This is a genomic window from Rhodococcus opacus, from assembly GCF_012396235.1.
In the GTDB taxonomy this organism is placed as follows: Bacteria; Actinomycetota; Actinomycetes; order Mycobacteriales; family Mycobacteriaceae; genus Rhodococcus_F; species Rhodococcus_F opacus.
The window spans coordinates 115,344-173,014 of record NZ_JAAXPA010000015.1 but is presented as its reverse complement, the minus strand read 5'-3'; the positions used below and the strand labels follow the sequence as shown (position 1 = coordinate 173,014).

Annotated in this window: 50 protein-coding genes (1 of these 50 only partly in view); 21 read left to right on the top strand and 29 right to left on the bottom strand. The window is 67.7% G+C overall.

Going from position 1 to position 57,671, the window contains the following annotated elements; translation table 11 throughout:
* The 6 genes from HGB39_RS21165 to rpsF all read right to left on the bottom strand — a co-directional run.
* Positions 1 to 800 carry the 5' portion of an IS630 family transposase gene (locus HGB39_RS21165; RefSeq protein ID WP_312029804.1) on the bottom strand. It extends 334 nt beyond the left edge of the window, so the window shows 800 of its 1,134 coding nt (coding positions 1-800); its start codon is at positions 798 to 800; its stop codon lies off the left edge, out of view.
* Positions 801 to 966: 166 nt separating this feature from the next.
* Positions 967 to 2,358: a replicative DNA helicase gene (gene dnaB, locus HGB39_RS21160; protein WP_029539771.1), complete on the bottom strand. Its 1,392-nt coding sequence runs from the start codon at positions 2,356 to 2,358 to the stop codon at positions 967 to 969.
* A 574-nt stretch (positions 2,359 to 2,932) separates the two neighbouring features.
* Positions 2,933 to 3,388 (bottom strand): 50S ribosomal protein L9, encoded by a 456-nt coding sequence (gene rplI / locus HGB39_RS21155; RefSeq protein ID WP_005249695.1) that lies wholly within the window; start codon positions 3,386 to 3,388, stop codon positions 2,933 to 2,935.
* Between the two features lie 17 nt (positions 3,389 to 3,405).
* Positions 3,406 to 3,648, bottom strand: coding sequence for a 30S ribosomal protein S18 (gene rpsR / locus HGB39_RS21150; protein ID WP_005249686.1), 243 nt, complete (start codon positions 3,646 to 3,648; stop codon positions 3,406 to 3,408).
* A 38-nt stretch (positions 3,649 to 3,686) separates the two neighbouring features.
* A complete protein-coding gene (locus HGB39_RS21145; RefSeq protein ID WP_005249678.1) occupies positions 3,687 to 4,208 on the bottom strand; it encodes a single-stranded DNA-binding protein in 522 nt (173 codons plus the stop codon).
* A gap of 65 nt (positions 4,209 to 4,273) precedes the next feature.
* Positions 4,274 to 4,561 (bottom strand): 30S ribosomal protein S6, encoded by a 288-nt coding sequence (gene rpsF, locus HGB39_RS21140; RefSeq protein ID WP_005249677.1) that lies wholly within the window; start codon positions 4,559 to 4,561, stop codon positions 4,274 to 4,276.
* A 161-nt stretch (positions 4,562 to 4,722) separates the two neighbouring features.
* Here rpsF and HGB39_RS21135 point away from each other — a divergent pair, with 161 nt between their 5' ends.
* The 3 genes from HGB39_RS21135 (at position 4,723) to HGB39_RS21125 (ending at position 6,948) form a co-directional block, all read left to right on the top strand.
* Positions 4,723 to 4,944 carry a hypervirulence associated TUDOR domain-containing protein gene (locus HGB39_RS21135; protein ID WP_157792784.1) on the top strand — a complete coding sequence of 74 codons (222 nt, stop codon included), beginning with the start codon at positions 4,723 to 4,725 and terminating at the stop codon, positions 4,942 to 4,944.
* A gap of 61 nt (positions 4,945 to 5,005) precedes the next feature.
* Positions 5,006 to 6,367, top strand: a complete 1,362-nt coding sequence (locus HGB39_RS21130; RefSeq protein ID WP_054248796.1) for a glycosyltransferase family protein — start codon at positions 5,006 to 5,008, stop codon at positions 6,365 to 6,367.
* Positions 6,364 to 6,948 carry a GNAT family N-acetyltransferase gene (locus HGB39_RS21125; RefSeq protein WP_005572931.1) on the top strand — a complete coding sequence of 195 codons (585 nt, stop codon included), beginning with the start codon at positions 6,364 to 6,366 and terminating at the stop codon, positions 6,946 to 6,948. Before HGB39_RS21130 ends, HGB39_RS21125 begins: the two co-directional genes overlap by 4 nt.
* Before the next feature lie 14 nt (positions 6,949 to 6,962).
* On the opposite strand, the gene HGB39_RS21120 is transcribed toward HGB39_RS21125, so the two are convergent.
* Complete coding sequence (locus HGB39_RS21120) at positions 6,963 to 7,907, bottom strand: alpha/beta hydrolase (RefSeq protein WP_005572932.1); 945 nt, start codon at positions 7,905 to 7,907, stop codon at positions 6,963 to 6,965.
* Between the two features lie 35 nt (positions 7,908 to 7,942).
* Positions 7,943 to 9,589 carry a flavin-containing monooxygenase gene (locus HGB39_RS21115; RefSeq protein ID WP_005572933.1) on the bottom strand — a complete coding sequence of 549 codons (1,647 nt, stop codon included), beginning with the start codon at positions 9,587 to 9,589 and terminating at the stop codon, positions 7,943 to 7,945.
* 220 nt (positions 9,590 to 9,809) lie between these two features.
* Between HGB39_RS21115 and HGB39_RS21110 the strand changes: the two genes are divergently transcribed.
* On the top strand, positions 9,810 to 12,104 hold the full coding sequence (locus tag HGB39_RS21110; protein ID WP_005264433.1) for an ATP-binding protein: 2,295 nt from the start codon (positions 9,810 to 9,812) through the stop codon (positions 12,102 to 12,104).
* Between the two features lie 111 nt (positions 12,105 to 12,215).
* A complete protein-coding gene (locus HGB39_RS21105) occupies positions 12,216 to 12,503 on the top strand; it encodes a CD225/dispanin family protein (protein WP_005569407.1) in 288 nt (95 codons plus the stop codon).
* Here the strand turns inward: HGB39_RS21105 and HGB39_RS21100 are convergent.
* The 3 genes from HGB39_RS21100 to HGB39_RS21090 all read right to left on the bottom strand — a co-directional run bounded on the left by HGB39_RS21100 (position 12,500) and on the right by HGB39_RS21090 (position 17,243).
* Positions 12,500 to 14,119 (bottom strand): glycosyltransferase family 87 protein, encoded by a 1,620-nt coding sequence (locus tag HGB39_RS21100; protein WP_005569406.1) that lies wholly within the window; start codon positions 14,117 to 14,119, stop codon positions 12,500 to 12,502. The genes HGB39_RS21105 and HGB39_RS21100 overlap by 4 nt on opposite strands.
* A gap of 22 nt (positions 14,120 to 14,141) precedes the next feature.
* Complete coding sequence (locus HGB39_RS21095; RefSeq protein WP_082320714.1) at positions 14,142 to 16,412, bottom strand: transglycosylase domain-containing protein; 2,271 nt, start codon at positions 16,410 to 16,412, stop codon at positions 14,142 to 14,144.
* Between the two features lie 399 nt (positions 16,413 to 16,811).
* The gene (locus tag HGB39_RS21090) at positions 16,812 to 17,243 is read right to left on the bottom strand and encodes a DUF5318 domain-containing protein (RefSeq protein ID WP_029539769.1); all 432 of its coding nucleotides are present in this window, start codon (positions 17,241 to 17,243) and stop codon (positions 16,812 to 16,814) included.
* An 88-nt stretch (positions 17,244 to 17,331) separates the two neighbouring features.
* On the opposite strand from HGB39_RS21090, the gene HGB39_RS21085 reads away from it, so the two are divergent.
* The 6 genes from HGB39_RS21085 to HGB39_RS21060 all read left to right on the top strand — a co-directional run bounded on the left by HGB39_RS21085 (position 17,332) and on the right by HGB39_RS21060 (position 23,116).
* A complete protein-coding gene (locus HGB39_RS21085; protein ID WP_043791148.1) occupies positions 17,332 to 18,186 on the top strand; it encodes a DUF1707 SHOCT-like domain-containing protein in 855 nt (284 codons plus the stop codon).
* Positions 18,187 to 18,201: 15 nt separating this feature from the next.
* Positions 18,202 to 19,026 carry a DUF1707 SHOCT-like domain-containing protein gene (locus HGB39_RS21080; protein WP_005264439.1) on the top strand — a complete coding sequence of 275 codons (825 nt, stop codon included), beginning with the start codon at positions 18,202 to 18,204 and terminating at the stop codon, positions 19,024 to 19,026.
* A gap of 7 nt (positions 19,027 to 19,033) precedes the next feature.
* Positions 19,034 to 19,825 (top strand): DUF1707 SHOCT-like domain-containing protein, encoded by a 792-nt coding sequence (locus tag HGB39_RS21075; RefSeq protein ID WP_005573354.1) that lies wholly within the window; start codon positions 19,034 to 19,036, stop codon positions 19,823 to 19,825.
* Positions 19,826 to 20,072: 247 nt separating this feature from the next.
* Positions 20,073 to 20,630, top strand: a complete 558-nt coding sequence (locus tag HGB39_RS21070) for a PadR family transcriptional regulator (RefSeq protein WP_005264441.1) — start codon at positions 20,073 to 20,075, stop codon at positions 20,628 to 20,630.
* Entirely contained in the window at positions 20,623 to 21,705 is a 1,083-nt protein-coding gene (locus HGB39_RS21065; RefSeq protein WP_005264442.1) for an inositol-3-phosphate synthase, read from the top strand. Before HGB39_RS21070 ends, HGB39_RS21065 begins: the two co-directional genes overlap by 8 nt.
* Before the next feature lie 160 nt (positions 21,706 to 21,865).
* The gene (locus HGB39_RS21060) at positions 21,866 to 23,116 is read left to right on the top strand and encodes a T3SS (YopN, CesT) and YbjN peptide-binding chaperone 1 (RefSeq protein ID WP_005264443.1); all 1,251 of its coding nucleotides are present in this window, start codon (positions 21,866 to 21,868) and stop codon (positions 23,114 to 23,116) included.
* Here HGB39_RS21060 and HGB39_RS21055 read toward each other — a convergent pair.
* The 7 genes from HGB39_RS21055 to HGB39_RS21025 form a co-directional block, all read right to left on the bottom strand.
* Complete coding sequence (locus HGB39_RS21055) at positions 23,113 to 25,332, bottom strand: transglycosylase domain-containing protein (protein WP_043791772.1); 2,220 nt, start codon at positions 25,330 to 25,332, stop codon at positions 23,113 to 23,115. The genes HGB39_RS21060 and HGB39_RS21055 overlap by 4 nt on opposite strands.
* A 132-nt stretch (positions 25,333 to 25,464) precedes the next feature.
* Entirely contained in the window at positions 25,465 to 25,656 is a 192-nt protein-coding gene (locus HGB39_RS21050) for a hypothetical protein (protein ID WP_043791782.1), read from the bottom strand.
* A gap of 145 nt (positions 25,657 to 25,801) precedes the next feature.
* Positions 25,802 to 26,695 carry a carbohydrate ABC transporter permease gene (locus HGB39_RS21045; protein WP_005249640.1) on the bottom strand — a complete coding sequence of 298 codons (894 nt, stop codon included), beginning with the start codon at positions 26,693 to 26,695 and terminating at the stop codon, positions 25,802 to 25,804.
* The gene (locus HGB39_RS21040) at positions 26,692 to 27,741 is read right to left on the bottom strand and encodes a carbohydrate ABC transporter permease (RefSeq protein ID WP_005570354.1); all 1,050 of its coding nucleotides are present in this window, start codon (positions 27,739 to 27,741) and stop codon (positions 26,692 to 26,694) included. The genes HGB39_RS21045 and HGB39_RS21040 overlap by 4 nt, the downstream gene beginning before the upstream one ends.
* A gap of 15 nt (positions 27,742 to 27,756) precedes the next feature.
* On the bottom strand, positions 27,757 to 29,031 hold the full coding sequence (locus tag HGB39_RS21035) for an ABC transporter substrate-binding protein (RefSeq protein WP_005264448.1): 1,275 nt from the start codon (positions 29,029 to 29,031) through the stop codon (positions 27,757 to 27,759).
* Between the two features lie 159 nt (positions 29,032 to 29,190).
* Positions 29,191 to 30,264: an ABC transporter ATP-binding protein gene (locus tag HGB39_RS21030; protein WP_005264449.1), complete on the bottom strand. Its 1,074-nt coding sequence runs from the start codon at positions 30,262 to 30,264 to the stop codon at positions 29,191 to 29,193.
* 335 nt (positions 30,265 to 30,599) lie between these two features.
* Positions 30,600 to 31,529: a ferredoxin family protein gene (locus HGB39_RS21025; RefSeq protein ID WP_005570358.1), complete on the bottom strand. Its 930-nt coding sequence runs from the start codon at positions 31,527 to 31,529 to the stop codon at positions 30,600 to 30,602.
* A 62-nt stretch (positions 31,530 to 31,591) separates the two neighbouring features.
* Between HGB39_RS21025 and HGB39_RS21020 the strand changes: the two genes are divergently transcribed.
* The 3 genes from HGB39_RS21020 (at position 31,592) to HGB39_RS21010 (ending at position 33,973) form a co-directional block, all read left to right on the top strand.
* The gene (locus HGB39_RS21020) at positions 31,592 to 32,560 is read left to right on the top strand and encodes an ABC transporter substrate-binding protein (RefSeq protein ID WP_005570359.1); all 969 of its coding nucleotides are present in this window, start codon (positions 31,592 to 31,594) and stop codon (positions 32,558 to 32,560) included.
* A 73-nt stretch (positions 32,561 to 32,633) separates the two neighbouring features.
* On the top strand, positions 32,634 to 33,452 hold the full coding sequence (locus HGB39_RS21015; protein WP_005570360.1) for a DUF2786 domain-containing protein: 819 nt from the start codon (positions 32,634 to 32,636) through the stop codon (positions 33,450 to 33,452).
* The gene (locus HGB39_RS21010) at positions 33,449 to 33,973 is read left to right on the top strand and encodes a TIGR04338 family metallohydrolase (protein WP_005264453.1); all 525 of its coding nucleotides are present in this window, start codon (positions 33,449 to 33,451) and stop codon (positions 33,971 to 33,973) included. The genes HGB39_RS21015 and HGB39_RS21010 overlap by 4 nt, the downstream gene beginning before the upstream one ends.
* Before the next feature lie 6 nt (positions 33,974 to 33,979).
* Here HGB39_RS21010 and HGB39_RS21005 read toward each other — a convergent pair whose 3' ends face one another.
* Positions 33,980 to 34,459, bottom strand: coding sequence for a nitroreductase family deazaflavin-dependent oxidoreductase (locus HGB39_RS21005; protein ID WP_005570361.1), 480 nt, complete (start codon positions 34,457 to 34,459; stop codon positions 33,980 to 33,982).
* Positions 34,460 to 34,696: 237 nt separating this feature from the next.
* On the opposite strand from HGB39_RS21005, the gene HGB39_RS21000 reads away from it, so the two are divergent.
* Entirely contained in the window at positions 34,697 to 35,491 is a 795-nt protein-coding gene (locus HGB39_RS21000; RefSeq protein ID WP_005570362.1) for an LLM class F420-dependent oxidoreductase, read from the top strand.
* 68 nt (positions 35,492 to 35,559) lie between these two features.
* On the opposite strand, the gene HGB39_RS20995 is transcribed toward HGB39_RS21000, so the two are convergent.
* Positions 35,560 to 36,774 (bottom strand): acetyl-CoA C-acetyltransferase, encoded by a 1,215-nt coding sequence (locus HGB39_RS20995; RefSeq protein ID WP_005570363.1) that lies wholly within the window; start codon positions 36,772 to 36,774, stop codon positions 35,560 to 35,562.
* Positions 36,775 to 37,029: 255 nt separating this feature from the next.
* On the opposite strand from HGB39_RS20995, the gene HGB39_RS20990 reads away from it, so the two are divergent.
* From HGB39_RS20990 to HGB39_RS20975, 4 genes are all read left to right on the top strand, one after another.
* Entirely contained in the window at positions 37,030 to 38,496 is a 1,467-nt protein-coding gene (locus tag HGB39_RS20990; protein WP_064080195.1) for a class I adenylate-forming enzyme family protein, read from the top strand.
* 64 nt (positions 38,497 to 38,560) lie between these two features.
* On the top strand, positions 38,561 to 40,381 hold the full coding sequence (locus HGB39_RS20985; RefSeq protein WP_005570365.1) for a DUF3556 domain-containing protein: 1,821 nt from the start codon (positions 38,561 to 38,563) through the stop codon (positions 40,379 to 40,381).
* Positions 40,378 to 41,811 (top strand): phytoene desaturase family protein, encoded by a 1,434-nt coding sequence (locus tag HGB39_RS20980; protein ID WP_005570368.1) that lies wholly within the window; start codon positions 40,378 to 40,380, stop codon positions 41,809 to 41,811. Before HGB39_RS20985 ends, HGB39_RS20980 begins: the two co-directional genes overlap by 4 nt.
* Positions 41,808 to 43,121: a PucR family transcriptional regulator gene (locus HGB39_RS20975; protein ID WP_005570371.1), complete on the top strand. Its 1,314-nt coding sequence runs from the start codon at positions 41,808 to 41,810 to the stop codon at positions 43,119 to 43,121. Before HGB39_RS20980 ends, HGB39_RS20975 begins: the two co-directional genes overlap by 4 nt.
* 68 nt (positions 43,122 to 43,189) lie before the next feature.
* Here HGB39_RS20975 and HGB39_RS20970 read toward each other — a convergent pair whose 3' ends face one another.
* Genes HGB39_RS20970 through HGB39_RS20960 form a run of 3 tightly spaced genes read right to left on the bottom strand, consistent with a single transcriptional unit; the run spans position 43,190 to position 47,064 of the window.
* A complete protein-coding gene (locus HGB39_RS20970; RefSeq protein WP_005570373.1) occupies positions 43,190 to 44,881 on the bottom strand; it encodes an acyl-CoA dehydrogenase family protein in 1,692 nt (563 codons plus the stop codon).
* Between the two features lie 18 nt (positions 44,882 to 44,899).
* Positions 44,900 to 46,405, bottom strand: coding sequence for a class I adenylate-forming enzyme family protein (locus HGB39_RS20965; protein WP_005570375.1), 1,506 nt, complete (start codon positions 46,403 to 46,405; stop codon positions 44,900 to 44,902).
* A gap of 23 nt (positions 46,406 to 46,428) precedes the next feature.
* Entirely contained in the window at positions 46,429 to 47,064 is a 636-nt protein-coding gene (locus tag HGB39_RS20960; RefSeq protein WP_005570377.1) for a TetR/AcrR family transcriptional regulator C-terminal domain-containing protein, read from the bottom strand.
* Between the two features lie 134 nt (positions 47,065 to 47,198).
* Here HGB39_RS20960 and HGB39_RS20955 point away from each other — a divergent pair, with 134 nt between their 5' ends.
* Positions 47,199 to 49,010, top strand: a complete 1,812-nt coding sequence (locus HGB39_RS20955; RefSeq protein ID WP_037203497.1) for an ABC transporter substrate-binding protein/permease — start codon at positions 47,199 to 47,201, stop codon at positions 49,008 to 49,010.
* A 4-nt stretch (positions 49,011 to 49,014) separates the two neighbouring features.
* Positions 49,015 to 49,740 (top strand): amino acid ABC transporter ATP-binding protein, encoded by a 726-nt coding sequence (locus tag HGB39_RS20950; RefSeq protein WP_005249317.1) that lies wholly within the window; start codon positions 49,015 to 49,017, stop codon positions 49,738 to 49,740.
* 68 nt (positions 49,741 to 49,808) lie between these two features.
* Here HGB39_RS20950 and HGB39_RS20945 read toward each other — a convergent pair whose 3' ends face one another.
* The 6 genes from HGB39_RS20945 to HGB39_RS20920 are packed head-to-tail and all read right to left on the bottom strand — an operon-like array spanning position 49,809 to position 57,546.
* Entirely contained in the window at positions 49,809 to 53,201 is a 3,393-nt protein-coding gene (locus tag HGB39_RS20945) for an NAD-glutamate dehydrogenase domain-containing protein (protein ID WP_064080194.1), read from the bottom strand.
* 43 nt (positions 53,202 to 53,244) lie between these two features.
* Entirely contained in the window at positions 53,245 to 54,108 is an 864-nt protein-coding gene (locus HGB39_RS20940; RefSeq protein WP_005570381.1) for a 5-oxoprolinase subunit C family protein, read from the bottom strand.
* Entirely contained in the window at positions 54,105 to 54,755 is a 651-nt protein-coding gene (locus HGB39_RS20935; protein WP_054247464.1) for a 5-oxoprolinase subunit B family protein, read from the bottom strand. Before HGB39_RS20935 ends, HGB39_RS20940 begins: the two co-directional genes overlap by 4 nt.
* Positions 54,752 to 55,507: a LamB/YcsF family protein gene (locus HGB39_RS20930; RefSeq protein ID WP_005571257.1), complete on the bottom strand. Its 756-nt coding sequence runs from the start codon at positions 55,505 to 55,507 to the stop codon at positions 54,752 to 54,754. Before HGB39_RS20930 ends, HGB39_RS20935 begins: the two co-directional genes overlap by 4 nt.
* Entirely contained in the window at positions 55,497 to 56,285 is a 789-nt protein-coding gene (locus HGB39_RS20925) for a putative hydro-lyase (protein WP_005571255.1), read from the bottom strand. The genes HGB39_RS20930 and HGB39_RS20925 overlap by 11 nt, the downstream gene beginning before the upstream one ends.
* Positions 56,278 to 57,546 carry an MFS transporter gene (locus HGB39_RS20920; protein ID WP_005571253.1) on the bottom strand — a complete coding sequence of 423 codons (1,269 nt, stop codon included), beginning with the start codon at positions 57,544 to 57,546 and terminating at the stop codon, positions 56,278 to 56,280. The genes HGB39_RS20925 and HGB39_RS20920 overlap by 8 nt, the downstream gene beginning before the upstream one ends.
* Between the last annotated feature and the right edge of the window lie 125 nt (positions 57,547 to 57,671).

Genomic DNA, 57,671 nt, shown 5'->3' with positions numbered 1-57,671 from the left:
AAGGTGAGGAACTGGGTGCGGGTTTTGGTGTCTTTGACGTGCCCGTAGAGCCTGTCGGTGGCCAGATCGTAGGCGGCGAACAGGTGCCGTACTCCGTGTAGGCGGTTGCATGTGGCCCGTCGGCGGCGTCGCGGCTCACGCTCGGCGTCCTTGTGCCTGCCGCCGCGTTCGGCCCACTGCCGCCCCGGATGCGGTTGCAGGTTCAAGGGACCGAATTCGTCGAGGCAGAACACCACCCCCGGCTCACCGGGCTCGGGCACGACCTCTCGGTCGGCGATCGCGTACAGGTGCTCGACCCGGGCCTTCTTCACCGCGTAGTCCGGGTCCCGGGACGCCTTCCATGTCTTCACTTTTTGAAACGAGACGCCCTCCTCTCGGAGCAGAACCCGAAGGCCCTCATGGCTGATGTCGTCGACCACCCCCTCGGCGACCAGGAAGTCCGCCAGCTTGGACAGACTCCAGGTCGAGAACGGCAGGTCGTGCTCGGTCGGGGTGGACTTGGCGATCTTCTTGATCTCCCGGCGTTCGGGGAGGGTGAACGTCTTCGGCCGCCCGCCTTTGTATTTCGGATACAGCGAGTCGAAACCGTCCCTGTTGAAGTTGTGGATCACGTCACGGACCCGGTCGGCGCTGGTGAACGTGACGTCGGCGATCTTGGCCACCGGCATCCGCTGCGCGGACAGCAAGATCATCTGCGCTCGCCGCCAGGTCACCACCGACCCGCTTCCGCGACGCACGATCCGTAACAATCGTCTTCCTTCGTCGTCATCGATCTCCCGCACGCGCACTCGTTCTGCCACCACCACAGCGTGGCCCACCCACCAGCCCCAGTTCCGCAACCAAGCGGTGTGTCGCTACAAGAGGGCAAACCTTCACGGGTGTGGCACTAGTTCCGTTTATCGGAATACGACGCAAGAGAACATCTAGCTCCGGAATCTACGGCAGCAGCAGCAGGGGGAGGAGGGCCTAACCCCGCGCCATGTCGACGAACTTCGACAAGTGAAGCTGGTGCGCCACAGTGATTGTCGCTGTGGGTCCGTTACGGTGCTTGCCGAGGATCAGGTCGGCCTCGCCGCCGCGAGGGTCGTCGCGTTCGGTGGCGTCGGGACGGTAGAGAAGGATGACCATGTCGGCGTCCTGCTCGAGCGATCCCGACTCACGAAGGTCGGCGACCTGGGGGCGCTTGTCCTGTCGCTGCTCGGGACCACGGTTCAGCTGGCAGATCGCGACCACGGGAACCTCGAGTTCCTTCGCCAAAAGCTTGAGGCTACGGGAGAACTCGGAGACTTCCTGCTGACGTGACTCGACCTTCTTACCCGAGCTCATCAGCTGCAGGTAGTCGATCACGATGAGCTTGATGTCGTGTTTCTGCTTGAGCCGCCGGGCTTTTGCGCGGATCTCCATCATCGTGAGGTTGGGGGAGTCGTCGATGAACAGCGGCGCCTCACTGATCTCGCTCATACGACGGGCGAGCTTCGTCCAGTCGTCGTCGGTCATCTTGCCGGAGCGCATGTCGCCGAGCTTGATCTTCGCCTCCGCCGACAGCAGACGCATGACGATCTCGGTTTTGCTCATCTCGAGCGAGAACATGACGCTGGCCATGCCGTGCTTCACGGAGCAGGAGCGCAAAAAATCCATTCCCAGTGTCGACTTACCCACACCAGGTCGGGCCGCGACGATGATCATCTGGCCGGGGTGGAGGCCGTTGGTGATCTCGTCGAGTTCGACGAAGCCGGTAGGCACACCGAGGGAGATGCCGCCGCGGCTGGCGATGGAGTCGATCTCGTCCATCGTGGGCTGCAGGAGCTCTTCGAGGGGGACGAAGTCTTCGGTGGTGCGGCGTTCGGTGACCTCGAAGATCTCGGCCTGCGCGCGGTCGACGACCTCGGCGACGTCCTGACCGTCGGCGCCGGTGTAGCCGTACTGGACGATGCGGGTGCCGGCGTCGACGAGGCGACGCAGGATGGCTTTCTCCGCCACGATCTCGGCGTAGTAGCCGGCGTTGGCGGCGGTGGGCACCGTCTGGGTGAGCGTCACCAGATAGGGCGCTCCACCGATGCGGCGGAGCTCGCCACGACGGTCCAGTTCCGCGGACACCGTGACCGGGTCGGCGGGCTCACCGCGGCTGTAGAGGTCCAGGATCACGTCGTACACCGACTGATGCGCGGGACGGTAGAAGTCGCCGGGACGGAGCACCTCGAGCACGTCCGCGATGGCGTCCTTGCTGAGGAGCATGCCGCCGAGCACCGACTGCTCCGCCGCCATGTCCTGAGGTGGCTGCCGGCCGAACTCTTCGCCGGGCTCCGCGTCAGGCGGACCCGGGTATTCGGAACGGCCCCGATCGTCTACTACAGCCACTCGACCGACCTTCCCCATCACTGTTGCGCCACCCCGGAAAATGCTTCCCGGTGTTGGTGCCCCGAACTCTTTGTACTCGCCCCTACCGACAACCTTCGCAGGATCTTCGCGGCAGCCGGCGTCGTGATCGCGAGACACGCCGGGACGACGTTAGGGATTAGCTACCCGCTGTTCAAACCAGCCTGTGTACACAGTTGGGGACAAATTGTGGAAACTGCTGGGTACGTTTGTTAACCCCATGGGGATAACCTGAGGATAAGTGCATTTCACAATCCCAAAGACCCAGATCAGGGCCGTTTTTTAGATTCTCACCACTGTGGATGAAAACCCGTTCGGCGTGTCTTTCGCGTTGACGACTCGGGCGTGTTGAGTTGGTCGCCCCTGCGTGGCAATATGATTCACCTCACAGATCGTCGGCGGGGCGGCTAACTTCCAGACACAGCTGGAAGCCGCTCCTCTGCGTGCTTCACACCGGTGAAAACGGGGCTCGAGAGAGCGGCTGTAAGCCGGAATCGACAAGCACAGACCCCCCACACGCCGAGGCGTCCGGGGGGCCTGTGAGTAAACGAGTCGACTAGGCGCCGACGACGTTCAGGTGGAACTTCGCAACCACGTCGGGGTGCAGGTTCACGACGATGGCGTGCTTGCCGGTCGCCTTGATGTGAGCCTTCGGCAGCTCCAGGCTGCGCTTGTCGACGACGGGTCCACCGGCGGCCTTGATGGCACCGGCGACGTCGGCGGCGGTAACCGAACCGAAGAGCTTGCCCGAGTCACCGGCGGTCTTGACCGACAGCGAGACGTTCTCGAGGCCTTCGATGGCGTCCTTGAGCTCCTTGGCGTGGTCGAGTCCGCGCACGGCGCGGGCTTCCTGCGCACGACGGATGCCTTCGACCTGCTTCTCGGCGCCACGGGTGGCGACGATGGCCAGGCCGCGGGGCAGCAGGTAGTTGCGGCCGTAGCCGTCCTTGACCTCGACGGTGTCGCCAGGCGCACCGAGGTTGTCCACGTCAGCGGTGAGGATGAGCTTCATGTCTTTCCTCCCTTTCCTTAGCGAGCCACGGTGGCGTAAGGCAGCAACGCCACCTCACGTGAGTTCTTGACGGCAATGGCAACGTCGCGCTGGTGCTGGACGCAGTTGCCGGTGACACGGCGCGCGCGGATCTTGCCGCGGTCGCTGACGTACTTACGCAGAAGCGTCGTGTCCTTGTAGTTGATCTGCGTGTTCTTCTCTTTGCAGAAGATGCAGATCTTCTTCTTCATTACCTTGTCGCGCAAGGGCGGCTTCGGCATTAGTTTGCTCTTTTCTGGATGTTCCGATCAGGTACGGATCAGAACGGGGGTTCGTCGCTCCCGCCACCAGAGCCTCCGAAGGAGCCGGACGCCTGCGGCGCACTGCCCCACGGATCATCTCCGCCGGTGTTGGATTGCGGACGTCCGCCGCCCGATCCGCCGGAGGAACCGAAGCCACCGCCGCTGCCGCCACCACGGTTGGCCTTGTTGACCTTGGCCGTGGCGTACCTCAGCGAGGGGCCGATCTCGTCGACCTCGAGCTCGACGACAGTGCGCTTTTCACCTTCACGAGTTTCGTACGAACGCTGCTTGAGCCGGCCGCTCACGATCACTCGCGAGCCACGGGTCAAGCTCTCCGCGACGTTCTCGGCTGCCTCGCGCCAGATGTTGCAACGCAGAAACAGCGCTTCGCCGTCTTTCCATTCATTGGTCTGACGGTCGAAGGTGCGGGGCGTGGACGCGACAGTGAAGTTCGCGACCGCGGCACCCGCGGGGGTGAATCGGAGCTCCGGATCAGCCGTCAAGTTTCCGATGACGGTGATGACGGTGTCGCCTGCCATATGGTTCCTCCTGCAGAATGTGGAGTTCGGTTGGGCACGAGCCTAGGGCTGGTGACCGACAGAAATCACTTGTTGTGGCGCAGAACCTTCGTACGCAGCACCGACTCGTTCAGACCGAGCTGACGGTCGAGCTCTGCGACGGTGGCGGGAGTAGCGCTGATGTCGATCACCGCGTAGATGCCTTCGCTGTGCTTCAGGATCTCGTAGGCGAGACGACGCTTACCCCAGACATCGACCTTGTCGATCTTGCCGCCGTCCTGGCGAACAACATTGAGGAACGTATCCAGCGAAGGAGCAACAGTGCGCTCGTCCAGGCTGGGGTCAAGGATGACCATCAATTCGTAATGACGCATAAGACCTCATCACCTCCTATGGACTAGTGAAAACGGCCACGGACTGTCCGTGGCAGGAGGGTCGTTGCGTCAGCAACCTTTGCAGGTTACACGACGAGCCCCTGACCAGCGAAATCAGGCCGACCGGTGTGACGCCGGGAACCGCGGGGTACGCCGACACGATGGCAGAAGAGAAGAAATTCCGACAGGGCGACGAGGTGGAGTGGAAGACCCACGGCACCACCACGTCGGGGACGGTCGAGGAGAAGATCACCGAGGACACCGAGGCGGCAGGCCGCACGGTGCGGGCGTCCGAGGACGACCCGCAGTACCGCGTCGTCAGCGACAAGAGCGGGCGGGACGCCGTCCACAAACCCGACGCCCTGCGCCGGCCGAGCGACTGACGTCCGCACCCGCGGCGTTTCCGCTTCGCACGCGGAGGCCCGCGCACCCTAATGTGGATTCATGCATATCGGAGCTCGGCAGCGGTCGCCGATCACGGCGCTCGTCGTCGGGTTGGCGGGCCTCTCCATGCTCGCCGGCTACCTGCAGAAGGCGCGGTGCGCCGGGGCGCCGTTCGACGGCGTCGGGCGAAGCCTGATCTTCGACCGCATCAAGGACACACAGGTCTGCTACTCCGACATCCAGTTCCTGTGGCTCGGACGCGACGTCAACCTGCACGTCTTTCCGTACGTCACCGGGGGAATCAACGCCGACGGCATCCTCACCGGCGGCACCGTGGAGTACCCGGTGCTGAGCGGTGTGCTGATGTGGCTCGGCGGCATCGGTTCACACACCGACGCCGACTTCCTGCTGCACTCGGCGCTGATCCTCGCTCCGTTCGGCCTGCTCACGGCGTGGATGCTGGGACGGCTGGCCGGCTGGTGGGCGCTGCTGTGGTCGGCCACTCCGCCGCTGGTGCTGTACGCCTTCCACAACTGGGAACTGCCGGTGGTCGCGACGTCGGTGGCCGCGATCTTCGTCATGACACTCGAACGGGTCCCGCTCCGCGCCCGGGCCGTCCTCGCGGCGGTGCTCCTCGCCGTCGGGTTCTGCCTGAAGGTGTATCCGGGTGCGTTCGTGCTGCCGCTGATCGCCTACGTCCTCACCCGGGACGGCATCGCCGGGCGGCGCTACGACGTGCGCGGCGCGGTGATGGTCGCGGTGGCCGCGATCACCACCGTCGTGGCGGTGAACCTGCCGTTCGCCCTCATCTCCTACAGCGGATGGCGGGCGTCGTTCACGTTCCAGGAGAACCGTCAGGCCGACCTCACGACCAACTCCATCTGGTACTGGGGCCTGCGGCCGCTGTTCGGTCCGGTCGCCGACGACGTCCCGCTCCCCGCGTACGACCAGACGGTGAGCCTGCTGTCGCCACTCCTCGTCTGCGCCGCGTTCGCGATCGCCCTGCGGCTCGGCTGGCTGCGGTTCCAACGCGACGGCGTCTACCCGTGGATCGCGGTCAGCGCCGCCATGCTCTGCGGATTCCTGCTGCTGCACAAGGTGCATTCGCCGCAGTACACGTTGTGGCTCATCCCGTTCTTCGTCCTGCTGCGCGTCCCGTGGGGGCTCGTCGCGGCATATCTGGTGGCCGACCTGTCGATGGGGATCGGCGTCTTCAAATACTTCGGCGCCCTCGCCGCCCAGACCGACGCGTCGACGTTCGAGGTTCTGGTGAAGTTCGGGGTGTGGGGCCGCGCGGGACTGCTGGTGGTGCTGTTCTTCGTGTTCCTGCGCGCCGCCCAACGGCATCCGCCCGTCCGTGGGCGCACCGGTCCCGAATCCGGCAGGCGGCCGGTGCTGAAATCTCCCGAGCCGGTGCGATGAGCGAATCCTGGTTCGCGCACCCCACGCTGACCGGACGGCACGTACGACTCGAACCACTGGGCGAGGACCACGTCGACGGCCTGCTGGACGCCGTCGACGACCCCCGCATCTTCCACTGGACGTCCGCAGCGATCGCCGACCGCGACGACGCGGTGGCGTTCGTCCGCACCGCCGACGAGGATCCGACCCGCCTCGCGTACGCGCAGATCGACATCACCACCGAGAGGATCGTCGGCTCGACGTCGCTGTATCTGATCGACCCGAAGAACCGCAGCCTCGCGATCGGGCACACCTGGTTGTCCCGTTCCGCGCAGGGCACGCTCATCAATCCGGAGGCGAAACTGCTGTTGCTGCGGCGGGCGTTCGAAGACCTCGGCGCGGTCCGCGTCGAATGGCACACCGACGAACGCAACGCCCACTCCCGCGGCGCCATCGCGAAACTGGGGGCCGAGTTCGAAGGAATCCTGCGCAAGCATCGGCGTCGCCGCGACGGGACCTGGCGCAACACCGCACTGTTCTCGATGATCGACGAGGAGTGGCCACGTGTCTGCCCCCGACTCGAGGCACGAGTCGAGGGCTGACACGGTCGGTCACGTCACGCGACGGGCGCGGTGGCCGTCACCCTCTTCACGAACTCGACGACCGCCGAGCGCATCTCGGCACTGCGCGGAACCGCCCCGGACATCCAGAACGCGCCGTGAATCAGCCCGTCGAAGCGGATCGCCTCGGTGTCGACCCCGGCCTGTCGCAACGACTCGGCGTACGCCTCCGCCTCGTCGCGGGCCACCTCGTTCTCGGTGGTGAGCACGAGGGCCGGCGGCAACCCCTCGAGGCCGGCGGCGCGACTCGGTACCGCATACGGATGTTCCGCGTCCTCGGGCGAGGAGAGGTAGTTGCTCCAGAACCAGTCGAGGTCCCCGTCGCCGATCACGTAGCCCTCGGCGAACTCCTGCCGGGACGGGAGGTCGGCGTTCGGATCGATCACCGGGTAGATCAGCACCTGTCCCCGCAGGCGCGGCCCGTCCTCGTCCCGGGCCCGCAGCGCGGTGACGGCGGCCAGGTTGCCGCCGGCGCTGTCGCCCATGACGACGACGTTGCCGGCGTCACCGCCGTAGCTTCCGACGTGGTCGGCCACCCACTGCAGGGCAGCGGACGCGTCGTCGGCGGCGGCCGGGAACCGGTGTTCCGGTGCGCGGCGGTACGTCGCGGCGACGACGATCGCGCCGGCGCCGTTCGCGACCGCGCGGGCCGGTTCGTCGATGACATCGAGGTCACCGGCGACGAACCCACCGCCGTGGAAGTACAGGACTACTGGGTGCGGAGCCTCGCCCTCCGGCACGTAGACCCGCAGCGCGATCTGCGCTCCGCCGCTCTCGTAGTGTGCGTCCGCCACCCGGGCGACGGGTTCGGGCGGCGCCTGCAGTCCGGCGAACGTCGCCACGACCGCCCGCACCTCCTCCACGGTGCTGTGCTCGAAAGCCTTCAGCCCCTGCGCTTGTAATCCGGCGATCAGGTCTGCTGCGTGTGCGTCGAGTGCCATGTCGGTCTCCTTCGTCGGGGTTCGGGGTTCGGGGTTCAGGACACGGTGGAGGCCACGCGGGCCTCCGCCCGGGTGAGCGCGAAACCGGAGTAACCGCCGGCCACCACCTCTGCGCACGTCGCCCGATAGGTGGGGGCTCCGCCGAGGTAGACCATGCAGGCACGAGGCTTGCCGGGAATGTTCGCGCCCATGTACCAGGAGTTCGTCTCCGGCAGCAGGGTTTGGTTGGCGATGTCGTTCGTCAAAGCACCCCAATCGCTTTCGGCCTGCACGGTGGGCTCGATGACGTCGAGGTCGCGGCGGTCCAGGTAGTCGATCGCGTCGGTCGCGAAGTCGACGTGGTCCTCGATGGCGAGGGGCATGTTGTAGAGCACCGACGGCGACTGCGGTCCGGTGATGAGGAACAGGTTCGGGAACTCGTTGACCATGATGCCGAGGTAGGTCTTGGGACCGTGCTCCCACTTCTGCGCCAGCGGTAGCCCACCGCGACCGCGGATGTCCATGGCCATCAACGGTCCGGTCATCGCGTCGAACCCGGTTGCGAGCACGATGGTGTCGACCTCGTAGACGCGGTCACCGACCCGGACCCCGGTTTCGGTGATCTCGTCGATCGGGGTGGACTTGACGTCGACGACGCTCACCGAGTCGCGGTTGAACGCCTCGTAGTAGTTGGTCTCGAGCGGGGGACGCTTGGTGCCGTACGCATAGCCCGTCGGCGCCAGCGTCGCGGCCTTCTCCGGATCCTGCACCCGCTCGCGGATCCGATCCCGGATGTAGTCGGCGATCGTGTCGTTGGCCTTCTTGTCGAACAGGATGTCCTGGTAGGAGTCGATGAACAACCGGAACCCGCCGGCGTTCCAGCGCGCGTCGAAGGTGCGGCGGCGCTCCTCGGCGTCGACGGCGAGCGCGGACGGCTGCACCTGGTCGAACGGGACCCCGAGGAAGTGGTTGCGGGCGGCATCGCGCACCGCACCGTAGTTCGCCTTGACGCCGGCCATCTCGTCCGGGTCGATCGGACCGTTGCCGAGGGGGGTCGCGAAGTTGGGGGTGCGCTGAAAGACCACCAGTTCGGCCGCGTCCTCGGCAATGAACGGGATGGCCTGGATGCCGCTGGCCCCGGTCCCGATCACGGCCACCCGCTTGCCGGTGAAGTCGGCGCCCTCACGCGGCCAGTTGCCGGTGAGCAGCACCTCCCCGCGGAAGTTGTCGATGCCGCCGAACTCCGGCGTCTTCGGCACGGACAGGTTGCCCGCCCCCGAGATGAAGTACCGGCTACGCACGACGGCGCCGTCGTCGGTGCGGACCGTCCACACCGAGTTCTCGTCGTCCCAATGCACGCCGACCACGCGGGTGTCGAACGTGATGTCTCTACGCAGGTCGAAGCGGTCGGCGACGTGTTCGAGGTAGCGGAGGATCTCCGGCTGTCCGGCGAACTTCTCACTCCACTGCCATTCCTGCTGCAGATCCTCGTCGAACGAGTACGAGTAGTGAACGCTCTCGATGTCGCAGCGGGCACCGGGGTACCGGTTCCAGAACCAGGTGCCGCCCACGTCCGAGCCGGCCTCGAACACCCGCGTCGACAGCTTCATCGTGTCGCGCAACTTGCGCAGCGCGTAGAGGCCGGCGAATCCGGCACCCACGACGACGACATCGACGTCGGCGGAAGAAAGGGTCTTTGACATGGTGTTGAGCTCCTCGAGGCGATGGGTTCCGGCTGGAGTCGAGCGGGCAACCGGGGTATGCCAACGACAATGACCCACGTCACATCACCCCCACACCGGGTAAATCACCCCCTCGGTTACCTGTGTTGTCCGTCACATCCAGTGGGGGTAGGTTCGTGCCACCTGGCCAACCGGACACGGGAGAGATCCACTGACTCACTCGAGAGAACTCACGAGGTCGATGACCAGCTTCGTCGGCCGGCGCCGCGAGATCGAGGAAGCCCGCGCACGACTGCAACAGTCCCGGCTCGTGTCGCTGCTCGGTGCCGGCGGCGTGGGCAAGACACGGCTGGCCGAGGAACTCGCGGTCCGCTCCGCGCGCGCCTTCCGCGACTCCGTCCGGTGGATCGACCTCGCGCCCGTCCGCGATCCCGCCGCGCTGCCCTCCGCGGCCGCGGCCGCCCTCGGCGTCACCGACCAGTCGAGCCGTGCGGTGATGGACAAGGTGATCGACCAGCTGCAGTCCCGGCACCTGCTGATCGTCCTCGACAACTGCGAGCACCTACTGTCCGCGGCAAGCGAATTCGTCGGTGCCGTCCTCGCCTCGGCGCCGGAGGTCCGGATCCTCACCACGAGTCGCGAACCGCTCGGGATCGCCGGCGAATTCACGTACGTCCTTCCACCGCTGAACACTCCGGGTGACATCGAGGACTGCCGCGCCGCGGACATCGCCCCGTTCGAATCGGTGTCGTTGCTCGTGGAACGCGCGCAGGGCGTGGTCGCCGACTTCCGCCTCACCGACGCGAACGCCCCCGCCGTCGCGCAGCTGTGCAATCAGCTCGACGGGATCCCGCTCGCGATCGAACTCGCCGCGGCCCGGCTGCGGTCGCTGTCCGCGTCGCAGCTCGTCGAACGCCTCGACCAGCGTTTCGCGCTCCTCACCGGTGGCGACCGGGCGGCGATGCCCCGGCAGCAGACGCTGCGCGCCCTCATCGACTGGAGTTACGAACTGTGCTCGGACACCGAGCGGCTGCTGTGGTCCCGGCTCGCCGTGTTCCCCGGAAGCTTCGATCTCGAAGCCGCGGAGGCGATCAGTGGGTTCGGCGCGCTGACGGACACGCCGGTCATCGACGTTCTCGATCGGCTGGTCGGAAAATGTCTTGTCACCGTGGACCGTTCGACCGAGCGACTCCGCTACTCGCAGCTGATGACGGTACGGGAGTACGGGCACGAGCTCCTCGAGCTGAGCGGGGAGCACGACGAGCTGTACCGGCGACATCTCGAGCACTATTCGGAGCGCGCCCGCCGGTCGTCGCTCGACTGGTGCGGGCCAGGACAATCCGAGATCCTCGCGGGACTGCGGATCGACCACCCCAATCTCGTGGCTGCCCTTGACTGGGCCCTGCACGACGACTCACAGCGGGCGGCGGCCGCGGAACTGGCCGTCGCCCTGCGGTACCACTGGATCGCAGGCGGCAACCTGTCCGACGGGCGGATTCGGCTCGAACGGATACTGCTACGGCTCACCGAACCCACCCGGGAGCGGGGCGACGTGCTGTGGGTGACCGCGTGGACCGCACTTATCCAGGGCGACCGCGACGCCGCGCGCGAACACCTCGACGAATGCACGGCGATCGCGACCGCGCTCGGTGACGAACGACTGCGCGCGCACGCCGACCACTGGGCGGGGATCCACGCCGTGTTCTCCGGCCATCCCGACGACGCCATCCGGCTGTTCCGTGACGCCATCGCCGTCCACCGCGCCGTCGGCGACACTGCCTCGGTGCTGACCGCGTCGTTCGAGATGGGCATGGCGCAGACCTACGACGGCCGGCTCGACGATGCCCTCGAGACGTGCCGTGACGTGATCGCGGTGGCGGATGCGCACGGTGAGAAGTGGAACAAGGCCTACGCCCTGTGGGTTTCGAGCGTCGCGTATTTCCACCTTGGCCGGAGCGACGACGCCGTCGATGCCGCCCAGCAAGCGCTGCGGATCCAACGCGACTTCAAGGACAAGATCTGCACGGCCCTGTCGATCGAGGTGCTGTCGTGGGTGGCCACGTCGAGCGGCGACGCGAACGCGGCGGCGAGGCTGTGCGGAGCCGCGAAAGGTGTGTGGCATCGGCTCGGCACGTCCGTCGCGGCGTTCGGCCCGCACATCACCGACGATTCGCTGTCGTCGGAGCGCGACGCTGCCCGCATCGTGGGACCCGACGAGTTCGCCCAACTCGCAACGCCTGCGGTCCGGCTCACGATCGAGGAGGCCGTCGATCTCGCGCTGGGAACCCCCACCGAGCACAGGGCGCCACCCCGCGCCGAGGCGTCGCCGCTCACCAAACGGGAACAGGAGATCGCCGGCCTGCTCGCCCAGGGCCTCAGCAATCGGCAGATAGCCGAGTCGTTGGTGATCTCGCGGCGCACCGTCGACGGACACGTCGAGCACATCTTCGACAAGCTGGCCGTCAGCTCCCGCACCCAGGTGGCGGCGTGGGTCGCGGCCCGGGCACATCCACCCGTAGTGGAGACCGGCCGATAGCCGGGACGTAACCGCCGACAGCGCGAAAGGCCCTGCACAGTCGGGAATCTCGACGGTCTATACTCCACCTCGTCGCCCACGGTCGTGGGCTCCACCACGGGGAGGCAACGCATGACGTCGCAGCAGCAGGACACCTCGGCGGACCTCGGCGGACCGCTGGCACCGCCGCCCGCCAGCAGTCTGCCGCTCGCCATTCTTGCGATCATCGCGTTCGTGCCGTTCGGCGTCGTCGCACTGCTGCGCTCGCTCACGGTCCACCGACTGTGGGAGCGGGGCGAGTACGACCTTTCGGTGCGCGCCGCCGCCGACGCCCGTCAGTGGTCGATCCGCGCGCTCGCCCTCGGTCTGTCGATCGCGGTGTTCGCGGTCGGGGCGGCTCTGGTGCTGTCGAAGCCCTAACCGGTCGCCGGCGAAACGCTGTGAGCGGGAGCCGCTTCTACCGGCTGCCGCGGCCGTAGCCAGGCGGGCAGCCACCGTGGCTGTGCATCGGTCGCCTGATCGAGCACGCCGCCCGCCGGATCGTCGATGAAGCCGTACCGCACGAGGTCCTCGTCGGGCCGGTAGATCTGGCGGATGACGAGCGCGCAGATGACCACGACCGCGACGTCGCGGACCACCACCGCGGCGGTGAACCACTGCTCGGGGAGTCCCTTGTTGGACACGCCGAGGTAGTAGAGCATCCGTGGCACCCACACCAGCGCGTCGATCGTCATCCAGGCCAGCAGGATCCGCCGGTGCGGGAACGCGAGCACGGCCAGCGGCACCAGCCACAGCGAATATTGCGGGCTCCACACCTTGTTGGTGAGGAGGAAACCCGCGACCAGCAGGAAACACAGTTGGGTCAGTCGCGGCCGTCTCGGTGCCGTCAGCGCGATGTACCCGATCCCGACGCACACGACGGCGAACAGCAGGAACGACACGGCGTTGAGCACGGTGGGCACCTGACCGGCCGACAGGATGCCGTCGAATCCGGTCCAGCCGGTGAACGACGAGATCACGTTGTAGACGGAGTCCGGGTCTGCGCCGCGTTCGGAGTTGAGCCGGAAGAATTCGGCCCAGCCGCGTGGGAACAGTAGGGCGATGGGCAGATTGACCGCCAGCCACGCGCCGATACCGGTCAGTGCCGTCACCGACCACTCGCGGACCTTGCCCGTGCGCAGGCACAGCACCAGCAGAGGTCCGAGGAGCAGCAGCGGATACAGCTTGGCGGCACCACCGAGCCCGAGCAGGATCCCGGCGAGCACCGGACGTTTCCGCGACCACGCCAGCAGCCCACCCGCCGCGAAAGCCGTTGCGAGGGGATCGAAATTCGTGAATGCGTGCACGATCACCAGCGGGGAACCGGCGATCAGCGCGGCGTCCCAGATGCGGCGTCCGGCCAGCCGCGCACTCGCCCAGACGGTGACCAGCCACGCCAGCGCCAGACCGAGCGCGACGACGTTGAAATAGATCGCGACCTGCAGCGCACCGGGCAGCCAGTGCACCGCATCCCACGACTTCGCGATCGTCATCGCACCGTACTGGTAGAGCCCGGAGATCACCGGGTACTCCATGTAGCGGCGCTGAATCTGGCCGTTGCCGGCGTCTTCCTCCCACCACTTCTTGTAGGGGAAGGCGCCCTCGTTCAACCGTTCCGCCCCGTACAGGGGCACCGTGTCCGAATAGCACATGGCGACGTACTGCCGGCTGCCACTCCAGTCGAGCCCGAGCGCGCCGTTCTCACCGACCGGCGCCTGCTGGATGCACGGCGCCTTCGCGAACCAGCCGAGCGCGAGAAACACGATCGCCAGCAACAGAATGGCGCGCATCGGCGTGAAGAACCGGCTGCGCCCGACGACCGCATGCCGTCCGACCGGACCGCCGATCACCCCGGAGAGGTCGGCGGTCAGCGGGTCGGTGCGCCCGGGAAGGTCCCGCCAATCCGCGGAACGCCGATCCTTAGCCAGCGGCGCGGGCGAGACGAATCCCGTCTCGCCCGCGTCGCGGACGGCGTGCGCGTCAGGGTTGTCGGCCACTCCGCGAGGTTACCGGTCGCCGTTAACGGGCCGGAACCTGCTGCTGGCCGTTGCCGGCGTTCGGCGGCGTCGTCGTCTCCGGTTCAGCCGGAACCGCCGGGGCCGCCGTGGTCGGCCTCGGGGCCAGTCCCGGAATCGGAATGGTGATCCCGGGCAGGATCTCCACCGGCGACGGTGTCACGACCACCGGCGGCACGAGCTCCGTCGGCAGCTGGAACGTGCTCGTCGGCGGCGCCGACGTCTTGGTCGGTGCCGGCGCCGAATAGGCCGGGATACCCGACTGGCCACCGATCGCACCCGGCTTCGGGAACTTCTCGACGTCGGTGCCCTCGAGGGCGCCGTCCATCGTGTCCTTCCAGATGTCGGAAGGCAGACCGGAACCGTAGATCATGGCGCCGCTGCTGTTCTCCAGCGCCTGACCGTCGGTGGTGCCCACCCAGACCGCCGTGGACAGCGACGGGGTGTACCCGACCATCCAGGCGTCCTTGTTCTTTCCGGTGTCACCGAGCTGCGCGGTACCGGTCTTGGCGGCCGACGGGCGTCCGCCTGCCAGGTTGTGGCCGCGCGAGTACCCGGCGATGGGTTCCATCGCCGACGTCACGTTGTCGGCGACGTCCTTGTCGATGCGGTCCTCACCGGTGTCGCCGCCGCGGTCGAGCAGCACCGTTCCGTCCGCGCTCACGACCTTCTGCACGAAGTGCGGGGCGTGGTACGTACCCGAGGCGGCCAGCGTGGCATACGACGACGCCATGTCGAGAACCCGCGACTGGTACTGGCCGAGCACGATGCCGTTGTTCGGACCGCTGCCGTCCGGCTCGGTCAGCGACGGCCCGACGCCGGGGATCTCCTTCGGGATGCCCGCCTTGTGGGCCATGTCGGCGATCGCCTGCGGTCCACCGTCGAGTTCGAGTTCCTGACGGTAGAAGCTGGTGTTCAGCGACCGCTTCAGCGCCTCGGCGATGGTGCAGGTGCCGCAGCCCTCGCCCTCGACGTTGCTGATGGTGATGCCGTTGACCGTCAGCTCCGAGCTGTCGTACATCTGCGACAGCGGGATGCCCTGATCCAGGGCCGCGGCCAGACCGAACACCTTGAACGACGAACCGGTCTGCAGTCCGGCGTTCGCGAAGTCGTAACCGCCGCCGTCCTCGCCGCCGTAGTACGCGCGCACCGCGCCGGTCTTCGGGTCTACCGACACGACACCGGTACGCAGGTTGTCCGGTTCACCCTCCATGTTGGAGCGCGCCGAATCCACCGCCGCCGCCTGGGCGACCGGGTCGATCGTCGTGGTGATCTCGAGGCCCTCGGTGTTGAGCAGCTGTTCGCTGATCCCCGCCTCACCCAGCTCACGCAGAACCTGGTTCTTGATCAGGCCCTCCGGTCCGGAATCCTGGTTGCCGTTGTCGACCTGCGCGATCGGCACATACGGCGGGTACTGCATCACGGACCGGGCGGACTGCTCGAGCGTTCCCGCCGACACCATGCCGTCGAGCACGTAGTTCCAGCGCGCCTGCGCACCCTCCGGGTTGGTCTCCGGATCGAGTAGCGACGGCAGCTGGATCGACGACGCCAGCACCGCGCTCTCCTCGACCGTCAACTGGTCGACGGGCTTGTTGAAATACGCCTTCGACGCGGCCGCGATGCCGTATGCACCACGCCCGAAGTAGATGGTGTTCAGGTAGGCGGCGAGGATGTCGTCCTTGGACCACTCGCGGGCCATCTTCGACGAGATGACGAGTTCCTTCATCTTTCGCGTCAGCGAACGCTCGGAACCGACCATCGTCTTCTTCACGTACTGCTGCGTGATGGTCGAGCCACCGCCGGCACTGTCCTTACCCAGGACGTTGTCGCGGGCGGCACGCGCGAAACCACCGATCGAGAAGCCGGGGTTCGAGTAGAAGTCCCGGTCCTCGGCAGCGAGCACCGCGTCACGGGTGTGCTTCGGGATCTGGTCGAGCGTCACCTCGGTGCGGTTGCCCTCCGGCGGCACGACCTTGCTGAGCACCGACGTTCCATCGGACGCGTAGATCGTGGCCACCTGGTTGGTCTTGAGGTCGCCGGGCCGCGGGACGTCCTGGACGACGTACGCCGCCATGAACAGCAGGATCGGGATGATCAGACCCATCGCGACGCACGCGTACGCCGTCCGGCGAACGATCTTCCACCGCGACTTCTTCACAGCCGTCTTCTTTCCACCCTTCGGCGGTTCGCCACCGCGGCCGCCGCCGGTCTTGCGACCGTTCGACGGCGGAGGTCCCGGCGGGCGCCCACCGGGGCCCGACTGGTTACGCGCCACCGGGGGACCGCCTGCGGGACGTCCGGGCGGCGGGCCCGGACGACGCGGCGGGGGACCCGGCGGACGGCCACCACCCTGTGGCGGCGGACCGGGACGACGAGGCGGCGGGCCGGGGGGACGGCCACCACCCTGCGGGGGCGGAGGCGGCATCCGTCGCGGCGGCGAGCCGCCCGATCGGCCCGGCGGGGGCCCACCCGCAGGCTGTCCGCCGCGGGGTGGTGGACCTCCGGGGCGTCCCTGTGGCGGGGGGCCACTCGGTCGTCTCGGTCCGTTCGGTCGATCACCCGGGGCGTTGCTGCGGGGGGAACTCACGTACAAATCTCCAGTGGTTGTGGACCGGCTTCAGTCCTGCGTTACGTCTGTGGGCACTCTTCTGCCCGCGTCCGTGTTCGGGCGTGTCTACTCGCTCGCGGTTCGACGGCTCGGAGGCCGTGGCCGTGGCGACGAACGCCTGGGCCGTTTCGGTTCGGGCACGGTACCGAGAACATAGGACTGGACCAAATGGTTCCAGCTGCATGTCCGGCACACCTCGACCACGTGAACCGAGAACTCCTCCTGAGTGGACGCGAGACGCACCAGCTCCTCGGCCGTACGAGCCGAACCCGACACCGGGCCCAACTTGTCACCGAAGACCCAGGAGACCAGAGTCAACTGCTCCTTACGGCAGATCGGGCACACCACATCACTGCCCTTGCCGTGGAACTTTGCGGCACGAAGCAGGTAGGGGCTGGCGTCACAGACCTCCGTGACACCCGTCCTGCCCGAGTAGACCTCGGCCAGGAGTGACCGGCGCTGAAGCGCATAGTCCACCACCTGCCGCTGTATCCGCACGGAGACCAGAGTACGTGCGTCGCGTCCGGAGAGAAGGGGTCGGTCGAGTGACGCTGGTCAAACACGGTTGCCGCACTACGATGCCGGTGTGGCCTCAGGACCGTCCTCGCAGACTCGCGCACGTGACCTCGATCGGGTCAACGCATGCAGCCAGCTCGACGCCGCCTACGCCGATGGACAGCTCGGCGCCGGCGAGTACCACGACCGCACCGCCCAGGCCATGTCGGCGAAGACTCTCGCCGAGCTGAACCTGCTGATCAGCGACCTGCAGCTGCCGTCGTCGATCACCGCCCAGGCACCTGTCCGGACATCGGGTGCACCCCGCCGGGCGCTGCGGATCGCGGTCGCGTGCGGGGCGGTGATCGCGGTCGGCGCGATCGGTCTCGCGGTCACCGAGCAGGACGGCCCGGATCCCGTCACCGCACCCGTCCCGGCGCAGGTCGAGAGACCGCTGGCCCAGCCGGAGGTCGAGGTGCCCGCGGTGGAACCGATCATCGTGGGCCAGGCGCAGCCACTCACCCAGGACGGGATCCACGCCCTCTTCGAGCAGTACCGGCAGAGGTTCGGCGATCTCACCGTCCACGAACTGGGGTTGTACGACGAATACGCGATCCTGTCGCGGACGGCCCCGGACGCGCCCGACAAGGTCGACCGGTACGACTTCCGCGGCGGGTTCAAGCCGTCGGGCATCCGCACGCAGCGCCTCCCCGGAACCGGTGAGGTCGACCTCGCGCAGGTAAATGTGCCGGCACTCGTCGCGCTGATCGCCGACGCACCCCGGCTGGTCGGAGTCCCCGACGGCACCATCGGGCACGTTCTCCTCGCCGACGGCGGCAAGGGGCCGACGATCAACGTGTACGTCTACGACAGGGACCAGACCGGCGGAGGCTATCTGCGGGCGACGCTCGGCGGAGACGTATGGCAGGTGAACCCCGCGAACTAGCTCTAAGATCCACCCGTGGCCAGCCGATACCCACCGAACACGCGGGCACGCGACGTCGATCGAACCAACACGTCCGCACTGCTCGACGCCGCATTCGGCGACGGCCAGATCAACGAGTCGGAACACCGCGCGATGTCCGACCTCGCCGCGGAAGCTCGCACCCTCGCCGACCTCGAGGTCCTGGTCAGCGACCTGCAGCGACCCTCAGACGCACCACCGGACGCACGTCCCCCACGCGACACCGCCAAGCACTGGTTCCCGGCCGCCGTCGCCGTCGCCGCAATCGTGGCGGCCGTCGGCGCCTTCACGCTCGTCGACAGCGACGACGCACAGGCCACCGTGACACCCGTCGCGCAGCAGGTCGATTTCGATTCCGTCGAACCGCTGGTCGTCGCGACGCCGAATCCCGTCACACCCGAGGGCATGAAGGTGTTCCTCGACCGGTACCGCGCCAAGTTCGGCGATCTGATCGTCGACGACCTCACGCTCTACGAGGGCGGCCACGCCAGCCTCGAACGTGCGCTTCCCCTCGAACCGAACCGGATGGTGAGCTACGACTACCGCGGCGGGTTCACGCCGTCGCGAACCCCGACCACCCGGAAGGTCGACACCCCCGTGTTCGACCTGTCGACGCTGAACCTCGACCGGATCGGCGGAACGGTCGTAGGCGCCCCGGTGAGCCTCAACGTCCCGGACGGAGAAGTCAGCCACATCTCGTTCGAAGCCGACGAGGACGGCCCCACCGTGTCGATCTACGTGACCAACGAGTTCAGCGAGAGCGGACACATGGAACTCGACCCGTCCGGTGCACCACTGAGCGTCTACCCCTTCGGCCGATAGGACGTAGATGCCCAGGACCACACTCGCGGGAATCCGCGCCCGCGACTCCGACCGCGCCGACGCCTGCGGGATGCTCGACGCCGCACTCGCCGACGGGCAACTGTCCGCGGAGGAACACGCCTCCCGCACTTCCACGGCGATGCGGGCGAAGACGTTCGACGAACTCGACCGCCTCATCGGGGACCTCCAGATCCCCAGCCGGCTCGCGGCGAGCCCCGTCGTGTCGCCGCGACGCCGCCGGTCGTCGCGACGGTGGGTGTACGCCGCGGTCCTCGTCGTCGCCGCGGCAGCCGTGGGCAGCATCGCCGGAGCCGTCGCGAACAGCGACCTCGGCCCGTCGAAATCGGTGCCGAACCTCACCACCGGCGCCGGGCTGCACTTCTTCCTCGACGAGTACCGCGCCGAATACGGCGACACCGTCGCCGACGAACTCGGCCTCTACCCGGCCCACGCCGTCTTCGACCGGCCGTCCTCCGGCAACGACCGGCAATCCGATTCCTATCTCTACGACGGCGAATTCGACGACTGGGGCAGCTCGTCCACCCGGTCCGACGACGAGAAGTCCTTCGACCTCGGCACCGTCGACCAGGTCGCGATCGCAGGACTCCTCGCCGGGGCACCCGAAACCCTGCGCGTCCCCGACGGCGCGGTGGAGATCGTCTCCTTCCGGTACGAACCCGGGTCCGACGACGGACCGCCGACCATCTCCATCCACGTGAAGAACGCCGCCGGCCACACCGGACACATGGTCGTCGGATTCGACGGCGAACCGTTCGACATCTACCCCTACGAGGACTGAGCGTCCGGAGTCGTTGCCCACCAGCCGCCGTCGGGTGCCGTCGGCCGCGGTTGGTCGCCCGATGTGACATTCGTTCAGTCAGACGGCACCGGTGTGACATTCGGCGACGCAGCCGGAGACCCGGACCTGGGTTGACAACCTGTGACGGCTTGTCCCGTGTATCGAGCGCGCGTATCCTCCTATATATCGATGCGATATAGTTTTGAATCGCATCACGCGGTTAGGTCGGGCGACTCAGGGGGTGGACGTGCTCGAATTGGCAATTCTCGGGCTGCTCCACGAGTCACCCATGCACGGATACGAGCTGCGCAAACGGTTGACGGGACTGCTGGGTGCATTTCGCGCCTTTTCGTACGGTTCCCTCTACCCGACGCTTCGACGCATGCAGGCAGACGGTTTGATCGCCGAGGACGCAGGCCCTCCGGGGACCGTCAAGCGTCGCGCCCGCCGCGTCTACCAGCTCACGCCGATCGGCAAGGAGCGGTTCAAGGAACTGGTCGCCGACACGGGTCCGCAGAACTACACCGATGACGGATTCGGCGTTCATCTCGCCTTCTTCAGCCGCACTCCCGCAGAGGCGCGGATGCGGATTCTCGAAGGCAGACGACGCCAGGTCGAGGAGCGCCGTGAGGCGCTTCGCGACGCGATCGGAAAAGCGAGCGGCACGCTGGATCGCTACACCAAGCAGCTCCACCAGCTCGGTCTCGAATCCAGTGAGCGTGAAGTGCGCTGGCTCAACGAGCTGATCGCCGCCGAGCAATCGACAGCAACACCTAAGAAAAAAGGAGAACCCGACCATGGGTGAGAACAGCACCGCGGTGCGCGTGGCCATTGTGGGCGTGGGGAACTGTGCCTCGTCCTTGGTTCAGGGCGTGCAGTACTACAAGGACGCCGACGAGACGGCGACCGTGCCCGGCCTCATGCACGTCAAGTTCGGCAAGTACCACGTGCGCGACGTCCAGTTCGTCGCCGCGTTCGACGTCGACGCCAAGAAGGTCGGATTCGACCTGTCCGAGGCCATCTTCGCCAGCGAGAACAACACCATCAAGATCGCCGACGTCCCGCCGGCCGACGTTCCGGTGCTGCGCGGCCCCACCCTCGACGGCATCGGCAAGTACTACGCCGAGACCATCGAGATCTCCGAGGCCGAGCCCGTCGATGTCGTCAAGGCCCTGAAGGACGCCAAGGTCGACGTGCTGGTCTCGTACCTGCCCGTGGGTTCCGAGGACGCTGACAAGTTCTACGCCCAGTGCGCCATCGACGCGGGTGTCGCGTTCGTCAACGCCCTGCCCGTGTTCATCGCCTCCGACCCCGAGTGGGCCGCGAAGTTCAAGGACGCCGGCGTCCCGATCGTCGGTGACGACATCAAGTCGCAGGTCGGCGCCACCATCACCCACCGCGTGATGGCGAAGCTCTTCGAGGACCGCGGCGTGCAGCTCGACCGCACCATGCAGCTGAACGTCGGCGGCAACATGGACTTCAAGAACATGCTCGAGCGTGATCGCCTGGAGTCGAAGAAGATCTCCAAGACGCAGGCCGTGACGTCGAACCTGACCCGCGACCTCGGTCCGGGCAACGTGCACATCGGCCCGTCGGATCACGTCGGCTGGCTCGACGACCGCAAGTGGGCGTACGTCCGCCTCGAGGGTCGCGCCTTCGGTGACGTTCCGCTGAACCTGGAGTACAAGCTCGAGGTCTGGGACTCCCCGAACTCGGCCGGCATCATCATCGACGCCGTCCGCGCAGCCAAGATCGCCAAGGACCGCGGCATCGGTGGACCCGTCTACCCGGCGTCCGCGTACCTGATGAAGTCCCCGCCGGTCCAGATGGCGGACGACAAGGCTCGTACCGAGCTCGAGGCGTTCATCATCGACGCGTAGTTCACCACGCAGCAGCATCTGAGCACATAGGTCGCTCAGCTCCCGGCGAATGCACCTTTCGTCGTCTTCACGGCGACGAAAGGTGCATTCGCCTTTGTGTTCGATTTCTTGTCAGACCCTCCCTCTACGGTGACACCCAGGATTCATCGAGGGAGGCGTGATGTCCGACAACACTTTCGATCGAGAGATCGACGACGCCTGGACCGAACTCCAGGACCGTCTGACCGGGTACGTGCACGTGATGGAGGACGACGACGAGCTGGTGCTGCAGTCGCAGTACGACAGCGTCGACGACGGTCTCGTCGAGACCGCCGCGTGCGTGCGGTTCTTCGCGTGGGCCGGCGACAAGGTGCGGTGCGAGGTGCCGTCCAACCGCTTCCTGCACCCGGCGCGGGCACTCACCGAGGAGGAACACGATCGGCTGATCGAGCTCGGCTGGAATCGCCCCGACCTGTGCGAGCACGTCGACGAGGGCAACGGTTCCGCGTCGTACTACCTCGACGCCGACCGGGAGGACGCCCACCTGCTGGCGTCGATGACGGTCACCGTGTTCCGGGAGATCTGGGACCTTCTGCATCCCTCGTTCCTGAAGGCGATCACCGGTGGCCGGGGCGAGACCCCGGAGTTCGGTACGGCCGATGTCCCGGCCCAGCTGCGCGACGGCGCCGGGCTGCGCGACCGTGTCGATGCCGCGGTCGAATCCATGCTCGAGCAGGCACCCGGCAAGGATGCGGACGGCGACATCCTCGTCTGGGTCGGCGATCTCCCCACGTATGTGCGGGTGATCGAGGAGGACGCCCGCGTCGAGGTGTTCGCCCGTGTGGTCCACACGATCAGCGATCGCACGCGCACCGCGGAGGCGCTCGCCGACCTCAACCGCCAGTGGCCCGACATCAAGTTCCTGCTCATCGTCGACAACGTGGTCGCCGTCATGCGCGTCGACGGATCACCGTTCGTCGCGGATCACCTGGTGTCGGTGTTCCGGATGTTCGAGCATTTCGTGGACACCGTCGACGACGCGTTCGCCGAAAAGCTCGGCGGCAAACTCAATTCCACACCCGGCGCCACGTCCTCGTACGCAGAGCACGAATGCGAGGACGAGTTCCCCGCCGCCCTCGTGACCCTGATCCACCTCGACTCCGAGAGCGGGCTCGACCCGGACGACGTCGCGGAGATCTGCGGACGCGACCGCGACACCATCCTCGAGTTCCTCCGGCTCTGCACCGAGCAGGAGATCGAGTGGCGCCACAACGCGGAACTCGCCCGCGAGGAAGAGCCCGAGGAGGCCGACATGTGTGAGGACGAGGCGAGTGCCTGGGCCAAGACGAAGGAAAGCCTCCGCGCCGCGCTGCGGGTTGTGGTGCTGCCGAACCGTACTCCGCCGCGCGGCGGGTTTCAGAACCTCGGCTAACCCGGCAGCGGGATGATGACGCCCGGCAGGATTTCGATCTGGGTCGGCGCCGGGACGGGTGCGGGCACCGGGGGGACGGGCGGGACCGGGACGGCCGGAGGCGGAACCTCGACGGGTGCCGGGGTGGGGGCACCGGGCGGCGGGACAACCCCGCTGGTGCCGGTTCCCGTTCCGTCGCCGCTGGTTTGACCGGTCCACGTGGGCACACCGGCTTGGCCGCCGATCGGGTCGGGCCACGGGAAGTCTTCCCAATCGGTGTCTTCGAGGGCGCCGTCCATCGTGTCTTTCCAGATGTCGGACGGCAGACCCGAACCGTAGATCAGGCCGCCCCAGCTGTTGTTGATGGCGGTGGCATCGGCCTTGCCGATCCACACCGCCGTCGCCAGCGACGGCGTGTAGCCGACCATCCAGGCGTCCTTGTTCTCGCCGGTGTCCCCGAGCTGCGCCGTGCCGGTCTTCGCCGCGGACGGGCGTCCCCCCGCCAGCGCGTGGCCCCGCGAGTACGAGGCGATGGGCATCAGTGCCTGACTGATGTTGTCGGCCACCGCGGCATCGAGCCGGCGCTCACCCGGACTGGGCGCACGGTCCAGGAGCACGACGCCGTCGGCGGTCACCACCCGCTGCACGAAGTACGGCTGGTGGTAGATGCCCGACGCCGCGAGCGTCGCGTACGCGGACGCCATGTCGATCGGCCGCGACAGGTACTGGCCGAGGACGATGCCGCCCTCGGGTTCGCCGCCGTTCTCGCTGAGCGTCTTACCCTGCACCCCGGGAATGAACTCCGGGATCCCCGCCTTGTGGGCGGCGTCGGCGATGGCCTGCGGACCGTTGTCCAGCGACATCATCAATCGGTAGAAGCTCGTGTTCAGCGACCGCTTCGTCGCCTCGGCGATGGTGCACGTGCCGCAGGACTCGCCCTCGACGTTGCCGATCTGCACGCTGCCGACGGTCAGCGGTGCACTGCTGAAGCGGGCGGAGAGGGGGATGCCCTGTTCCAGCGCCGCGGCCAGGCCGAACACCTTGAACGACGACCCCGTCTGCAGGGGCGCCTGGGCGTAGTCGAAGCCGGCGCCGTCCTCGCCGCCGTAGTACGCGCGCACACCGCCGGTGCGGGGATCGATCGACACGACGGCGGTCCGCAGCCCCGGATCCTCCCCTTCGAGGTTGTCGTGGACGGCCTCGATCGCGGACTCCTGCGCCCTCGGATCGATCGTGGTGGTGATCTGCAGTCCCTCGGTGTTGAGGGTCTGCTCGGAGATTCCCGCATCCGACAACTCGCGCAGCACCTGGTTGCGGATCAGGCCATCGGGGCCGGGCGCGGAGTTGGCGTCGGTGGGCCGGTTGGACGGGGCGGTGACCGGGAATTCGGCCGCACTGCGGTCCTGCTGACTGAGCACACTCATCGCGACCATGCCGTCGAGCACGTAGTTCCAGCGCGCCTGCAGCTGGTCGAGGTTGGCCTCGGGGTCGAGGTAGGACGGGCTCTGGATCACGGAGGCGAGCACCGCGCCCTCGGCCACCGACAGGTCGCCGACCGGCTTGTCGAAGTAGGCGCGCGACGCCGCCTCGATGCCGTACGCGCCGCGCCCGAAGTAGATGGTGTTCAGGTAGGCGGCGAGAATTTCGTCCTTGGACCACTCGCGGGCCATCTTGGTGGAGATCACGAGTTCGCGCATCTTGCGGTACACGTTGCGGTCCGCGCCGACCAGCACGTTCTTGACGTACTGCTGCGTGATCGTCGACCCGCCGCCCGCGCTTTCCTTGCCGAGGACGTTGTCGCGGGCGGCACGCATGAACCCGGTGACGGAGAAGCCGGGGTTGGAGTAGAAGTTGCGGTCCTCCGCCGACAGGACGGCGTCGCGGACGTGTTGGGGAATGGCGTCGAGCGCGATCTCGGTGCGGTTGCCCTCCGGCGGGATCACCTTGGTCAGCTCGGTGGTGCCGTCGGCGGCGAAGACGGTGGCCACCTGATTGGTCTTCATGTCCGAGGGGCGCGGGACCTCGGCGCGGACGTAACTGACCAGGAACCCGACGAGCGGGACGACCAGCAGCAACGCGATCACAACCAGGCTGACCCGGCGGACCGTGCGCCACCGGTTGCGTTTCTTCTTCCCGTCCGGTGGTGGAGTGGTCGTGTCAGCCGAACCGTCGTCCACGGGCGGTGTGCCCCCCGGATCGGAGGCATGGTTGCCCGTCGCGTCGTTGCCAGAACTCACTTCCACACTCCCGGTCAGTTATCCGGTCACGGAGGATCATCGCACCCACCCGTACGTATGTTATGTGAATGGCCTCGAGTGTGACGCGCGCCGCGCTAACGCTCAGCAAATATCCATACCGACCGTACTGTTTCAGCGCACCCGATTCCGGGCGACGACCGCCAGCCCCGACAGCACCAGGCATCCGAGCAACACCAGCGCAGGGGTGACGCCGGGGTCGCCGCGGACGACCTCGACGACCGCGGCGATGAACGCCATCACCGTGAAGAACCCGAGGATGCCGATCAGAACCTCGAGCCGCTGCCGCTTCGCCACCGGATGCATGACCGACACCTTTCCCCTCGCCCCGCTCGACCGGCACCTTTCCCCTCGCTCCGCTCGACCGGCACCTTTCCCCTCGCCCCGCTCGACCGGCACCTTTCCCCTCGCTCCGCTCGACCGGCACCTTTCCCCTCGCTCCGCTCGACCGTTAACTCTTCACGCCGCCGGCCGTCAGGCCCGACACGATGCGACGCTGGAACAGCAGCACCATGATCACCAGCGGAATGGTGACGATCGTGCCCGCCGCCATGATCGCCGCGTACGGCACCACGTGCGGGTCGTTGCCGGAGAACCGGGCGATCGCGACCGTGACCGGTTCGGTGGCGTCGCTGGAGAGCTGGCTGGCGAGCAGGTACTCGTTGACGGTCGCGATGAACGCGAGGATGGCGGTGGTGAACAGGGCGGGCGCCGCCAGCGGCAACATCACCAGCCGGAACGCCTGACCGCGGCTGGCGCCGTCGATCCGCGCCGCCTCCTCGAGCTCCCAGGGAAGTTCCTTGAAGAACGACGTCAGCGTGTAGATGGTGAGCGGCAGGACGAACGAGATGTTCGGGATGATCATCGCCTGGTAGGTACCGATCCAGCCGATGTTCGTGAACAGCTGGAACAGCGGGGTGACGAGGGCGACGACGGGGAACATCGACGCGCCTAGCACGATGCCGACCACCACGTACTTGAACCGGAACTCGATGCGGGCCAGCGCGTAGGCGGTGAAGATGCCGACGGCGAGGGCGACGACGGTGGTGATACCGCCGATGATCATGCTGTTGACGACGGCCCGGGTGAAGTTGTTGCCGCTGCTCGTCGACAGGGCGTTCTGGAAGTTCTCGAGCGTGACGTGCGTGGGCCAGGGTGTGGTGTCGAACGTGTAGTCAGGGTCGCGGAACGCCGTCACCATCATCCAGTAGAACGGCGCGAGCCCCCAGACGAGGATGATCGCGACACCGATGTAGATGCGGGAGTTCTTGAAAGCGAACCGCTTCGGGCGGTTGCGGCGGACGGGCCTGCTCGGGAGTTCGAGCTCCGGGGCGCGATGGGTCACGACTTCGGCCCCTTTCGCTGGGCTTCCTGAGTCTCGACGGCGTTGGCGCCGAGAAATTTCACGAGGACGAACGCCACCGCGAAGATCAGGAGGAACGTGATGGTGGAAAGCGCGGACGCGCTGTTGAACCCTTGCCGCACCTGGTCGACCACGAGGATCGACACCGTCGTGGTGGCCGGGTTGCCGCCGGTCAGGATGGCGGGCAGGTCGTACATGCGCAGGGCGTCCATCGTGCGGAACAGGATCGCAACCATCAGCGCCGGCTTCACCAGCGGGAGCGTGATCTGCCGGAACCGCTGCCACGCCGAGGCGCCGTCGACCCGCGCCGCCTCGTACACGTCCTGCGGGATCATCTGCAGTCCGGCGAGGATCAGCAGGGCCATGAAGGGTGTGGTCTTCCAGACGTCCGAGATGATCACCGCGAACCGGGCGGGCCACGCGTCCGACGTCCACAGGATCTCGGTGCCGAGGAGGCGATTGGCGATGCCGTCGTAGGCGAAGATGAAGTACCAGAGCTTGGCGGTGACCGCGGTCGGGATGGCCCACGGGATCAGGACCGCCGCACGCAGCAGGGCGCGGCCCTTGAACGTCTTGCCCATGATGATCGCCATCCACAGGCCGATCGCGACCTCGAGGCCCACCGTGACGACGGTGAAGAACGCGGTGTTCCCGACGGCCGACCAGAACTGGGAGCCGAGCGTGCCGGGCGGGCACGCCACGGCCACCCCGCTCGGGGAGGTGCACTGTTGCAGAATCCAGTGCGTGTAGTTGGTGAATCCGGCCCAGCCGCCCTCGACGAACATGCCGGTCGACGGATCGAGTCCCGCGTCCTTCTGGAACGACATCACCACTGCCCGGATCACCGGGTAGCCGATGACGACGGCCAGCACGGCCAGCGTCGGCACGACGAACAGCCACGCGCGGCGACTGCTCAGCCCAAAGCGTCGCCTGTTCTCGCTCTTCTCACGCGAACCGCGGCCGGGGTCGTTATCCCCGGCCGCGGGACGGGCCGGCGCTCCACTGGTGGTCCCAGTCGGAACGGCCATGTTCACTCCTGTGCTCTACGAGCCTGCGGACTGGATGCCGGACTGCATGTCCGTGATCGCCTGATCCACCGACTTCTCACCCTTGATGGCAGCGTAGGCGTTGTCCTGCACGGCCTTCGACACAGCGGGGTAGAACGGCGTGACCGGACGGGGGACGGCGTTCTCGATCGACACCTTCAGCGTCGGCATGAACGGGTAGGCCGCGATGATCTCCGGGTCGTCGTACAGTGCGGCGCGGACCGGCGGCAGCGAGCCCATGGCGATGATCCGCTGCGCCTGCTCACCCTGCAGGAAGGTGAGGAAGTCGCGGGCCGTGGCCTTGTTCTCGGAGTACGCGCTGATGGCGGCGTTGTAGCCACCGAGGGTCGAGGCGCCGATGCCGTCCTTGCCGGGCAGCGGGGCGACCGCGAACTTGCCCTTGACCGCGGACGAATCCTTGTCGGCGGTGCCGTACACGTAGGGCCAGTTGCGCAGGAACAGCGCCTTGCCGTCCTCGAACGCCTTCTGGCTCTCGGGCTCCTTGAACGTGGTGTCCTGGGCCGGGATGTCACCGTTCTTGAAGTTGTCGACCAGCACCTGCAGGCCGGCGCGGGCCTCGGGGCTGTCGACGGTCGGCGTCTTGCCGTCCTCGCCGACGAACGAGCCGCCGTACGCGTTGATGACCTCGGCGGTGTTCACCGTCAGGCCCTCGTACGGTGCGAACTGACCGGCGTAGCAGTCGATGTTGTTGGTCTTCGCGACCTCACACGCGGCGGCCAGCTCGGCCCACGTCTTCGGTGCGGCGGGCAGCAGGTCGCTGCGGTAGTACAGCAGGCCGCCGTTGGTGTTCTTCGGCGCCGCGTACTGGGTGCCGTTGTAGGTGGCGCTGTCGACCGTGGCGGGGAGGATTCCGGTGTTGTCCACCGCGAACTCGCCGGTCAGCGGCTGCAGCCAGCCCTTGGCCGCGAACTCCGCGGTCCAGGGGACGTCGAGTGCGACGACGTCGTAGTCGGACTGCTTGGCCTGCAGGTGCTGGACCAGGTCGTCGTGCGCCTGATCGGCGTCGTTCGACTGCTCCTTGAACGTCACCTGCTCGTCCGGGTGCTCGGCGTTCCACGCGTCGATGATCTGGCGGACGACACCGGTCTCGGTGGTGTCCTTGCCCTCGACGTACGTGATGGGTCCGCGACCGTCGAGGTTCTCCGACGTGGAGTCGCTGCCGCTGTCACTCGAGCAAGCGGTGAGCGTGACCAGCGAGGCAGCGGTGGCAAACACCGCGGCGCGCCGGACCGCTCTCGAAATCTGAACCATGGAGTCTCCCCGTAGGTAGATGTGGATGAACCCGTTACCGGCACGACAGAACTCGCGGCACCGGCGCGGTGTCGGAACATACTGTGGCATGGAACACCGCAGAAGTCCGGCATTACCCCCGACCTGAATCGGTCAGGAACCGCTCCGGCCCCCGCCGGGTCAGCTCAGCCGGTAGCCCTCGGACGCCGAGAACAGGTGCACCTGGGACGGGTCGACGTGCAATTTCACCAGGTCACCCTTGCGGGGCGGGTTCCGCCAGTCGGCGCGGGCCACCAACTGCTGGGTCTCCCCGTTGACGGTGCTGCGGCCGTAGATGTAGGCGTCGGATCCGAGTTCCTCCACCACCGCGACCTCCATCGGGATGCCGGTGGTCGACAGTTCCAGGTGTTCGGGGCGGATCCCGACGACGACCTCGCGTTCGTCGGTATCCGCGCGCAGCTGCCGGGGCAGCGGAATGGTCGCGTCGCCGAGCAGGACCCCGTCGGGGGTGATCGGCAACGTGAAGAGGTTCATCGACGGTGATCCCATGAAGCCGGCGACGAACACGTTGGCCGGCCTGTTGTAGAGGTCGCGGGGCGACGCGCACTGCTGCAGCACCCCGTCCTTCAGCACCGCCACCCGGTCGCCCATCGTCATGGCCTCGACCTGGTCGTGTGTCACGTACACCATCGTCGTCTCGAGGCGACGCTGCAGCTGCGCGATCTGGGTGCGCGTCTGCACGCGGAGCTTGGCGTCGAGGTTGGACAGCGGCTCGTCCATCAGGAACACCTGCGGCTGCCGGACGATGGCACGTCCCATCGCGACACGCTGCCGCTGACCGCCGGACAGCGCCTTCGGCTTGCGGTCCAGGTACGGCTCGAGGTCGAGGAGTTTCGCCGTCTCCTCGACGCGCTTGCGGATGTCGTCCTTCGCGGCGCCGGCGAGCTTGAGCGCGAAACCCATGTTCTCGGCCACCGACATGTGCGGGTACAGCGCATAGTTCTGGAACACCATCGCGATGTCGCGTTCCTTGGGTTCCTGGGTGGTGACGTCGCGGTCGCCGATGAGGATCCGGCCGCTGTGGACGTCCTCGAGCCCGGCCAGCATCCGCAGCGACGTCGACTTGCCGCAGCCGGACGGGCCGACGAGGACCAGGAACTCACCGTCCTCGATCTTCAGGTCGAGCGTGTCGACGGCCGGTTTGTCCGAGCCGGGGAACAGGCAGGTGGCACCGTCATAGGTCACTGTGGCCATGAACGTCGAAGTCCCTTCTACCCGGCGCCGCGCACAGGTGCGTGAAAATGTACCTGTTGACGCACTTTCTCACTCACCGCTGGGTCGGTGGATGATCGGCTCGCGCAACCGCCGTCAGGCCTCCGCGCGCCGCCACCGCTGCCGATTCGGCCGAATTACGCTCGGTCCGAATCATGTTGGCGGCATTCATGTACAGGTTTCTCCACAGCTGGGGATGGATGTGTCGATGAATCGGGGCGGTGAATACCGTGTGAACACCACGAGTCGCCGGCGCAACCGCAGCGAGACCTCCTGCCGCATGGGGCGCTTCGCGCCCGTGCGCCTTTTTGGTTGCCCTAGCTACCAGAACGGCGCACGGGTGGCGGAGCCGCCTCGAACCGGTCCGGGCTGTCCACGACACCCGCGCTGCAGGCGGTCAGGCGGGGTTCGGCGCTGGTCGTGCGAACCCGGACCAGGTCGGTCCCGGCCGGGTGCCGGACCAGGACGTCGGTGTCGCCGTCCGGCCGCGGGGTCGCCGACAGCGGGATCACGTCGTCGAGTCCGAGCAGCGACCGCTCGACCCGGACGGTGTGCTCGGCGAACTGCAGCACCGGGTCGTCGGTGCACCGGCCGCGGTAGTGTTCGAGCACCACGCGTCCGTGATCATGTTCGGCGACAATGTGTTCCGCCGCCTCCGCGGTGACCCGGCCGTAGTAGATGCCCGACGGCAGGCACACCATGGTCGCGGCGAATCGGTCGCCGCCGACGTGCGTCGATTCCCACACCCGTCCGTCGCGGTGGCCGAGGCCGGTGACGACGGGGCGTCCGAACGACGCGCAGCACGCGTCCTTCTTGCCGTGAGTGCAGACGAGAAACAGCGATTCGGTGGGGTCGAGACGTTCCCCCACTCCGGGTGACAGGTCGAGGTCGAGGTCGAGTAGCTCCCGGTCGTCACGCACCAGCAGTCGCTCCGCCCAGCCGTCGGCTCGTCCGGGACGCACGAGGTAGACATGACGTCCGGCGGCGACGTCGCGGCGCTCCCGGGTGCGGATCAGCACCGGACGCACCCCCGCGTCGGCGCACCGGGCGGCGAGTGCGTCGCCGAGGACCGGGTCGAGCCGACTCTGCCGGAGCCGGTCGCGTCCCCAGGGTCCGGGTTGCTCGATCAGCAGCCAGCCGCGCACCCGGGGCGCGGTGCCGCACAGCGGCTCTTGGAGTGACCGGGAGAGCGCCGCGCAGGCCGGTGGCGTCCACCCCTCGGGCGACATCGTCGTCTGCACGCTCACGCAACAGACTGTATAAGGTTAGGTTCACCTATCTTCTACCCCCTTCGAGATCGAGGTCCAGGATGCGTTCTGCCACGTGCTCCCCGAATGTCAACGACGTCCAATGGCAGGAGATCGTCGATGCCCTCACGCGACGAGAATTCGGAGCCGGGCTGGGAGCAGCCGCACTGGCCGCGCTCACCGCCGCCTGCGCGCGACCCGACGCGGCAACGGGCAGCGACAGCGGCGCCCAGCGCACCGTCACCCACGCCATGGGCACGACGACGGTGAGCAACCGGCCGAGTCGCATCGTCGCCCTCGACAGCCTGCCCATCGACACCGTCGTCACGCTTGGGAAGACCCCGGTAGGCGCTGCTCAGGCCGGTTCCGCCGACGCGCTGCCCGCCTACCTGGGCGGCGGACTGGACAGCACCACCGTCGTCGGGTCGATCGCCGAACCGAACCTCGAGGCGATCGCCGCGCTGCAGCCCGACCTCATCCTCAGCAGCAAGCAGCGGCACGGCGACCTGTACGACGCGCTGTCCGCGATCGCGCCGACCGTCTTCTCCGTGTCGCCGGCGGTCGACTGGCAGGGGACGCTGCGGTTGTTCGCCGAGGCCATGGGTGAGACGGACGCAGCCGAGCAGAAGCTGTCGGCGTTCCATGCCCGCGCCGCCGCGTTGACCGAAACCAGCCGGGGCCGCACCGCGCACGTCATCCGCGTGATGGACGACGGCCTGCGCCTGCACGGGCCCGGCACGTTCTCCGGTTCCGTGCTGACCGCGGCCGGCTACACCATCACCGGGCAGCCGTGGGACGCGAAGAACGACATGTCCGAGATCTCGCTCGAGAACGTCGCCCAGATCGACTCCGACATCGCGTTCGTCGCCAACACGTCCGCACCGGGTGAACTGGGGATCGACCCCGTACTCATCGGGCAGATGGGGCCGTCACGACGCGACGGCGTCCGCCAGACCGACTACCGGGTGTGGATCACCGGCATCGGCCTCACTGGCGCAAACCTGATCCTCGACGACCTCGAGCGACTGTAGGCGGCTCCGCCGCCCGTGCGCCTTTCTGGTAGCGCCGACGACCAGAAAGGCGCACGGGGGCTAGCCTGCCTGGGTGAGTTCCGACAAGATGCTGACCCGCATCGGTGGGCTCCTCCGGCAGGCGGAATCCACCGACAACCCGCACGAGGGCGAGGCCTTCATGGCCGCCGCCCAGCGCCTCGCCACCGCCTCCTCGATCGACCTCGCCGTGGCGCGCGCCCACGCGGCAGGCCGGGAGAAGCGCGCCACTCCCACGCAGCGGCTGATCACGATCGGTGAACCGGGCAAGAAGGGCCTCCGCACGTACGCGCAGCTGTTCCTGGTGATCGCCGCCGCCAACGACGTCCAGTGCGACATCGCCCAGACGTCGGCCGTCATCTACGCGTACGGGTTCGCCGGCGACATCGACGTCTGCGAAGCCCTGTACGCGAGCCTGCTGATCCAGATGGTCCGGGCATCCGACTCCTACATCAGGTCGGGCGAGTACCGCAGCGAGACGACGGTGCGGACGCAGGTCGAGAAGCGTGGACGCCGCCGCGTCGCGACACGGGTGCGACGGCCCGTCGCCGGCGTGACCGCCCGGTTGAACTTCCAGCTCGCCTACGCCGCGCGGATCGGCCAGCGCCTCGCCGACGCCAAGCAGGAGGCCGAGGAGCAGGCGGTGTCCGTGCCGGAGTCCTCGGCGGAGACGGCACTGGTCCTACGCGACAAGCAGCTCGAGCTGAAGGACTACTACTCGGAGAACTCGCAGGCCCGCGGCACGTGGCGAGGAGGACGGGCATCCGCCGGACATTCGTCGAGCGCCCGCAGAGCCGGCGACCGCGCCGCCCGGACCGCCCGCCTGAGCAACTCACCCGAACTGTCGACCGCCCGCAAGCAGATCCCGTCGTGAAGCGACCCCGCGACACTCAGCGGACCGCCGTGTACGACGCGGAAGCCCTCGTGCGCACCATGTTCGACCGCGCCGACGAGCGCGGGCTGCGCGTCGTCGACGTTCTGGGGTCGCAGGTGACGCTGCCGGTGGAACGCAAGTTCGCGTCGATCGATTCGGTGCAGGATTACGTGGACCGGGTGCTCGCCCTGAACTGGGTGCGGTCGACGTGGACGCGGGCGGCCACCCCGGTTCACGTCCGCGCGCGGTCGGGCAACAAGGCCGCCCACTACGAAAGCGATTGCGCGACAATCGCAGTACCCGAGCATCGGAACGGCAACGCCTGGGCGTTCCGCGAACTGGTGGTGCTCCACGAGGTCGCCCATCACCTCGATCCGTCCGACCCCGACTACCCGACGGTCGCCCCGCACGGACCGGAGTACGTGGACCGCTACCTCACCCTGGTCGGGGAGATCATCGGCCCCGAGGCGGCATTCGTCCTGCGCACCATGCTCCTCGCGGGCGGGGTGCGGCTGAACTGAGGTGCCTCAGGCGCGGGGGCGCAGCCGAACGAAACGGATTTCACGGCCCGCCGCCCGGAAGTCCGCCGCGCTGCCGTCGACGTCGAAGCCCATGCCTTTGGCGATCCGCAGTCCGAGTTTCGGATGCTCCGCCGCGTAATGCGCCATGAAGTCCGCACCGGTCTCGGAATCGAGGAATTCGGCTGTCACCGAGAGTCGCCGGAGGCCCACCTGAATCTTCGCGCTCGGTTGTGCACGCAGGTTCCGGTACCAATCGGACTTGGGACCGAACCCGGCGGCCAGCACGTACCCGTCGCCGACGGCGTCGTGGTTGACCACCTCGAGCACGACCTGCCGCCGGACGCCGGTCTTGCGCCCCACGTGTTCGAGGAGCAGGAATCGGCCACCGAGGAGAAAGCCGAGGTGGACGCGGTAGAGGTAGATCGGCGCGCGGAAGAACGTCCGCCGGATCCCGGTCGGCGGGTCAGGCCTCTGCGTGACCTTCACACACCCAGTCTTCCACGTCCACCGTGTGGTCGGGCGGTGATGCGTCCTCATCCGTTTCGGAGTCAATGGGCGGAAGACGCGCCGACAACCGGGTGAATGTACCGCTTGGCGTATCTGGGGCGCCGGACGGTACATTCGCCCGCTCAAATCGCCCGCTCGGCGGGTTCGTTGTGCGCCCGACCGTCGCGCGAGCACTATGGATCGGGAAGGCCCAACGTCTACTCCGAGGAGCCACGAATGACTCGTCCAGTTCGCATCGGTGTCCAGCTTCAGCCGCAGCACGCGCCCGACTACGGGCTGATCCGCGACGCGGTGCTGCGGGCCGAGGACGCCGGCGTCGACATCGTCTTCAACTGGGACCACTTCTATCCGCTGTACGGCGATCCGGCCGGCGCCCACTTCGAGTGCTGGACGATGCTCGGGGCGTTCGCCGAGCAGACGGAGCGAGTGGAGATCGGTGCGCTCGTCACGTGTGCCGGCTACCGGAACCCGGATCTGCTCGCCGACATGGCCCGGACCGTCGACCACATCAGCGGCGGACGGCTGATCCTGGGCATCGGCTCGGGCTGGTTCGAGCGCGACTACGACGAGTACGGCTACGAATTCGGCACCGCGGGGTCGCGGCTGAACCTGCTCGCCGAGTACCTTCCGCGGATCACCGCCCGGTTCGCCAAGCTGGAACCCGCACCCACCCGGCACATTCCGATCCTCATCGGCGGCGGCGGCGAGAAGAAGACGCTGCCGCTGGTCGGGCAGTACGGCGACATCTGGCACAGCTTCAGCGACATGGACACGTACAAACGTAAGTCGGGGATCCTCGCCGGGTACGCACGGGATGCCGGACGCAGCCCCGACAGCATCCAGCACTCCACGTCGTGGCCGGGTGTCGACGACGCGGCAGCCCATGTCGACGCCGGCGTCACCCTGTTCACCGTGGGCGTGGGTGGTCCCGACTACGACCTCGGCACTCTGAAGGAGGCCATCGCGTGGCGTGACGAGAACACCCCGCCGCCGCTGTCGGGCCTGGCATAGGCGCTTCGCACCCGTGCGCCTTTCTGGTTGTTCTGGCTACCAAAAAGGCGCACGGGCGGCGGAGCCGCCTACAGCCGTTCGAGGACCATCGCCATGCCCTGTCCGCCTCCGACGCACATGGTTTCGAGGCCGAACTGCTTGTCGTGGGTGGTCAGGTTGTTGAGCAGGGTCGCGGTGATGCGGGCACCGGTCATGCCGAACGGGTGACCGAGGGCGATCGCGCCGCCGGAGACGTTCAGCTTGTCCTCGTCGATGTTCAGCTCCCGCGCCGACCCGATCACCTGCACGGCGAACGCCTCGTTGATCTCGACGAGGTCGATGTCGGAGATGCCCAGTCCCGCGATCGCGAGGGCCCGCTTGGACGCCTCGATCGGGCCGAGACCCATGATCTCCGGCGACAGCCCGGACACCCCGGTGGACACGATCCGGGCCAGCGGGGGCAGCCCCAGCTCCTTGGCCTTGGTGTCGGACATGATCACCAGAGCGGCGGCGCCGTCGTTGAGCGGGCACGCGTTGCCGGCGGTCACGGTCCCATCCGGACGGAACACCGGCTTGAGCTGGCTGACGGCCTCGTAGGTGGTGCCGGCGCGGGGGCCGTCGTCGGTGGACACGACGGTGCCGTCGGGCAGGGTCACCGGGGTGATCTCCCGCTCGAAGAAGCCGGCGCCTATGGCCTCCTCGGCGCGGTTCTGCGAGCGCACCGCCCACCGGTCCTGCTCCTCGCGGGTGATGCCGGTGATCTGCGCGACGTTCTCCGCGGTCTGGCCCATCGCGATGTAGGTGTCGGGGACCAGGCCCTCCTCACGCGGGTCGACCCACTGCTGGCCGCCCTGGGCCAGCTTCTCGGTGCGGGTCTGCGCGTCGGCGTACAGCGGGTTCTGGGTGTCGGGCAGCGAGTCGGAGTTGCCCGCGGTGAACCGGGACACGGTCTCGACACCGGCGGAGATGAACACGTCGCCCTCACCGGCCTTGATCGCGTGCAGTGCCATGCGGGTGGTCTGCAGCGACGACGAACAGTACCGGGTGATGGTGGTGCCGGGGATGAAGTCGTAGCCGAGCTGGACCGCGACGTTGCGGCCCATGTTGAAACCCTGCTCGCCGCCGGGCAGGCCGCAGCCCAGGATCAGGTCGTTGATGTCGGTGGGGTCGAGCGCGGGCACCTTGTCGAGTGCCGCCTGGACCATCTGCGCGGCGAGGTCGTCGGGGCGCATGCCCTTGAGCGATCCCTTCATGGCGCGACCGATCGGGGAACGGGCGATGGAAACGATGACGGCCTCGGGCATGAGTAACTCCTACCGATTGACGTGGTGGACGGCAGTCGGTGCGGACCTGCAGCCCCTCAGTTCTAAGCATGTGCTTATTTTCTAAGCGTTTGCATATATTGACCACGCCCGCGGCACGGTGTCAACCCCCGGACGGTCGCGATTGTGCTCAACCGACAACGAACCGCCCGAACTCGAGCCCCCGAGGCCGTTTCTTGCACGAAAACCCCTCGATAGTGTTGTGGATCACACCACAACGAAAGGGCGGACGAAATCGTGTCGCACATCGGGTATTTCGCTTGGGACCTCGCCACACAGCGTGCTGACGCGCCGTGCCTGCGCGACGACCGACTCGAACTGACGTACCGCCAGTTCGCGGAGCGGGTCGACGCCTTCGCCGCACAGTTGTCCGAGAACGGTGTCGGACGTGGCGACGTCGTCGCGATCATGCTGCCGAACCGGGCGGAACTGCTCATCGCCCTGATGGCCTCCTGGCGGATCGGTGCGGCCGCCACCCCGGTCAATCCCACATTCACCGCAAGCGAGGCGGAGTACCAGATCGACGACGCCACAGCGGTTCTCGTCGTCAACGAGGGACCTGACGCACCGACCGGTGGCCGTCCGGCGATCGCCGTCGGCGACATGGCGACCACCCCCGACCCCGCCTGGGCACCCGGCATCACCGCCAGCGGAGACGACCTCGCCCTGCTGATCTACACGTCCGGGTCGACCGGACGCCCCAAGGGCGTGATGCTCACCCACGACAACCTGCAATTCATGAGCTCCTCGATGGTGCAGCATTTCTCGCTGACCGCCGACGACCACTGCCTCCTGATCCTCCCGCTGTTCCACGTCAACGCGATCTGCGTCAGCTTCCTGACCCCGATGCTCGCCGGCGGTCAGCTGAGCGTCACCGGGCGCTTCTCACCGGCCCGGTTCTTCGACGACGTCGCCCGCCTGCGGCCGACGTACTTCTCCGCGGTCCCGACCATCTACGCGCTTCTGGTCTCTCAGGAAACCGTCGGCGACACCTCCTCGCTGCGGTTCGCGGTCTGCGGGGCCGCCCCGATCTCCAAGGAACTTCTCGACCACGCCGAGCAGCGTTTCGGGCTCGTCATCGTCGAGGGCTACGGGCTGACGGAGGGCACGTGCGCGTCCGCGTGCAATCCGCCTGCCGGCGTTCGCAAGCTGGGCACCGTCGGCCCCGCGCTGCCGGGTCAGACCATCGCGATCGTCGACGAGTCCGGGGCACCGGTGCCTGCGGGGACGGTCGGCGAGGTGGTGATCCGGGGCGCGAACGTGATGCGCGGCTACCTCGGCCGCCCCGAGGAAACGGAACGCACCGTCGTCGACGGCTGGTTGCACACCGGCGACGTCGGCCGACTCGACGACGACGGCTACCTCACCCTCGTCGACCGCATCAAGGACATGATCATCCGCGGCGGGGAGAACATCTACCCCAAGGAGATCGAGAACGCTCTCGCCACCCACGACGACGTCCTCGAGGCGGCCGTGATCGGAGCCCCGCACGACGTGTACGGCGAGGTGCCGGTCGCATACGTGGTCACGTACCCGGACACCGCCGTCACCCACGAAGTCCTGGCCGAGCACCTGAGTAGCCGGCTCACGAAAGTCAAACTGCCGGTGGCCATTCACATCGTCGACGCGCTGCCCCGCAACCCTGTCGGCAAGATCGACAAGCCGGGACTGCGGAGTCGCCACCGGCCTGCCGCCGTCAGCTGATCCAGTAACACCCCACACCTCGGGACGCACCCGAGGCGATGCCCCCTACCCTCAGGAGCCTCCCATGGGATTCAAGACCGGGAACTTCCCCGAAGTCGACCCCGCCACCTTCCTCGATCTTCCGTTCCGCGACCGCCTGCGCGCCATGTCGACCCATTGGGTCGACTACGGCTTCGGAACCCCGAAGATGGTGCACACCATCTACATTCTGAAACTGCTCGTCCTCTACCTCGGCATCGGACTGTCGCTCGCGACATTCACGTCCGGCCTGAACGTCCTCGACGTCGGCGCCTGGTGGAACCAGCCGATCGTCTACCAGAAACTGATCCTGTGGACGGTGCTGCTCGAATCGGTGGGTCTCGCCGGTTCGTGGGGTCCGCTCGCCGGGCACTTCAAGCCGATGACCGGCGGCATCCTGTACTGGCTGCGCCCCGGGACCATCCGGCTCCCACCGTGGCCGGGCAAGGTGCCGTTCACCTCGGGCGACACCCGCACCGTCGGCGACGTCCTGATCTACGCGGCGTTACTGCTCAACATCATTGTGGCGCTGATACTTCCGGGAGTACACACGTCGTCGATCGACGCGGCCATCACCGACAACTCCGGACTCGTCCGCCCCGCGGTGCTGTTTCCCCTGATCGCGCTGCTGGTGCTGATCGGTCTGCGCGACAAGGTCATCTTCATCGCGGCTCGCAGCGAGCAGTACCTGCCCGCGATCGTCTTCTTCGGGGTCCTGCCGTTCGTCGACATGATCATCGCGCTGAAGCTGCTGATCGTCTCGGTGTGGGTCGGGGCGGGCGTCTCCAAGCTCGGGCACCACTTCTCGATGGTGGTGCCGCCGATGCTGAGCAACACCCCGTGGATGCCGTTCAAGAAGATCAAGCGCGCGCACTACCGCAACTTCCCCGAGGACCTGCGGCCGTCGATCGTCGCCGGTGGTGTCGCCCATGTGCTCGGGACGGTCGTGGAGGTGGTGACCCCGCTGGTGCTGCTGTTCTCCACCAACCGCACGCTGACGCTGCTCGCAGTCGCGCTGATGGTCGCGTTCCACCTGTTCATCCTGTCCACGTTCCCGCTGGCGGTGCCGCTCGAGTGGAACCTGCTGTTCGCCTACGCGTCGATCTTCCTGTTCCTCGGATTTCCCGCCTGGGACGGGTACGGCGTGGCCGACATGTCCTCGGTGTGGCTGACCGCGGTGATCGTCGCCGCCCTGGTGTTCTTCCCGATCCTCGGCAACCTGCGCCCCGACCTCGTCTCGTTCCTGCCGTCGATGCGTCAGTACGCCGGCAACTGGGCGTCCGCCACCTGGGCCTTCGCACCGGGCGCCGAGGAGAAGCTCGACGAGCACATCATCCGTCCCACCAAGAACACGCGCACCCAGCTGCTCGCCACCTACCCGCCGGAGGTCGCGGACGTGGTGATGCACCAACTGCTCGGCTGGCGGTCGATGCACAGCCAGGGGCGGGCGTTGTTCTCGCTGATGATGCGCCACCTCGGCGACGACATCGACACCTACTCGCTGCGCGAGGCGGAGTTCAGCTGCAACTCGCTGGTGGCATTCAACTTCGGTGACGGTCACCTGCACAACGAGTTCCTGATTGCGGCACTCCAGCGGCGCTGCAACTTCGCTCCTGGCGAGTTCGTCGTCGCGTGGATCGAATCGCAGCCCATCCACAGGGGCACTCAGCAGTACAAGGTGATCGACGCCGCCCTCGGCGTCATCGAGCGGGGAACCTACAAGGTGTCCGACGCTATCAACGAGCAGCCGTGGCTGCCGAACGGTCCCATTCCGTTCGACGTGCAGTGGACACTGGAAGGAGACGGCTCGAACGTGCGGACGCGGGAGGCGAGGATGCAGGAGACAGATCTGGTGGTGCGGCCGTGACCACCGCAGTCGTGGTCGGCAGCGGGCCCAACGGGCTCGCCGCCGCGGTCCACCTCGCCCGGCACGGCGTCGACGTCCAGGTCCTCGAGGCCGCCGACACCATCGGCGGCGGCACCCGCTCCGGCGAACTCACCGTCCCGGGACTGCTGCACGACGAGTGCTCGGCGTTCCACCCGATGGGTGCCGGGTCGCCGTATCTGCAGACCCTCGACCTCGGCCGGTACGGGTTGACGTGGAAGTGGCCGGAGATCGACTGCGCCCACCCCCTCGACTCCGGTGAGGCGGGGTTGCTGCACCGGTCGATCGCGGCCACCGCCGCCGGACTCGGCGAGGACGGCGCGCGCTGGCAGCGCATGTTCGGCGGACTCGCCGACGGATTCGACGACCTGGCCGCCGACCTCATGCGTCCGATCGCGAACGTGCCCCGGCACCCGCTTCGGCTCGCCAGCTTCGGACCCCGGGCCCTGCTGCCGGCCGCGGTGACGGCCCGCTGGTGGCGCACCGACAAGGCCCGCGCACTGTTCGGCGGCGCCGCCGCGCACGCCTACTACCGCCTCGACCGGCCCGCGACGTCCGCGGTCGGGATGATGATCGTCGCCGCCGGGCACCGCTACGGCTGGCCGGTCGCCGAGGGCGGGTCGCAGTCGATCACCGGCGCACTCGCCGCCCTGCTCACCGACCGGGGCGGCAAGATCACCACCGGTGTCCACGTCCGCGATTGGAACGAACTTCCGCCCGCCGACGTCGTCCTGCTGGACGTCGCGCCGTCCGCCGCGCTCGGCATCCTGGGCGCTCGCCTGCCCGACCGGGTGGCCCGTGCGTACCGGCGGTTCAAGCACGCGCCCGCCGCCTTCAAGGTCGACTTCGCCATCCAGGGCGGGGTGCCGTGGGCCGATCCCGAATGTGGACGCGCCGGGACCGTCCACCTGGGTGGCAGCTTCGCCGAGATCGCGGCCGCCGAACGCGACGTCGCTGCGGGCCGGATGCCGGGGCGGCCGTTCGTCCTCCTCGGTCAGCAATACCTCGCCGATCGCAGTCGTTCGAACGGCGATCTGCATCCGCTGTACGCGTACGCCCATGTCCCGCACGGCTACACAGGCGACGCGACGGAGGCGATCACCGCGCAGATCGAACGGTTCGCCCCTGGCTTCCGGGACCGCGTCGTCGCCACGGTGAGTAGCGGACCGGCGCGTCTGGCCGCGTCGAATCCCAATTACGTCGGCGGCGACATCATCGGCGGAGCCAACACCGAAACCCAGGTAGTGCTGCGGCCGCGCATCGCCCTCGACCCGTACAGCACCGGGATCCCCGGCACGTACCTGTGTTCGGCATCGACGCCGCCCGGCGCCGGGGCACACGGCATGTGTGGGTACAACGCGGCGCAATCGGCCCTGCGCTATCTGCGGAAGGGCGGAGGGGACGTGCTGTGAGCAGTCCCGCCCCCGGCGACCGCGGCGCCGGTGCCAGGCGCCGCATGGCGCGGGTGCCCGCGATGGCGGAAGCCGAGGTCCTCGACATCGTCGCCGGTATCGCCCGGAAACTCGATGTGCGGCAAGCGGAGATCACCCGCTCGATGAGCGCGCTGCTCGCGCACGAGATCGACCAACTCGACGAAGACCCGCAACTCGTCGAACTGCTCGAGGCGAGCGTGAACGGCAACGTCTCGACGATCGTGCACGTCCTCGCCAACGACATTCCCGTCGATCACCTGCAGCCCACCACCGCCGCCGTGGAGTACGCGCTGCGGCTGGCCCAACGCGACGTGTCGTCGAACTCGCTGGTCCGCGCGTACCACATGGGCCAGGACGACCTGATCAAGATCTGCTACGACGAGGTCAGCTCCCTCCAATTGTCCGGACCGCTGACCCTCGCTGTGCTCAAACACATTTCGGAGGTCGTGTACAGCTACATCGACTGGATCACGCTGTACGTGTTCGACGCCTACGAGCAGGAACGACGGCGCTGGCTGGGTGCCCGCGGCAACGTCCACTCGTCGACCATCCACACCCTCCTCACCGGAACGGGCGACGACGGGTCCGCATTCGAGACCGAAACGCACTACCGGCTCGAGCAGACGCACGTCGCGATGATCCTGTGGTCCACCGGTCCCGACACCGAGGCGAGCCTCAACACCCTCGACCACTACGTGCGGGACCTCGCCCGCCACCTCGCCACCGACTCAGCACCCATCGTCACCGCCATCGACCGCCGAACCCTGTGGGCCTGGCTCCCTTTCGGCCGCCGGAAGCCCGTCCTCGACACCACCGAACTCGCCGCAACCCTGCCCGCGAACCCGGGAATCCGGACCGCGATCGGACTGCCCGCGACCGGGATCGCGGGATTCCGGCGGTCACACGAACAGGCCCGCGCCGCCTACTCCGTCGCCACCGTGCCCAACACCCAGGCCCGGCCGATCGTCGGCTTCGGCGACCGCGGCGTCGCCGTCGTCTCCCTCCTCGCCGAGAACCTGGACTCCACCCGAGCCTGGGTGTGGGAGGTCCTCGGCCCGCTCGCGGAGAACACCGACCAGGCCGCGACACTGCGGACCACGCTCAGCACCTACTTCGCGACCGGCGAAAGCCACCTCCACACCGCCCAGCAGATGAACCTGCACCGCAACACCGTCAAATACCGCATCACCAAAGCCCTCGGCGAGCCCGCCACCGGCACCCACAGCAAGCTGGATCTCGCTCTCGCCTTGCAGGTGTGCGAGTTCCTGGGTCCGACGGTGCTGAAGTAGGCCCTCCGGGCTTGTGCGCCTTTCTGGTTGTTCCAGCTACCAAAAAGGCGCACGGGCGGCAGAGCCGCCTACGCCCGGTCGAGGATGGACCCGAGATCGGCGGAGGGGGAGAGCGTGCCGTACTCGTGCGTGCGGTCGGGGCCGAGGCGGGCGTCGACGAATGCGTCCGCTACCGAAGCAGGGGAGAACCGAACCAGCAGCGACGCCTGCAGTGCGAGGGCCATCGATTCGACGACGGTGCGGGCGCGCAACTGTGCGCGGGCCGGGTCCTCGGTGGCGAGTTCGCCGAGCTGACGACGGACCCGGTCGAGGTGCTCGTCGAGCACCGCGTTGCTGCCGCGGGCCAGGTTCACCTCGGCGTCGAATGCGGCGACGCTGTCGGGTTCGCGGGTCATCGCGCGCAGGACGTCGAGGGCGATGACGTTGCCAGACCCCTCCCACACGGCCATGACGGGCTGCTCCCGGTAGCGGCGGGCGAGCGGGAAGTCCTCGGTGTAACCGTTGCCGCCCAGGCATTCCAGCGCCTCGTAGGCGTGCTGCGGGCCGCGCTTGCAGATCCAGTACTTCGCGACCGCGGTCGCGAGCCGGCGGAAGCTGCGTTCCTGCTCGTTCGCGTCGTCGTCGTGTGCCCGGGCGAGGCGCAGCGCGGTGACGGTGGCCGCCTCCGACTCCAGCGCCAGGTCGGCCAGCACCGACGTCATGGCCGGCTGATCGGCCAGGACCTTCCCGAACGCCGAGCGGTGGCGGGCGTGCCACACTGCCTCGGCGACGGACTGCCGCATGCCCGCGGTGCTGCCGAGCACGCAGTCGAGGCGGGTGCGCGCGACCATCTCGATGATGGTGCGGACGCCGCGTCCCGGTTCACCGACCATGACGCCGACGGTGCCGTCGAGTTCGATCTCGGACGACGCGTTGGACTTGTTGCCCAGCTTGTTCTTCAGCCGCTGGATGCGGAAGACGTTGCGGGTGCCGTCCGGGAGGATGCGGGGCAGCAGGAAGCACGAGAGGCCGTCGCCGCCCGCGCCTTCCGCCTGCGCGAGCACGAGGAACGCGTCGGACATCGGCGCGGAGCAGAACCACTTGTGTCCGGTCAGCAGGTAGTCGGCGCCGGGACCGCCGCGTCCGGCGGGTGTCGCGACGGTGGTGTTGGCCCGGACGTCGGAGCCACCCTGCTTCTCCGTCATGGACATGCCGAAGATCGCGGACGCCTTGCCGGGTGCGTCGAGTTCGGGGGTGTAGCTGCGGGACAGCGCGCGCGGCTTCCAGATCGCGGCGACGTCGGGTTGCAGGTCGAGGGAGGGGATGACGGCGTTGGTCATCGAGATCGGGCAGGAGTGTCCGGGTTCGATCTGCGCGAACATCATGAACGCCGCTGCGCGAGCGACATTCGCACCGGGCTTCGGGTCGGCCCACGCCGACGTGTGCGCCCCGTGCGCGACGGCCGCGGAGATGATCCGGTGGTACGCGGGGTGGTATTCGACCTCGTCGATTCGGTTGCCCCAGCGGTCGAACGTCTTCAGTTCGGGGATGATCGTGTTGGCGAGTTCGGCGTCGTGCTGGAACGTGGCGCTGCCAACGAGTGCGCCGATGTCGGTGAGTTCGCCGGTGGCCCAGTCGGCGTCGTGGCGGCGCACGCCCTCGGCCAGCACCGTGTCGAGGGTGAACTCGTTGACGTCGGTGCGGGGCACCGACTGGTTGAGCACGGTGTGCGTCCGGTGGGGTGCGGGATGGGTGATATTCGTTTCGGAAAAAGTAGTCATGACAGTGTCTTTCGTGAGTCAGCTCGCGGAGCGGATCAGGTGCTTCTGGATCTTGCCGGTGGGGGTGCGGGGCAACACGGTGGCGAACACGTAGTCGCGGGGAATCTTGTAGCGCGCCAGCTTGTCCGACAGGTAGTCGCGGATGTCGTCGGCACCCACGACGTCCGGTTCACGCCACACGACGTGCGCGACGACGGTCTCGCCCCACTCGGGGTGCGGCCGGCCCACCACCGCGACATCCACGACGTCGGGATGGCCGGAGATGGCGTCCTCCACCTCCTTGGAATAGACGTTCTCGCCGCCGGTGATGATCATGTCTTTCGCCCGGTCGACGATGAAGAGGTAGCCGTCGTCGTCCTGGCGTGCGAGATCGCCTGTGCGGTACCAGCCGCCGTCGGCGAACGCGGCTGCGGTGGCGTCGGGATCGTCGAGGTAGCCCTGCATCACGGTCTCGGTGCGCAGCCAGATCTCGCCGATCTCCCCGGCGGGCACGTCGATGCCGTCGGGGCCGGCCAGGCGCATGTCGACGCCGGCGAGCGCCGCCCGGCCGATCGAGCCGGCCTTCGCGAGCTGTTCCTCCGGGTAGAGGACGGCCCCCACGGGACCGGTCTCCGTCATCCCGTACACCTGGTAGAAGCGGGTGGTCCGGTACGACTCGACGAGTCGGCGCGCCACATCGGCGCCGATAGGTCCGCCGCCGTAGAGCCAGGCCCGGACGCTGGACAGGTCGTAGTCGGCGAAGTTTCGTACCGCATTCAGCGCCGTGGTGTAGATGACCGGCGGCCCGAAGCACAGCGTGATGCGTTGCTGCTGTACCGCTTCCAGGAAGTGGACGGGATGGTATTCGCGGACGAGCACGACGGTGCCGCCCATGTACAGCGTCGCCATCAGCCAGTTGTTGAGCGGCGACGCGTGCCAGATCGGGACGGCCATCAGCAGTCGCTCGTCGCGGGTGATCGACAGACCGAGGGCTGCCGTGGTCGCCACGAGCACGACGTTGCGATGACTGTGCACGCAACCCTTGGGCGCGCCGGTGGTGCCGGACGTGTAGAGGATTTCCGCGGGGTCGTTCTCGTCCGGCTCGATGCCGTCGATGCCGTCCAGGTCCGCGATCGCGTCGTCGAAGAAGGCGTGGCCCTCCACGGCGGTGTCGGTGGACAGCAGCTGCACCGGCGTCTCGAGTCGCTCGATGACGGGTGCGAGGTCGCCGTCGAAGACGCATACCTTCACCTGCGCGTGCCGCAGGATGTAGTCGACCTCGGGTGCCTGCATCTTGTGGTTGACCGGCACCACCACCGCGCCGATGCGCCAGGCGCCGAGCATCGCGTAGACGAAGCCGGGGGTGTTGAAACACATCAGAGCGACGCGGTCGCCGTGCCCGACCCCCAGTTTCCGTAGCAGGGCGGCGGCGTGGCGGCTGCCGTCCTGCACGGAACCATACGTATGGTCGCGACCCTGAAAATGGAGAAAGGCCTTGTCGGGCGTCTTCCGGACGTTGCTGTCGAATACGCGAACGATGTTCATCGCGCTCCTTGGAGGAGAGAAGGTCAGTCGATGGAGGTGTTGCGGACGGTCTCGGGGATCTGCAGGTTCGCGAAGATGACGGCGACGGCCTCCTCGAGCGAGTAGCCGAAGCTCTCACCGGTGGCGGTCTTCTGGATCACGAGGCCGAAGATCGCCGACCAGAACGCCTTCGATTCGACGTCGATGCCGGCGCGCAGTTTCCAGCCGGTGCGTATCAGGGTGCGGATCAGCGCGTCCTCGCCCGAGGAGTGCAGGGTGCGGAGGGTGTCGGTGATGAGGTCGCGCAGTTCGCCGCGGCGTCCCGTCATCAGCATCGCCGAGGTGAAGAGTTCGACGCTGGGCGCGCCGGGCCCGAGCAGGGAGCCGACGAGCTTCTCCGTGTAGTCGCCGACGGTCTCCGCGGTGGCCGCATCGTCCTCGGCCCGTTTGCCGGCACGCAGGACGGCAGCGCACGCGACCTCGACAAAGAGCCGCTCCTTGGAACCGTAGTAATAGGTCACCTGGTTGGGGTGGGCCCCCGCGGCGGCGCAGATCTGCGTGATGGGGACGCCCTCGCCGTGCTCGAGAAAGAGTTCGGTGGCGGCGGTGAACAGGGCGTCGCGGGTCTGGCGACCGGACTCCCTAGTGGCACGCGCTGCTCGGCCCGTCTGCGACACCATGACTGCCTCCCGCTTGTTTGTATGACAAACAATAACTCGACTTTGTTTGTATGACAAACAAGGAGAGTGACGGGCGTCGCCCCGCACGTCCTCCGACCCCGGAAATACCGACCGCCAGGGTTACGCTGCTCACCATGTTTTCTTCCGTCGGAGCGAAGATCCGAGTGGTGGTGGCGCTACTGCTCACCGCCCTGCTGGCGCTGACCCTGTCGTCGTGTTCGAGTGACGGGGAGACGTCGGGGGCGGCACCGCAGGATCTGTGTTCGCCACCCGGCGTGGGCGCGGCCACTGCCGCCCCGACCAATCTCGCCGCCTCCGGCGCCGCGGCCGAGGACCGCTACACGACACCGTCGACCACCCCGATCGACCAGATCGACGCGTCGAAACTGAACCTCATCACCCCCGGCGTGCTCACCGTCGGCACGCTGTCCGACGCACCGCCGAGCATCTGCGTGAACTCGGAGAACGAGTTCACGGGCTACGACAACGAACTGCTGAAGGCCGTCGCCGACAAGCTGGGCCTGCGCGTCGACTTCGTCGGCACCGAGTTCGCCGGACTACTCGCCCAGGTCGCCGGACGCCGCTTCGACGTCGGATCCTCGTCCATCACGACAACGGACGAGCGCCGCAACACCGTCGGCTTCACCAACGGCTACGACTTCGGCTACTTCTCCCTCGTCGTGCCCAACGGCGGTCCGATCCAGGGCTTCGACGACCTGACCGCGACCACTCGGATCGGTGTCGTCCAGGGCACCGTCCAGGACGACTACGTCGTGAACACGCTGAAGCTGAACCCGGTGAAGTTCCCCGACTACGCCACCGCGTACGCGAACCTGAAGTCCGGGCAGATCGACGCCTGGGTGGCGCCGTCGCAGCAGGCCGAGGGCGCCATCGCGCCGGGCGATCCCACGTCGATCGTCGAGAACACCTTCAGCGTCAACAACTTCGTGGGCTGGGCCGTCAACAAGGAGAACCAGCCGCTCATCGACGCCCTCAACTCCGGGCTCGACGCCGTCATCGCAGACGGCACCTGGGCGCAGCTGTACTCCGACTGGGTGCCCCGCGAACTGCCCGAGGGCTGGAAGCCCGGCAGCAAGGCGGCACCGGTGCCCGACCTGCCGGACTTCGCCGCGCTGGCCGCCCAGAACTCGCAGAACACGACCGAAACCCCGGTCGCGGAACCCAAGTCGACACTCCAGCAGCTGAAAGACACGTTCTTCAACTGGGACCTCTACACGCGGGCGTTCCCGGATCTGCTCAAGACCGGTCTGCCGAACACGCTGATCCTGGCGTTGGCGTCGGGCATCGTCGGCACCGTCCTCGGCATGCTGCTCGCGATGGCAGGCATCTCCCGCACCCGCTGGCTCCGCTGGCCCGCCCGCGTCTACACGGACGTGTTCCGCGGGCTGCCCGCCGTCGTCATCATCCTCATCGTCGGTCTCGGCGCCGGACCCATCGTCAAGGGACTCACCGGCAACAACCCGTACTGGCTCGGTGCGGCCGCGCTGTCACTGCTCGCGTCCGCCTACATCGGTGAGATCTTCCGGTCCGGCATCCAGAGCGTCGAACCCGGACAACTCGAGGCGTCCCGGGCGCTCGGTTTCAGCTACCGGAAGTCGATGACGCTCGTCGTCGTTCCGCAGGGTGTGCGACGGGTGCTGCCTGCGCTGATGAACCAGTTCATCTCCCTGATCAAGGACTCGTCGCTGATCTACTTCCTCGGCCTGCTCGTCAGCCAGCGGGAACTGTTCGCCGTCGGCCGCGACCTCAACGCGCAGACCGGCAACCTGTCGCCGCTCGTCGCCGCCGGCCTGTTCTACCTGGCGATGACGATTCCGCTGACCCACCTCGTCAACTACATCGACAACCGCCTGCGCACCGGCCGCGCCGACACGTCCGGCACGCTCGACCCGGTGGAACAGTCCATCGTCGTGGAAAGGGGATAAGGCGATGGCCGTCTCTCTCACTGGCACCGACCTGCACCTCGCGTTCGGCACCAACAAGGTGCTCCGCGGCGTCGACCTCCACGTCGACGCCGGCGACACCGTCACCGTGATCGGACCGTCCGGCTCCGGAAAGTCCACCCTGCTGCGGGTCCTCAACCGGCTGCACGAACCCGATCAGGGCGACGTCCTGCTCGACGGGAAGTCGGTGCTGAAGGACAACCCGGACAAGCTGCGGCAGCGCATCGGCATGGTGTTCCAGCACTTCAACCTGTTCCCGCACAAGACCGTCGTCGACAACATCGCCCTCGGGCCCCGCAAGCTCAAGGGGATGTCCAAGGACGAGGCGCGGTCGCTGGCGCTCGAACAGCTCGAACTCGTCGGGCTCGCCAACAAGGCCGACTCGCGGCCCGGGAACCTGTCGGGCGGGCAGCAGCAGCGCGTCGCGATCGCCCGCGCCCTGGCGATGAAGCCCGAGGTGATGTTCTTCGACGAGGCCACCTCGGCACTCGACCCCGAACTGGTGAAGGGTGTCCTCGCGCTGATGGCCGACCTCGCCAAGGGCGGCATGACGATGGTCGTCGTCACCCACGAGATGGGCTTCGCCCGCGAGGTGTCCGACACGGTGCTGTTCATGGACCACGGCGCCGTCGTCGAGACCGGGAAGCCGGACCAGCTGTTCGACAAGCCCGAAACCGAACGGCTGCAGCAGTTCCTGTCCCAGGTACTGTAGGCCGCTCCGCGGCCTGTGCGCCTTTTTGGTAGCTGGAACAACCAGAAAGGCGCACGGGCGCGAAGCGCCTACCGCGTCATCGCCCGGATCCGCCTGGCCGCGACGGAGATCAGCGCCAGTGTGGGTTCGGTGGCGACCTCCGACTCGATTTCCGTCAGCAGTGCCCGCGCGCGGGCGAGCCGGGCGGCGTTGTGCTGTTCCCACTGGTCCACCTTGTCGGCCGCGTCATCGCCGGGTTCGCTCACGGACAGCGCGTCGAGGGTGATGGCGCGCAGCGAGCTGTAGAGGTCGTCGCGCAGGGCGAGACGTGCAAGGGCGTGCCACCGGTCCAGCCGGGGGAGCGCCGTGACGGCGGTCAGCGCGGTGTTGATGTGCAGGTGCGCCGACAGCGCGAAGTACAGTTCGGCGACGTCCTCGGGGCGGTGCTGTGAGATCTCCGCGATGTCCACGATGTCGAGGAGGCAGTACGTGTGCAGCAGGTCCGCCACGTCCGCGGCGAGCCCGGCCTCCGCCCCGCGCGATGTGAGGGCCTCGGTGCGCCGCTCCACCGCGGTGATCTCGTCGCCGCGCAGCCATTCCCGGACCCGCGGGCCGAGGTCGCGGACGACCGGCCGGTAGCGGGCGATGGTGGCCTCGAGCGGCAGCGGTTGCGGCCGGTGCGTGGTCAGCCACCGCGACGCGCGGTCGATCAGTCGCTGGGTCTGCACCGTCAGCGCGTTCGTCCCGGCCGTCGGCGTCGCGTCGGCCGCCGCCCGGATCCGCTCGAAAGTCGCTCCGAGGTCGAAGATCTCGGTGACCGCGGTGAAGGCGTTCACCGCCTCCGCGGAGTCGGCGCCCGTTTCCTCCCGCAGCCGGAAGGCGTACGTCATCCCCGCTCGGTCGACCATGTCGTTGACGACCGACGTCGTGACGATCTCCCGGCGCAGCGGATGCGCGGCGACCGTGTGCGCGAACTCCCGGCCGAGGCGCGGCGGGAAGTAGTTGTGCAGCCGGCCGGCGTAGACACCGTTGTCGGGGAGGGTCGTGCCCGACACTTCGCTCTTGATGAAACGCTTGACCTGCGCGGTGAGCTGCGCCAGCTCCGGGCTCGTCAGTCCCTTCTGCTCACGTTCGAGTGCACCGAACTGCGCGGACGTCGGGAGCACGTCGATCGCGCGGTCCACGTGGCCGCGCCGTTCCAGGTCGTCGACCATGCGGGAGTGGAAGCTGACGAGAGTGCCGGCCTGTGCCCGGTTCAGGCTCATCATCTCGTTCTGGCTGCGGTTGTCGGCGAGGACGAGCCTGCTGACGTCGTCGGTCATGTCGGACAGCAACTCTCGCCGGTCCTGCGCGGCGAGGGTGTTGTCGGCGGTGGCGCCTGCCAGGGCGATCTTGATGTTGACCTCGTGGTCCGAGCAGTCGACGCCGGCCGAGTTGTCGAGCGCGTCGGTGTTCACGCGACCGCCGTTGCGCGCGTATTCGATCCGCCCGAGCTGGGTCAGGCCGAGGTTGCCGCCTTCGCCGACCACCCGGACGCGCAGTTGGGTCGCGTCGAGCCGGACCGCGTCGTTCGACTTGTCGCCGACGTCGGCGTGGCTCTCCGTCGTCGCCTTCACGTACGTGCCGACCCCGCCGTTCCACAGCAGGTCCGCGGGCGCACCGAGGACGGCACGCACGAGTTCGACGGTGGTGAGGACCGGATCGTCGTCGATCCCGAGAACGCGCCGGGCCTGCGGTGTCAGCCGAACGGACTTCGCCGACCGGTCGACGATCATCGCGCCGTCGCTGAGGACCGCCTTGTCGTAGTCCTTCCAGCTCGACCTGCCGAGCCCGAAGAGCCGTGCCCGCTCGTCCCACGACCGCTGCGGGTCGGGATCGGGGTCGATGAAGACGTGCCGATGGTCGAATGCCGCGAGCAGGCGGATGTGGGGGCTGAGCAGCATCCCGTTTCCGAAGACGTCGCCGCTCATGTCGCCGATGCCGACGACGGTGAAGTCGTCGGTGCGGGTGTCGACGCCCATCTCGCGGAAGTGCTGCATGACGCTTTCCCACGCACCGCGGGCGGTGATGCCCATCGCCTTGTGGTCGTAACCGACGGAACCGCCGGACGCGAATCCGTCGCCGAGCCAGTACCCGCGCTCGAGTGCGATCGCGTTGGCGACGTCCGAGAATGCCGCTGTCCCTTTGTCTGCGGCGACCACGAGGTACGTGTCGTCGCCGTCGCGCCGGACGATGCCCTCCGGCGCGATCACCTGCCGGGTCGTGATGTCGAGGTTGTCCGTCATGTCGAGGAGGCTCGAGATGAATTCGCGGTAGCAGGAGATGCCCGCCGAGTACATCGCCTCCCGGTCGGCGGCGGCGTCGCCGGTCGGCACGGGCGGGTTCTTGACGACGAAGCCGCCTTTCGCTCCCGCGGGGACGATGACGGCGTTCTTGACCGCCTGCGCTTTGACGAGTCCGAGGATCTCGGTGCGGAAGTCGTCGCGGCGATCCGACCACCGGATGCCGCCGCGGGCGACGTCGTCGAATCGCAGGTGCACGCCCTCCATCCGGGGCGAGTACACGTAAGCCTCGTATTTCGGTCGGGGCAGCGGCAATTCGTCGATCGACGAGGAGTCGAACTTGAATGCGAGAGCGCGCGCGGCCCGACGGTCTTCGGCGTAGTACGTCGTCCGGGTGGTGGCGCGGATCAGCGAGAGCAGTGCCCGCAGAATCCGGTCGGCGTCGATCCCGGCGACGGCGTCGATCGCGTCGACGGTGCGGCCCTCGAGCGCGTCTTCCGCGGCGGCGTCGCGTTCGATGCCCGGGTCGAGGCGGAGCGCGTGGAACTCGACGAGGAGTTTCGTGATTGCACTGTTGCTCAGCAGGACTCGTTCGACGTTGCTGCGGCTGTACGGAAGCCCGGCCTGACGCAGGTAGGCGGCGTACGCGCGGAGGACGGTCACCTGACGCCACCCGAGCCCGGCGTGCAGGACGAGCGCGTTGAACCCGTCGACCTCGGTCTCACCCGTCCACGCGGCCCGGAACGCGTCCGCGATCCGGCTGTCCCGGGTCACCCCGTGACCGTCCGTCACGGCGACCAGATCGACGGTGAGGTCGTAGATCCAGGCACGGTGCCCGTCCGGGCGGGTCAGCGCGGCCGGTCGTTCGTCGAGCGCGTTGACGCCGAGGCTGGACAGGATCGGCAGAACCTCGTTGAGCGGCGCGGGTTTCCCGACCGCATAGATCTTGAGGTTCTCGTACGGCGCGGACGCCTCGGTGGTGGTGAACGTCAGCGCCACACTGTCGACGTCGAGGCGCTCCACCTCGGCGACGTCGCGGATCGCCTGTGCCGGATCGGTTTCAGTGGCGTAGCTGATCGGCAGCGCGGACGCGTAGTGGCGCGCGACCGCGGTGCCCTGACGGTGCGGTTCCCGGAGCAGCGTGCTGCGCCACAGCTCGTGGGACCAGGGGGTGTCGAGTTCCGTGCCGATGCTGTTCATGACGATGGGGTGATCTCCTGTAGTGGGATCGGAGCGAGGCCGATCACGCAGTGGTGAAGCGAATCAGTTGACCGGGTCGAGCCTGGGCGATCCGGTCGATGTCCTCGTCCGCGACGACGCCGATGACGGGATACCCGCCCGAGATGGGATGGTCCGCGAGGAACACGACGGGCTGCCCGCTCGGCGGAACCTGGATGGAGCCGAGCGCGACACCTTCGGTGGGGAGTTCGGCCTCGGACGTCCGCACCAGTGCCGGCGAGTCGCCGTGCCGGTTCAGGCGCGCCCCGATGCGATCGGTGTCCGGGGACACGGCCCACACCCCCGTGGTCAACGCTTCGGGGTTGGTGAACCAGTCGTCGCGGGGGCCGTCGATGACCCGCACCGATAGCGTTCCCGCGTCCATCGGGGGGACGGGCGCGACGTCGACGTTCGGGAAGTTCGTCGCCGCGGTCCCGACGGGCAGAACATCGTTGGGTTTCAACGCTTCCGGACCGATTCCGGATAGGGTGTCGGTGCTGCGGGAGCCGAGCACGTCCGGCACCGCGACGCCACCGCGGACGCCGACGTAGCTGCGCAGGCCGACCTGCGCGTACTGCAGGCGCAGCGTCTGTCCCGGCTGCATCACGATGACGCTCGCGTGCCCCATCGGGATTCCGTCGAGCAGCGCCGTCGCGGGTGCACCGGTGACGGCGACGATGGTCACCTGCGGCGCCCGGAGGGCGAGGCCGCCCATCAACACCTCGATGCACGCGCTGTTCTCGTCGTTCCCGACCAGCCGATTGGCCAGCTTCGCGGACCCGCGGTCGGCGGCGCCGGACACGCCCACACCCGAACTCAGGTAGCCGGGGCGGCCCAGATCCTGGATCAGGCTGAGCGGACCCGTTTCGAGTACTTCGAGTTCACTCACAGTGTTTCCTCGTCGACGAATCGGACGCGACGCCCCGGCTGCAGCAGCGCCGGAGGGTTCGCGTCGAGGTTCCACATCGGGGAGTCCGTCGTTCCGATGATCTGCCACCCGCCGGGTGAAGACCGGGGATACACCGCGCCGTAGCCACCCGCGAGGGCCACGGACCCGGCGGGCACCACGGTGCGGGACTGGGCCCGCCGTGGCACGGTGAGCCGATCGTCGCCGCAACTCAGGTAGGCGAAACCCGGTGCGAATCCGATGAACACACAGCGCCAGGTGGCCGCCGTGTGGGCAGCGATCACGTCCTCCCGGCTCACCCGCAGATGGCCGGCGACGTCGGCGAGATCGGCGCCGTCGTAGCGGACCGGGATGGTGACCGGCTCGGATTCGGATGCGCGGCTGTCCTCGTGGACCTCGAGGTCGACGGTCATCGTCCGCAGCGCGCGGCGCACCTCGTCGAGGTCGGTCCGCGGTGTCGTGGTCACGAGCACCGTCCGCGCCGCGGGAAGCACGTCCTCCACACCCGGGACCGGGGTGCGGCGGAGGCGTTCGGTCAGCGACACCACGAACGGTTCCGACTCCAGTTCGACGAGGAGGGCCCGGTTGCCCGCCGGAAGGATTCGAGTGCCGGCGCTCGGGGTGGTCATGCGAAGGCCCCGAGCGTGACGTCGGCACTCTCCAGGGCGTGCCGGACCTGGCGGGCCGTGCGCACGGATCCGGGCGAGTCACCGTGCACGCAGATGCTGTGCACCGACACCGCGACGTCGTCACCGTCGATCGACTCCACCGTTCCGCTCGACACCATGCGCACGGCCTGGGCGGCGGCGACGTCGGGATCGTCGATGACGGCGCCGGTCACCGAGCGCGGGGTCAACGTGCCCGCGGCGGTGTAGCGGCGGTCGGCGAAACCCTCGGCGACGAATTCGATGCCGTGGGTTTCCGCCGCGCGCTGCAACTGCGAGCCGGGTGGGCCCATCAGCGCGAGCGGTTCGGTGAACCGGTCGATGGCCGACGCGATCGCCTCGGCCCGCCCACAGTCGAGCGCGGCGGAATTGTAGAGCGCACCATGCGGTTTGACGTACGACACACGGGACCCGGCGGCACGTGCGAACCCGGCGAGCGCGCCGATCTGGTACAGCGTCTCGTCGCGCAGATCCGCCGGCGACACCGAAAGTTCCCGACGGCCGAATCCGGCGAGATCCCGGAAACCCACGTGCGCACCGATCGCGACGTTGCGCTCGGCCGCACCCTCGCAGGCCCGGCGGATGATCATCGGATCCCCCGCGTGAAAACCGCACGCGATGTTCGCGCTGGTGACGATGTCGAGGAGGGCCTCGTCGTCCGCCAGGGTCCACTGCCCGAAACCCTCACCGAGGTCGCAGTTCAGATCAACGCGCATCGGGAACCTCCAGGACGTACTCGCTGTCCGGGGTGTCGGTGATCAGCATGTACCCGGGCGCATGGGTGATCGCGAACGGCAACCGGGACGCCATCGCCGCCGCCTGCGGGGTCACCCCGCAGGCCCAGAACACCGGCACGTCACCGGGCTCGAAATTCACCGGATCACCGAAGTCGGGGGCCGCGACATCGGCGATGCCGAGTTCCGCGGGATCGCCGATGTGCACGGGCCCACCGTGGACGGCAGGCATCCGCGCCGAGATCGACGCGGCGAGGGCCACCTGATGTTCGGGAACGGGTCGCATCGACACCACCATCGGTCCGCTCATCCGGCCTGCGGGCCTGCACTCACGGTTGGTCACGTACATCGGGACGTTGCTGCCCTGCTCGACGTGCCGCAGCGGGACCCCGGCAGCGGCCACCGGGTGCTCGAACGTGAAGCTGCACCCGATGTGGAAGGCCACGAGGTCGTCCCGCCACAACCCCGACACGTCCGCGGTCTCGTCGGCCAGTTCGCCGTCCTTCCACACCCGGTACAGCGGCAGGTCCGTGGTGATGTCGGCGCCGGGGGCGAGCATCGTCTTGCGGGAGCCGACGTCGCCGACGTCGAGGACGGGGCACGGCTTGGGGTTCCGCTGCGTGAACAGCAGGACATCGTAGGCCCAGTCCTCCGGTACGGCGATGAGATTCGTCTGGGCGAATCCGGGCGCCAGACCGGCGGTCGGGGTGACGCGTCCCGAACGGAACGCGGAGCGGAGGTCGGCCGGTGAGTCAGTCAAGTTGGATCCCGCGGGTCTCGGGGAGGAAGAACAGGGCGAAGACGGCGATGGCGTATCCGAGCGCACCGAAGATCATCGCGCCGCCGATACCCAGCTGGGTGGCCGCCAGGAAACCGACGACCGCCGGGAACACGGCGCCGACCGCGCGGCCGAAGTTGTACGTGAAGCCCTGGCCCGTGCCGCGGGACTGCGTCGGGTACAGCTCGGACAGGAACGATCCGAATCCACTGAAGATCGCCGACGTGCAGAAGCCGAGGGGGAAGCCCAGGATGAGGATCAACATGTTCGCGCCCTCGGGCACCTGGGTGTAGCCCACCATGAAGACGGCCGACAGTGCCGCGAACAGCTGCATGGTCCGCTTGCGTCCCAGCTTGTCGGTGAGGATGCCGCCGCTGACGTAGCCGAGGAACGCACCCGAGATCAGGATGGCGAGGTAGCCGCCGGTGCCGACGACGTCGAGTCCGCGCGAGGTCTTCAGGAATGTGGGCAGCCAGGACGCCAGCGTGTAGTAGCCGCCCTGCACGCCGGTGGCGAGCAGCGACGCGAGCACGGTGGTCTTGAGCAGTCCGCCGCGGAAGATCGCGGCGAACGAGCCGGTCTCCTTGCCGGCGGACTCACGACGTTTCGTGACGACCTCGGGATCCTTCAGATTCCGGCGAACCCAGATGATGAGGAACGCGGGCAGGACACCGGTGAAGAACAGCACTCGCCACGCGACGTCGGGATCGAACAGCTGGAAGACGACCGTGTAGACGATCACCGCCAGCGCCCAGCCCACTGCCCACGCGCTCTGGACGAACGCCACGGCCCGGCCCCGGTACTCGGCCCGGGCGTATTCGGCCACGAGAATCGCACCCGCCGCCCACTCGCCGCCGAAGCCGAGGCCCTGGAAGGCGCGGAAGACGAGCAGCGTCTCGAAGTTCTGCGCGAAGCCGCACAGCACCGTGAAGATCGTGTACGTCGCGACCGTGACCTGCAGGGTGCGGACCCGGCCGATCTTGTCGACGAGGATGCCGGCGAGGGCACCGCCGAGCGCGGACACGACCAGCGTCACCGTCGTCAGCAGGCCAGCCTGTCCGGTGGTGAGGCCGAAGTAGGCGGCGATGGCCGCGAGGCCGAGCGGGAGGACCTGAAAGTCGTAGGAGTCGAGTCCGTACCCGCCGAACGCGCCGATGAAGGCTCTCTTTCCCTTCGGCCCGAGGGTGCGGAACCAGTCGAAGGGGCGCGCCTGCGCGACCTCGGTCTGTGTATCTGTGGTCATGGCACCTCGCCTGAAGAAGGGATGTAACTGCCGGAAGAAACGGTGTAACTCCCATCACGGTACAAATCGTTCAACGATCCTGCAATACCCTGAGAGGATCGTTTAACATGGAATTCATCGCGGAA

What these genes read in the sequence shown, in the direction of transcription:
- HGB39_RS21115 (WP_005572933.1), bottom strand. Translation starts at nt 9,589, where the DNA reads ATGTCAAAGACCCTTTCTTCCGCCGACGTCGATGTCGTCGTCGTGGGT.
- HGB39_RS20950 (WP_005249317.1), top strand. Translation starts at nt 49,015, where the DNA reads ATGGCCGTCTCTCTCACTGGCACCGACCTGCACCTCGCGTTCGGCACC.
- HGB39_RS21040 (WP_005570354.1), bottom strand. Translation starts at nt 27,741, where the DNA reads ATGGCCGTTCCGACTGGGACCACCAGTGGAGCGCCGGCCCGTCCCGCG.
- HGB39_RS20955 (WP_037203497.1), top strand. Translation starts at nt 47,199, where the DNA reads ATGTTTTCTTCCGTCGGAGCGAAGATCCGAGTGGTGGTGGCGCTACTG.
- HGB39_RS20970 (WP_005570373.1), bottom strand. Translation starts at nt 44,881, where the DNA reads ATGACTACTTTTTCCGAAACGAATATCACCCATCCCGCACCCCACCGG.
- HGB39_RS21060 (WP_005264443.1), top strand. Translation starts at nt 21,866, where the DNA reads ATGTCCGACAACACTTTCGATCGAGAGATCGACGACGCCTGGACCGAA.
- rplI (WP_005249695.1), bottom strand. Translation starts at nt 3,388, where the DNA reads ATGAAGCTCATCCTCACCGCTGACGTGGACAACCTCGGTGCGCCTGGC.
- HGB39_RS21035 (WP_005264448.1), bottom strand. Translation starts at nt 29,031, where the DNA reads ATGGTTCAGATTTCGAGAGCGGTCCGGCGCGCCGCGGTGTTTGCCACC.
- rpsR (WP_005249686.1), bottom strand. Translation starts at nt 3,648, where the DNA reads ATGCCGAAGCCGCCCTTGCGCGACAAGGTAATGAAGAAGAAGATCTGC.
- HGB39_RS20985 (WP_005570365.1), top strand. Translation starts at nt 38,561, where the DNA reads ATGGGATTCAAGACCGGGAACTTCCCCGAAGTCGACCCCGCCACCTTC.
- HGB39_RS21000 (WP_005570362.1), top strand. Translation starts at nt 34,697, where the DNA reads ATGACTCGTCCAGTTCGCATCGGTGTCCAGCTTCAGCCGCAGCACGCG.
- HGB39_RS21075 (WP_005573354.1), top strand. Translation starts at nt 19,034, where the DNA reads ATGCCCAGGACCACACTCGCGGGAATCCGCGCCCGCGACTCCGACCGC.
- HGB39_RS21020 (WP_005570359.1), top strand. Translation starts at nt 31,592, where the DNA reads ATGCGTTCTGCCACGTGCTCCCCGAATGTCAACGACGTCCAATGGCAG.
- HGB39_RS20935 (WP_054247464.1), bottom strand. Translation starts at nt 54,755, where the DNA reads ATGACCACCCCGAGCGCCGGCACTCGAATCCTTCCGGCGGGCAACCGG.
- HGB39_RS20960 (WP_005570377.1), bottom strand. Translation starts at nt 47,064, where the DNA reads ATGGTGTCGCAGACGGGCCGAGCAGCGCGTGCCACTAGGGAGTCCGGT.
- HGB39_RS20945 (WP_064080194.1), bottom strand. Translation starts at nt 53,201, where the DNA reads ATGAACAGCATCGGCACGGAACTCGACACCCCCTGGTCCCACGAGCTG.
- HGB39_RS21030 (WP_005264449.1), bottom strand. Translation starts at nt 30,264, where the DNA reads ATGGCCACAGTGACCTATGACGGTGCCACCTGCCTGTTCCCCGGCTCG.
- HGB39_RS21065 (WP_005264442.1), top strand. Translation starts at nt 20,623, where the DNA reads ATGGGTGAGAACAGCACCGCGGTGCGCGTGGCCATTGTGGGCGTGGGG.
- HGB39_RS21050 (WP_043791782.1), bottom strand. Translation starts at nt 25,656, where the DNA reads ATGCATCCGGTGGCGAAGCGGCAGCGGCTCGAGGTTCTGATCGGCATC.
- HGB39_RS20930 (WP_005571257.1), bottom strand. Translation starts at nt 55,507, where the DNA reads ATGCGCGTTGATCTGAACTGCGACCTCGGTGAGGGTTTCGGGCAGTGG.
- HGB39_RS21125 (WP_005572931.1), top strand. Translation starts at nt 6,364, where the DNA reads ATGAGCGAATCCTGGTTCGCGCACCCCACGCTGACCGGACGGCACGTA.
- HGB39_RS21120 (WP_005572932.1), bottom strand. Translation starts at nt 7,907, where the DNA reads ATGGCACTCGACGCACACGCAGCAGACCTGATCGCCGGATTACAAGCG.
- rpsF (WP_005249677.1), bottom strand. Translation starts at nt 4,561, where the DNA reads ATGCGTCATTACGAATTGATGGTCATCCTTGACCCCAGCCTGGACGAG.
- HGB39_RS20920 (WP_005571253.1), bottom strand. Translation starts at nt 57,546, where the DNA reads ATGACCACAGATACACAGACCGAGGTCGCGCAGGCGCGCCCCTTCGAC.
- HGB39_RS20995 (WP_005570363.1), bottom strand. Translation starts at nt 36,774, where the DNA reads ATGCCCGAGGCCGTCATCGTTTCCATCGCCCGTTCCCCGATCGGTCGC.
- HGB39_RS20965 (WP_005570375.1), bottom strand. Translation starts at nt 46,405, where the DNA reads ATGAACATCGTTCGCGTATTCGACAGCAACGTCCGGAAGACGCCCGAC.
- HGB39_RS21145 (WP_005249678.1), bottom strand. Translation starts at nt 4,208, where the DNA reads ATGGCAGGCGACACCGTCATCACCGTCATCGGAAACTTGACGGCTGAT.
- HGB39_RS21110 (WP_005264433.1), top strand. Translation starts at nt 9,810, where the DNA reads ATGACCAGCTTCGTCGGCCGGCGCCGCGAGATCGAGGAAGCCCGCGCA.
- HGB39_RS21135 (WP_157792784.1), top strand. Translation starts at nt 4,723, where the DNA reads ATGGCAGAAGAGAAGAAATTCCGACAGGGCGACGAGGTGGAGTGGAAG.
- HGB39_RS21105 (WP_005569407.1), top strand. Translation starts at nt 12,216, where the DNA reads ATGACGTCGCAGCAGCAGGACACCTCGGCGGACCTCGGCGGACCGCTG.
- HGB39_RS21130 (WP_054248796.1), top strand. Translation starts at nt 5,006, where the DNA reads ATGCATATCGGAGCTCGGCAGCGGTCGCCGATCACGGCGCTCGTCGTC.